General features: G+C 56.3%; 53 protein-coding genes, 1 pseudogene and 1 riboswitch (2 of these 55 running past the window's edge). Of the genes and pseudogenes, 20 read left to right on the top strand and 34 right to left on the bottom strand.

Annotated elements, in window-relative coordinates:
• Together L579_RS01250 and L579_RS01245 are read left to right on the top strand one after the other, a co-directional pair.
• Nucleotides 1-181: the 3' end of a glycoside hydrolase family 15 protein gene (locus L579_RS01250; protein ID WP_021182473.1), read on the top strand. The gene continues 1634 nt to the left of window position 1, outside the view; 181 of the gene's 1815 nt are visible here — the last part of the coding sequence; its start codon lies beyond the left edge, outside the window; the stop codon is at nt 179-181.
• Nucleotides 182-368: 187 nt separating this feature from the next.
• Nucleotides 369-1433, top strand: a complete 1065-nt coding sequence (locus tag L579_RS01245) for a L,D-transpeptidase family protein (RefSeq protein WP_021182472.1) — start codon at nt 369-371, stop codon at nt 1431-1433.
• Between the two features lie 133 nt (nt 1434-1566).
• On the opposite strand, the gene L579_RS01240 is transcribed toward L579_RS01245, so the two are convergent.
• Nucleotides 1567-2592 (bottom strand): CorA family divalent cation transporter, encoded by a 1026-nt coding sequence (locus L579_RS01240; protein ID WP_021182471.1) that lies wholly within the window; start codon nt 2590-2592, stop codon nt 1567-1569.
• A 164-nt stretch (nt 2593-2756) separates the two neighbouring features.
• Here L579_RS01240 and L579_RS01235 point away from each other — a divergent pair, with 164 nt between their 5' ends.
• A complete protein-coding gene (locus L579_RS01235) occupies nt 2757-4367 on the top strand; it encodes an inorganic phosphate transporter (protein ID WP_021182469.1) in 1611 nt (536 codons plus the stop codon).
• Nucleotides 4368-4414: 47 nt separating this feature from the next.
• Here the strand turns inward: L579_RS01235 and L579_RS01230 are convergent, their stop codons facing one another.
• From L579_RS01230 to L579_RS01215, 4 genes are all read right to left on the bottom strand, one after another.
• Entirely contained in the window at nt 4415-5620 is a 1206-nt protein-coding gene (locus L579_RS01230; RefSeq protein WP_021182468.1) for an MFS transporter, read from the bottom strand.
• A 76-nt stretch (nt 5621-5696) separates the two neighbouring features.
• Nucleotides 5697-6653 (bottom strand): tRNA dihydrouridine(16) synthase DusC, encoded by a 957-nt coding sequence (gene dusC / locus L579_RS01225; protein ID WP_036624493.1) that lies wholly within the window; start codon nt 6651-6653, stop codon nt 5697-5699.
• A 4-nt stretch (nt 6654-6657) separates the two neighbouring features.
• The gene (gene rhlE, locus L579_RS01220) at nt 6658-8013 is read right to left on the bottom strand and encodes an ATP-dependent RNA helicase RhlE (protein ID WP_021182466.1); all 1356 of its coding nucleotides are present in this window, start codon (nt 8011-8013) and stop codon (nt 6658-6660) included.
• Between the two features lie 201 nt (nt 8014-8214).
• Nucleotides 8215-8607 (bottom strand): YbhQ family protein, encoded by a 393-nt coding sequence (locus tag L579_RS01215; protein ID WP_013508363.1) that lies wholly within the window; start codon nt 8605-8607, stop codon nt 8215-8217.
• 176 nt (nt 8608-8783) lie between these two features.
• Here L579_RS01215 and L579_RS01210 point away from each other — a divergent pair, with 176 nt between their 5' ends.
• From L579_RS01210 to L579_RS01200, 3 genes are read left to right on the top strand one after another with little or no spacing between them, the layout of a single operon-like run.
• A complete protein-coding gene (locus L579_RS01210; RefSeq protein WP_021182465.1) occupies nt 8784-9545 on the top strand; it encodes an endonuclease/exonuclease/phosphatase family protein in 762 nt (253 codons plus the stop codon).
• Nucleotides 9542-10786 carry a cardiolipin synthase ClsB gene (gene clsB / locus L579_RS01205; RefSeq protein WP_021182464.1) on the top strand — a complete coding sequence of 415 codons (1245 nt, stop codon included), beginning with the start codon at nt 9542-9544 and terminating at the stop codon, nt 10784-10786. The genes L579_RS01210 and clsB overlap by 4 nt, the downstream gene beginning before the upstream one ends.
• Nucleotides 10786-11748 carry a lysylphosphatidylglycerol synthase domain-containing protein gene (locus L579_RS01200; protein WP_021182463.1) on the top strand — a complete coding sequence of 321 codons (963 nt, stop codon included), beginning with the start codon at nt 10786-10788 and terminating at the stop codon, nt 11746-11748. The genes clsB and L579_RS01200 overlap by 1 nt, the downstream gene beginning before the upstream one ends.
• 82 nt (nt 11749-11830) lie before the next feature.
• Here L579_RS01200 and L579_RS01195 read toward each other — a convergent pair whose 3' ends face one another.
• The 7 genes from L579_RS01195 to moaA all read right to left on the bottom strand — a co-directional run bounded on the left by L579_RS01195 (nt 11831) and on the right by moaA (nt 16447).
• Nucleotides 11831-12538: a Bax inhibitor-1/YccA family protein gene (locus L579_RS01195; RefSeq protein ID WP_013508359.1), complete on the bottom strand. Its 708-nt coding sequence runs from the start codon at nt 12536-12538 to the stop codon at nt 11831-11833.
• Between the two features lie 97 nt (nt 12539-12635).
• On the bottom strand, nt 12636-13733 hold the full coding sequence (locus L579_RS01190; RefSeq protein WP_021182462.1) for a DUF1615 domain-containing protein: 1098 nt from the start codon (nt 13731-13733) through the stop codon (nt 12636-12638).
• Nucleotides 13734-13747: 14 nt separating this feature from the next.
• On the bottom strand, nt 13748-14200 hold the full coding sequence (gene moaE / locus L579_RS01185; protein ID WP_021182461.1) for a molybdopterin synthase catalytic subunit MoaE: 453 nt from the start codon (nt 14198-14200) through the stop codon (nt 13748-13750).
• 2 nt (nt 14201-14202) lie between these two features.
• Nucleotides 14203-14448 (bottom strand): molybdopterin synthase sulfur carrier subunit, encoded by a 246-nt coding sequence (gene moaD, locus L579_RS01180; RefSeq protein ID WP_021182460.1) that lies wholly within the window; start codon nt 14446-14448, stop codon nt 14203-14205.
• Complete coding sequence (moaC, locus tag L579_RS01175; RefSeq protein WP_021182459.1) at nt 14441-14926, bottom strand: cyclic pyranopterin monophosphate synthase MoaC; 486 nt, start codon at nt 14924-14926, stop codon at nt 14441-14443. Before moaC ends, moaD begins: the two co-directional genes overlap by 8 nt.
• A 2-nt stretch (nt 14927-14928) precedes the next feature.
• The gene (gene moaB, locus L579_RS01170; protein WP_021182458.1) at nt 14929-15444 is read right to left on the bottom strand and encodes a molybdenum cofactor biosynthesis protein B; all 516 of its coding nucleotides are present in this window, start codon (nt 15442-15444) and stop codon (nt 14929-14931) included.
• Between the two features lie 16 nt (nt 15445-15460).
• Nucleotides 15461-16447: a GTP 3',8-cyclase MoaA gene (moaA, locus tag L579_RS01165; RefSeq protein ID WP_021182457.1), complete on the bottom strand. Its 987-nt coding sequence runs from the start codon at nt 16445-16447 to the stop codon at nt 15461-15463.
• Nucleotides 16437-16572: riboswitch (molybdenum cofactor riboswitch) on the bottom strand. Its footprint overlaps the gene before it by 11 nt.
• Before the next feature lie 193 nt (nt 16573-16765).
• Between moaA and yvcK the strand changes: the two genes are divergently transcribed.
• Nucleotides 16766-17668, top strand: a complete 903-nt coding sequence (gene yvcK, locus L579_RS01160; protein WP_021182456.1) for a gluconeogenesis factor YvcK family protein — start codon at nt 16766-16768, stop codon at nt 17666-17668.
• 71 nt (nt 17669-17739) lie between these two features.
• Here yvcK and uvrB read toward each other — a convergent pair whose 3' ends face one another.
• Complete coding sequence (gene uvrB, locus L579_RS01155) at nt 17740-19761, bottom strand: excinuclease ABC subunit UvrB (protein WP_021182455.1); 2022 nt, start codon at nt 19759-19761, stop codon at nt 17740-17742.
• Nucleotides 19762-20657: 896 nt separating this feature from the next.
• Here uvrB and L579_RS01145 point away from each other — a divergent pair.
• On the top strand, nt 20658-21374 hold the full coding sequence (locus L579_RS01145) for an ABC transporter ATP-binding protein (protein ID WP_013508350.1): 717 nt from the start codon (nt 20658-20660) through the stop codon (nt 21372-21374).
• Between the two features lie 85 nt (nt 21375-21459).
• On the opposite strand, the gene bioD is transcribed toward L579_RS01145, so the two are convergent.
• Genes bioD through bioB form a run of 4 tightly spaced genes read right to left on the bottom strand, consistent with a single transcriptional unit; the run spans nt 21460 to nt 25046 of the window.
• Nucleotides 21460-22128 (bottom strand): dethiobiotin synthase, encoded by a 669-nt coding sequence (gene bioD / locus L579_RS01140; RefSeq protein WP_021182454.1) that lies wholly within the window; start codon nt 22126-22128, stop codon nt 21460-21462.
• Nucleotides 22125-22880: a malonyl-ACP O-methyltransferase BioC gene (gene bioC / locus L579_RS01135; protein WP_021182453.1), complete on the bottom strand. Its 756-nt coding sequence runs from the start codon at nt 22878-22880 to the stop codon at nt 22125-22127. The genes bioD and bioC overlap by 4 nt, the downstream gene beginning before the upstream one ends.
• Nucleotides 22861-24015 carry an 8-amino-7-oxononanoate synthase gene (bioF, locus tag L579_RS01130; RefSeq protein WP_021182452.1) on the bottom strand — a complete coding sequence of 385 codons (1155 nt, stop codon included), beginning with the start codon at nt 24013-24015 and terminating at the stop codon, nt 22861-22863. The genes bioC and bioF overlap by 20 nt, the downstream gene beginning before the upstream one ends.
• On the bottom strand, nt 24015-25046 hold the full coding sequence (gene bioB / locus L579_RS01125) for a biotin synthase BioB (protein WP_021182451.1): 1032 nt from the start codon (nt 25044-25046) through the stop codon (nt 24015-24017). The genes bioF and bioB overlap by 1 nt, the downstream gene beginning before the upstream one ends.
• An 86-nt stretch (nt 25047-25132) precedes the next feature.
• Here bioB and bioA point away from each other — a divergent pair, with 86 nt between their 5' ends.
• The gene (gene bioA / locus L579_RS01120; protein ID WP_021182450.1) at nt 25133-26425 is read left to right on the top strand and encodes an adenosylmethionine--8-amino-7-oxononanoate transaminase; all 1293 of its coding nucleotides are present in this window, start codon (nt 25133-25135) and stop codon (nt 26423-26425) included.
• A gap of 128 nt (nt 26426-26553) precedes the next feature.
• Here the strand turns inward: bioA and pgl are convergent, their stop codons facing one another.
• Nucleotides 26554-27552 carry a 6-phosphogluconolactonase gene (pgl, locus tag L579_RS01115; protein ID WP_021182449.1) on the bottom strand — a complete coding sequence of 333 codons (999 nt, stop codon included), beginning with the start codon at nt 27550-27552 and terminating at the stop codon, nt 26554-26556.
• Nucleotides 27553-27696: 144 nt separating this feature from the next.
• Here pgl and L579_RS01110 point away from each other — a divergent pair, with 144 nt between their 5' ends.
• Nucleotides 27697-28515, top strand: a complete 819-nt coding sequence (locus L579_RS01110; RefSeq protein ID WP_021182448.1) for a pyridoxal phosphatase — start codon at nt 27697-27699, stop codon at nt 28513-28515.
• A 40-nt stretch (nt 28516-28555) separates the two neighbouring features.
• Here the strand turns inward: L579_RS01110 and modC are convergent, their stop codons facing one another.
• The 4 genes from modC to L579_RS23125 all read right to left on the bottom strand — a co-directional run bounded on the left by modC (nt 28556) and on the right by L579_RS23125 (nt 31357).
• Nucleotides 28556-29614, bottom strand: a complete 1059-nt coding sequence (gene modC / locus L579_RS01105; RefSeq protein ID WP_021182447.1) for a molybdenum ABC transporter ATP-binding protein ModC — start codon at nt 29612-29614, stop codon at nt 28556-28558.
• The gene (gene modB, locus L579_RS01100) at nt 29614-30303 is read right to left on the bottom strand and encodes a molybdate ABC transporter permease subunit (RefSeq protein WP_021182446.1); all 690 of its coding nucleotides are present in this window, start codon (nt 30301-30303) and stop codon (nt 29614-29616) included. The genes modC and modB overlap by 1 nt, the downstream gene beginning before the upstream one ends.
• Entirely contained in the window at nt 30300-31073 is a 774-nt protein-coding gene (gene modA / locus L579_RS01095) for a molybdate ABC transporter substrate-binding protein (protein ID WP_021182445.1), read from the bottom strand. The genes modB and modA overlap by 4 nt, the downstream gene beginning before the upstream one ends.
• Before the next feature lie 128 nt (nt 31074-31201).
• On the bottom strand, nt 31202-31357 hold the full coding sequence (locus L579_RS23125) for an AcrZ family multidrug efflux pump-associated protein (protein ID WP_021182444.1): 156 nt from the start codon (nt 31355-31357) through the stop codon (nt 31202-31204).
• Between the two features lie 118 nt (nt 31358-31475).
• Here L579_RS23125 and modE point away from each other — a divergent pair, with 118 nt between their 5' ends.
• From modE to gpmA, 6 genes are all read left to right on the top strand, one after another.
• Nucleotides 31476-32258, top strand: coding sequence for a molybdenum-dependent transcriptional regulator (gene modE / locus L579_RS01085; RefSeq protein WP_021182443.1), 783 nt, complete (start codon nt 31476-31478; stop codon nt 32256-32258).
• A gap of 76 nt (nt 32259-32334) precedes the next feature.
• Entirely contained in the window at nt 32335-33810 is a 1476-nt protein-coding gene (gene modF, locus L579_RS01080) for a molybdate ABC transporter ATP-binding protein ModF (protein ID WP_036624789.1), read from the top strand.
• Nucleotides 33811-34056: 246 nt separating this feature from the next.
• Nucleotides 34057-35100 (top strand): galactose-1-phosphate uridylyltransferase, encoded by a 1044-nt coding sequence (gene galT / locus L579_RS01075; RefSeq protein WP_021182441.1) that lies wholly within the window; start codon nt 34057-34059, stop codon nt 35098-35100.
• The gene (gene galK / locus L579_RS01070; protein ID WP_021182440.1) at nt 35101-36249 is read left to right on the top strand and encodes a galactokinase; all 1149 of its coding nucleotides are present in this window, start codon (nt 35101-35103) and stop codon (nt 36247-36249) included.
• On the top strand, nt 36243-37277 hold the full coding sequence (gene galM / locus L579_RS01065; RefSeq protein WP_021182439.1) for a galactose-1-epimerase: 1035 nt from the start codon (nt 36243-36245) through the stop codon (nt 37275-37277). The genes galK and galM overlap by 7 nt, the downstream gene beginning before the upstream one ends.
• Nucleotides 37278-37423: 146 nt before the next feature.
• Nucleotides 37424-38176 (top strand): 2,3-diphosphoglycerate-dependent phosphoglycerate mutase, encoded by a 753-nt coding sequence (gene gpmA, locus L579_RS01060; RefSeq protein WP_013508332.1) that lies wholly within the window; start codon nt 37424-37426, stop codon nt 38174-38176.
• A gap of 797 nt (nt 38177-38973) precedes the next feature.
• Here the strand turns inward: gpmA and aroG are convergent.
• The 8 genes and pseudogenes from aroG to L579_RS01020 form a co-directional block, all read right to left on the bottom strand.
• The gene (gene aroG, locus L579_RS01055; RefSeq protein WP_021182438.1) at nt 38974-40026 is read right to left on the bottom strand and encodes a 3-deoxy-7-phosphoheptulonate synthase AroG; all 1053 of its coding nucleotides are present in this window, start codon (nt 40024-40026) and stop codon (nt 38974-38976) included.
• Nucleotides 40027-40092: 66 nt separating this feature from the next.
• Complete coding sequence (locus tag L579_RS01050) at nt 40093-41121, bottom strand: acyl-CoA--6-aminopenicillanic acid acyl-transferase (protein WP_036624462.1); 1029 nt, start codon at nt 41119-41121, stop codon at nt 40093-40095.
• A 21-nt stretch (nt 41122-41142) separates the two neighbouring features.
• Nucleotides 41143-41865 (bottom strand): glutamine ABC transporter ATP-binding protein GlnQ, encoded by a 723-nt coding sequence (glnQ, locus tag L579_RS01045; protein ID WP_036624772.1) that lies wholly within the window; start codon nt 41863-41865, stop codon nt 41143-41145.
• A 2-nt stretch (nt 41866-41867) separates the two neighbouring features.
• Nucleotides 41868-42524, bottom strand: coding sequence for a glutamine ABC transporter permease GlnP (gene glnP / locus L579_RS01040; protein ID WP_021182435.1), 657 nt, complete (start codon nt 42522-42524; stop codon nt 41868-41870).
• A 51-nt stretch (nt 42525-42575) separates the two neighbouring features.
• Nucleotides 42576-43327, bottom strand: a pseudogene (glnH, locus tag L579_RS01035) (glutamine ABC transporter substrate-binding protein GlnH).
• Nucleotides 43328-43464: 137 nt separating this feature from the next.
• Nucleotides 43465-44016 carry a carboxymuconolactone decarboxylase family protein gene (locus tag L579_RS01030; RefSeq protein ID WP_021182434.1) on the bottom strand — a complete coding sequence of 184 codons (552 nt, stop codon included), beginning with the start codon at nt 44014-44016 and terminating at the stop codon, nt 43465-43467.
• Between the two features lie 2 nt (nt 44017-44018).
• The gene (locus L579_RS01025) at nt 44019-45356 is read right to left on the bottom strand and encodes an aspartate aminotransferase family protein (protein ID WP_036624769.1); all 1338 of its coding nucleotides are present in this window, start codon (nt 45354-45356) and stop codon (nt 44019-44021) included.
• A 133-nt stretch (nt 45357-45489) separates the two neighbouring features.
• Nucleotides 45490-46347 carry a MurR/RpiR family transcriptional regulator gene (locus L579_RS01020; RefSeq protein ID WP_021182432.1) on the bottom strand — a complete coding sequence of 286 codons (858 nt, stop codon included), beginning with the start codon at nt 46345-46347 and terminating at the stop codon, nt 45490-45492.
• Between the two features lie 120 nt (nt 46348-46467).
• Here L579_RS01020 and L579_RS01015 point away from each other — a divergent pair, with 120 nt between their 5' ends.
• The 3 genes from L579_RS01015 to zitB are packed head-to-tail and all read left to right on the top strand — an operon-like array spanning nt 46468 to nt 51036.
• Nucleotides 46468-47052, top strand: coding sequence for a response regulator transcription factor (locus L579_RS01015; RefSeq protein WP_021182431.1), 585 nt, complete (start codon nt 46468-46470; stop codon nt 47050-47052).
• A complete protein-coding gene (locus L579_RS01010) occupies nt 47034-50108 on the top strand; it encodes an ATP-binding protein (protein ID WP_036624458.1) in 3075 nt (1024 codons plus the stop codon). Before L579_RS01015 ends, L579_RS01010 begins: the two co-directional genes overlap by 19 nt.
• Nucleotides 50077-51036: a CDF family zinc transporter ZitB gene (zitB, locus tag L579_RS01005; protein ID WP_021182429.1), complete on the top strand. Its 960-nt coding sequence runs from the start codon at nt 50077-50079 to the stop codon at nt 51034-51036. The genes L579_RS01010 and zitB overlap by 32 nt, the downstream gene beginning before the upstream one ends.
• On the opposite strand, the gene pnuC is transcribed toward zitB, so the two are convergent.
• The 3 genes from pnuC to L579_RS00990 all read right to left on the bottom strand — a co-directional run bounded on the left by pnuC (nt 51033) and on the right by L579_RS00990 (nt 53487).
• Nucleotides 51033-51752: a nicotinamide riboside transporter PnuC gene (gene pnuC, locus L579_RS01000; protein ID WP_021182428.1), complete on the bottom strand. Its 720-nt coding sequence runs from the start codon at nt 51750-51752 to the stop codon at nt 51033-51035. The two genes, zitB and pnuC, sit on opposite strands and share 4 nt — an antisense overlap.
• A gap of 30 nt (nt 51753-51782) precedes the next feature.
• On the bottom strand, nt 51783-52844 hold the full coding sequence (gene nadA, locus L579_RS00995; RefSeq protein ID WP_021182427.1) for a quinolinate synthase NadA: 1062 nt from the start codon (nt 52842-52844) through the stop codon (nt 51783-51785).
• 157 nt (nt 52845-53001) lie between these two features.
• Complete coding sequence (locus L579_RS00990; protein WP_021182426.1) at nt 53002-53487, bottom strand: methylated-DNA--[protein]-cysteine S-methyltransferase; 486 nt, start codon at nt 53485-53487, stop codon at nt 53002-53004.
• A 158-nt stretch (nt 53488-53645) separates the two neighbouring features.
• Here L579_RS00990 and L579_RS00985 point away from each other — a divergent pair, with 158 nt between their 5' ends.
• Nucleotides 53646-55121 carry a DNA-3-methyladenine glycosylase 2 family protein gene (locus L579_RS00985; protein ID WP_036624453.1) on the top strand — a complete coding sequence of 492 codons (1476 nt, stop codon included), beginning with the start codon at nt 53646-53648 and terminating at the stop codon, nt 55119-55121.
• Between the two features lie 130 nt (nt 55122-55251).
• Here the strand turns inward: L579_RS00985 and L579_RS23120 are convergent, their stop codons facing one another.
• Nucleotides 55252-57671, bottom strand: partial view of a rhamnan synthesis F family protein gene (locus tag L579_RS23120; protein WP_081692756.1) — the 3' portion only. 1837 nt of this gene lie beyond the right edge of the window; 2420 of the gene's 4257 nt are visible here — the last part of the coding sequence; the start codon falls outside the window, past its right edge; it ends in the stop codon at nt 55252-55254.

Genomic DNA, 57671 nt, shown 5'->3' with positions numbered 1-57671 from the left:
CTTCGAATTTGAAAAATTGTTGAGTTACGCCAATCCGCTGGGGCTGTATGCCGAAGAATTTACCCCGCATGGTCATGCGTTGGGTAATATGCCCCAGGCGCTGACCCATCTGGCGCTAATCAGTGCGGCGTTCTTTCTGAACCGCAAGCTGAGTGGTGAAGTCACCCTGTGGCAACCCTGAAATCAGGCCCGTGGCAATCTGAATAAACGGCTTATTACAGCTATTTACGTAAAGTATGTTCAACCTGTTAAAATCGTGATTCCCATCACCGCTTCAATGCACATATAATGCGCAGCGGGTCACTAAGACCAAGATGGATTCGACACACTGACAAGCCTGAAATACGGCTATAACGACTTGTAAAAACATGAAAAAGAGCATTCGCGCGTTCGCTTCACTCGCCCTCGTACTGGCGGCGTTCAGCCAGTCGGCCTTTGCGGTGGTTTATCCGCTACCGCCCGCTAACAGTCGTCTGATTGGCGAAAATATTCAGGTTACCGTACCTGAAGACAGCAAACTTCCGCTGGAAGCCTTTGCCGCTCAGTTCCAGATGGGCCTCAGCAACATGCTGGAAGCCAATCCGGGCGTTGACGTCTATCTGCCGAAAGCAGGCACCAACCTGGTGATCCCACAGCAGCTGATTCTGCCTGACGCTCCGCGTGAAGGCATTGTGATCAACAGCGCTGAAATGCGTCTTTACTACTACCCGAAAGGCACCAAAACCGTCGTGGTGCTGCCGATTGGTATCGGCGAGCTGGGTAAAGATACCCCGATCAACTGGACCACCAGCGTTCAGCGTAAGAAAGATGGCCCGACCTGGACCCCGACCAAAGCGATGCACGCTGAATACGCGGCACGCGGCGAATCCATCCCGGAAGTATTCCCGGCTGGCCCGGATAACCCGATGGGCCTGTACGCACTGTACATTGGTCGTCTGTATGCCATTCACGGCACCAACGCCAACTTCGGTATCGGTCTGCGCGTAAGTCATGGTTGCGTGCGTCTGCGTGCTGACGACATCAAATGGTTGTTCAAAAACGTGCCGGTTGGTACGCGCGTCCAGTTTATCGATCAGCCGGTGAAAGCCACTGTCGAGCCGGACGGTTCACGCTACGTGGAAGTTCACAACCCGCTGTCCACCACCGAAGAGCAATTCAACTCACGCGAAATCGTACCGATTACGCTGACGGCGGCGGTGACCAAAGTGATTGCGGATGCCAGCACCAACCAGGATGCGGTCAACAACGCTATCCAGGCGCGTACGGGTATGCCAACCAAAATCAATGGCCCGGCGGGTGAAGCTATGCCTGCGCCAATCCCGGTACAGGAAACCCCGAACGCCATGCCGAAAGAAGAGCCGATGACCCCACAGGGTGCCAACATCCCGGCTCCGGCAGCAGCCAACAGCACCACGGCGAATAACAACTCGTAATCCCTGCGTGGATCATGAGATAAAGCCAGCCCTCGGGCTGGCTTTTTGTTGCCTGACATAAAACATCGCGCGATAAATCGCGCCACTACAACGGGTGCACGAAACGTAACGGCGCGATTTATCGCACAACCAATTAACTCCGTGGCCGTCGCAACGCCAGCCAGCCCGCCACCAGGGTAAACGCCAGCACCAGCAATACCAGCAATAAAAAGCCGTGCGGGTTACTCGCCAACGGAATGCCGCCCACGTTCATACCAAAAAGTCCCGCCACGATGTTGATCGGCAATGCCAGCACGGTGATCACCGTGAGTAAAAACAGCGTGCGGTTGCTCTGCTCCATCAGGCGGGCGGCGATCTCTTCCTGCAATAACCGAATCCGCTCCATCAGGCTGGCGAGATCATTTAGCGCCACGCTGAACTCTTCGGTAAAAATTCGTAGCTCACTCAGCGGTTCCCGCTTCAGCCAGCCGGGTGGACGGTTCAACAGGCGAAATAATGCCGCCGGTTCGGGTGCCAGCAGACGCTGGATGCGCAATAACATACGCCGCAGACGCCCCAGTTCGCTGCGATTGGCTTTGATCGCCTGGCTCAGCAGGCGCTCTTCAATCGCGTCCACCGCCGCGCTGGAACGCCGTACCACCTGTTCCAGTTGCGCTTCCTGCTCGCCCAGCAGCCACAGCAGCAACGCATCGGGTTGCGCAAACGACAAGCGACCCAGTTGCTGATGCATGCGTTCAATCATCCCCACTGGCCGGTAACGTGCGCTGACAATGATCTGCGGGCGGCACCACATCCACAGCGTCGCATTCTGCGCACTGTGCTCCTCGCGACTGAAGGTGACATCGTTCAGCACCGCCAACAGCGCGTCGTTTTGTTGTGCCAGACGGGTGCGCGGTGAAGCGGAGTGAATCTCATCGAAGAAGTCACTGTCGACATCAAAATGGACCTGCACCCAACGTTCGGCGCGGGCATGGTTCAGGTTGATGTGGAGCCAGAGGAAATGCGCTTCCGGCAAGGTCTGCCGGGCCAGTTGGGACGCTTCGCGCGCGCTGAGCCGCTGAGGAGGAGAATCGGGCGAGAACAGATAACCGTGGATCAGCCCGGCCACTTCATTATTGAAGTCGGGCAGCGTGGTAAGCGGCAGAACAGGCTGGAGCATAGCAATCAGGAGATCCGGCAGCGGTCAGACACTCAGCCTGCGTCAGCAAGATGACAGAGAGATGACAGGCCACCGGCAATATCATCATTCTGTCATACAAAACCGGTATCACACTGCGGGTAACGGATGCTATCCGGCATCATCATCCACCACCGGGGTGTGCCATGAGCGAAAATAGTTTACCTGCGTCAGCGTCGTCATCGATCGGCGGACGTCCTGATTTACACCCGCGCGGCGGCCGCTTTTCCCGTGCACTCTTTCTGCTGCTGGTGCTGGCCGGGCTGGCCTTCACTGCTCTCAACCTGTTTAACGATGTCGCCGATACCGGCGCGCCCGTCACCAGCTATACCCCCTTTCTTCTGCTGGGGTTGGCGTTGCTGATTGCCCTCGGTTTTGAATTCGTTAATGGCTTCCACGATACCGCCAACGCGGTCGCCACGGTGATCTATACCCACTCACTGACGCCCGGCGTGGCGGTGGTGTGGTCCGGCATTTGTAACTTTCTCGGCGTACTGCTCTCGAGCGGCGTGGTGGCGTTTGGCATTATCTCGCTGCTGCCGGTGGAGTTGATTCTCCAGGCAGGCAGCGGCAATGGCTTTGCCATGGTGTATGCCCTGCTGTTCTCGGCAATTATCTGGAACCTGGGTACCTGGTATTTTGGCCTGCCGTCATCATCGTCCCATACGTTGATCGGTTCGATTATCGGTGTCGGGGTGGCGAACGCCCTGCTGCATGGTCGCAGCGGCACCAGTGGCGTGGACTGGGATCAGGCGCTGAAAGTCGGCTATTCGCTGCTGCTGTCGCCGATTGTCGGTTTTATCTGTGCCGCCTTGTTGCTGTTGGCGATGAAAGCCTTGATCCGCAACCGTCAGTTGTATGAAGCGCCGAAAAACGACCAGCCACCGCCGGTGTGGATCCGGGGTCTGCTGATCCTGACCTGTACCGGGGTCTCCTTTGCGCATGGTTCCAATGACGGTCAGAAAGGGATGGGGCTGATTATGCTGATTCTCGTCGGCACCATGCCGATTGCCTATGCCCTCAACCGCTCACTGCCGCCAGACCAGATTCCACGCGTCGCCGCGTTAACGCAGATCACGGAACAGCAGTTGCTGACGTTACGTTCTTCTACCTCAGAGATCGCGGCACCACGCGAGGTGTTAACCGAGTTTGTGCGCACCGGCCAGCCTCGCCCCCAGGTACTGCCCGCACTGGGGATGATGCTCGGCGCTATCGGCGATCAGATTCGCCGCTACGGTTCTATGGAGAATATTCCGGCGCAGTCAGTCACCAATACCCGTAATGATATGTATCTCGCTTCGGAATCGATTAAGCATCTGCAAAGCGCTAAAGTGGCGCTGCCGGAAGAGACGGAACGCAACCTGGTGGCGCTGAAACGCGAGCTGGACAGCGCCACCCGTTTTATCCCGATGTGGGTAAAAGTGGTGGTCGCCATCGCGCTGGGCCTCGGCACCCTGGTCGGCTGGCGGCGTATTGTGGTGACGGTGGGTGAACGCATCGGTAAAACCCATCTGAATTATGCCCAGGGGGCCAGCGCCGAGTTGGTGGCGATGGCAACCATCGGCGCCGCCGACGGCTTTGGTCTGCCGGTGTCCACCACCCATGTGCTCTCTTCCGGGGTCGCCGGATCGATGGCCGCCAACCGTTCCGGTTTGCAGCTCGCGACCTTACGTAATCTGGCCGTCGCCTGGGTGTTGACGCTGCCGGTATCCGTGCTTCTTGCCGGGCTGCTTTACGCCCTGTTTATCCATCTTTAACGGTGATTCGCCATGTCTGCGTACCCGTGCCGGATAGCAGAAAAGTATTAACCCGCGGTCGGCACGGCCGAACGACGGCCACGCTGTTGTTGCAGGCGCAGCGTAATCAGGAACGCGCCCAACACCATCAGCGCGGCCGCCAGATACACCGACTGCATCCCCCAGTGACTGATCAGCAATCCCGCTACCGGGCCAGTCAAGCCCAGCCCCAAATCCAGAAAGGCTGAATAGGTGCCAAGCGCCGATCCCTGATCCTGCTGCTGCACCTGCTTCACCGCTTCCACGCCGAGCGCCGGGAAAATCAACGAGAAACCTGCACCGGTCAGGAACGCCCCAACATCCACCAGCCAGGCACTGTCGGCCTGCCAGATCAGCACCAGCCCGGCGCACTCCAGCACGAAGGAGACCAGCGAAACTTTCAGGCCGCCGAAACGCGTGATGTAGCGACCAAAGCCGAGGCGCACAATGACAAAACCGAGGCTGAATACCGTCAACGCGAAGGCCGCGCCGGTCCAGTCACGGCTGGCAAAATAAAGTGTGATAAAGGTGGAGATCACCCCGAAACCGATGGTGCCAAAGCCAAGCGCCAGACCAAACAACCAGACGCGGCTGACCACGCGATGAAACGGGATGCGCACCCCCGCCGTAACGCTGACCGGCGGCTTTTGATACGCCAGCACAAATCCCACAAGACCCATCAACGCCACCAGCCCGGCAAAGCCACTGATGCCGAACCACTGATTCAGCAACACGCCGAGCGGTGCGCCAATCGCCATCGCGAAATAGGTTGCCACACCGTTCCATGAGATGACGCGCGCGGTTTGCAGCGGTCCGACAATATTCATGCCCCACAGGGTAGAACCGGTGCTGCTGAAACTCTCACCGACACCAAGAAAGACGCGCCCCAACGCCAGCAACAGCAGGCTGAGAAGCGGTATGTCACGGCAAAGGGCAGCGACAATCGACAACACGCCGCTCATGCCACAGCAGATCAGGCCGAGCATCACCACGCGTTTGGGACCAAAGCGATCTGCCAGACGACCGGAGTGTGGGCGGCTCATTAAGGTAGCGAAATATTGAACGCTGATAATCAGACCCGCCACAAACGAGCTAAAACCGAGCTGGTTATGCACGAATCCCGGCAGCACCGCCAACGGCAGACCTACGGAGAGATAGCAAAAAAAGGTGAAAATCAGGACGGAAACAATGCGTTTATTTAACTGAGCATTACTCAGTACAGCGGCGTCAGACATGTGCGGTGGCGTTGCGTAACTGGGTGAAGTTGAAGCACTACTATACCCTTAGCCTGCTAACGGGTCGCGGCTTTTTTTATGTCTGGTTAATGCAACGTTGGGCGTGGCGTTCGATTGCCGCCGCGATGTCAGCGGAGACTTTTAAGGTGCGGATTTCACTGAACAGCCCATCCGCCTGGTGATATGCCTTGCGCAGATAACCCAGCCACTGCTTGATTCGCGCCACATGATACAAACCGGTATCGCCCTGCTTTTCCAGCCGGGTGTACTTCTGCAACAACGCGACCACATCGGTCCACGCCATCGGAGCTTCGTTGTACTTCACTACGCGACTCAGATTGGGCACATTGAGCGCGCCGCGTCCCAGCATCACCGCATCGCAACCGGTGATACGCAGGCAATCCTGCGCATCCTGCCAGTTCCAGATTTCGCCATTGGCAATCACCGGAATCCGCAGCCGCTGACGGATTTCACCAATCGCCTGCCAGTTAATGCTTTCGGCGCGGTAACCTTCTTCTTTGGTGCGACCGTGCACCACCAGCTCACTGGCCCCCGCCTGCTGCACCGCATCGGCAATCTCAAAACGCCGTTCACTGGAATCCCAGCCGAGACGCACTTTGACCGTGACGGGCAGGTGATCCGGTACCGCTTCCCGCATCGCTTTCGCGCCGCGATAAATCAGTTCAGGATCTTTCAGCAATGTCGCCCCGCCGCCGCTGCCGTTAACCAGCTTCGACGGGCAACCGCAGTTGAGGTCAACACCCCAGGAGCCAAGCTCCACCGCACGCGCGGCGTTTTCCGCCAGCCACTCGGGATATTGCCCCAACAATTGCAGCCGCACACGCGTACCGGACGGCGTGCGGCTTTGATGTTGCAGTTCCGGGCAGAGACGATGGAAAGATTTTACCGGCAGCAGTTGATCGACCACGCGCAAAAACTCGGTGATGCACAGATCGTAATCATTCACTTCGGAGAGCAGCTCGCGCACCAGCGAATCGAGCACGCCCTCCATCGGCGCCAGTAAAACCCGCATCGCCTTAGTGATTACCGCTTTTGCTGGCCGCCGGACGGCGTGAGCGCGCCGGTTTGCCATCCTGACCCTGACGGCGCGGCGCACGGTTTTCGCCCTGTGGACGTGGCGCACGGCCTTCACCCTGAGGACGCGGATTACCGCCCGCTGCCGGACCACGGCCACGACCACCGCGCTGCTGTTGCTGCTGGCGGCCATTCTGGATCGGCTCCGCTTTGATGCTCGGATCCGGATCAAAACCCGGCAGCGCAATGCGCGGAATTTCACGCTTCAGCAGGCGTTCGATATCACGCAACAGCTTGTGCTCGTCAACGCACACCAGCGACAGTGCAGCACCGGTCGCGGCGGCACGACCGGTACGGCCGATACGGTGTACATAATCTTCCGCCACGTTCGGCAGTTCATAGTTCACCACATGCGGCAGCTCTTCGATATCAAGGCCACGCGCAGCGATGTCGGTCGCCACCAGCACACGGATGCCACCGGTTTTGAAATCAGCCAGCGCACGGGTACGCGCCCCCTGGCTTTTATTGCCGTGGATTGCCGCAGCGGTGATGCCATCTTTATTCAGCTGTTCAGCCAGATGGTTGGCGCCGTGTTTAGTACGGGTAAACACCAGCACCTGCTGCCAGTTGTCGCGACCGATCATCAGCGACAGCAGTTCACGTTTACGTTTTTTATCAACGAAATGCACCTGCTGTGAAACCTGCTCAGATGCGGTGTTGCGGCGAGCCACTTCCACCTGCTCCGGGTTATTCAACAGCTTTTCCGCCAGCGACTTGATCTCGTCGGAGAAGGTGGCAGAGAACAGCAGGTTCTGACGTTTGGCAGGCAGTTTCGCCAGCACGCGGCGGATATCGTGGATAAAGCCCATATCCAGCATGCGGTCTGCTTCATCCAGCACCAGGATTTCCACATGGGACAGATCGACGGCATTCTGATGCGCCAGGTCGAGCAGACGGCCCGGTGTTGCCACCAGCACATCTACGCCGCCGCGCAGTTTCATCATTTGCGGGTTAATGCTGACGCCGCCAAATACCACCAGCGAACGCAGGTTAAGGTATTGGCTGTAATCACGTACGTTTTCACCGACCTGAGCGGCCAGTTCACGGGTTGGCGTGAGGATCAGTGCACGCACCGGGCGACGTCCGCGCGCGGGTGCATCTTTTGCTGACAGACGCTGCAACAAGGGCAGCGTAAAACCGGCGGTTTTGCCGGTGCCGGTCTGGGCGCTCGCCAGCAGGTCACGACCAGCCAACACCACGGGAATAGCCTGACGCTGGATTGGCGTCGGTTCACGATAGCCCTGTTCCGCTACCGCACGCAAAATATCGGCATTCAAGCCGAGAGAGTCAAAAGACATGCAGGTGTATTACTCCGAACCGCCCTGACCGCAGTTTGCGATGTAGTTTTCAGGGGGGATATGACGCAAGCCTAAAGCCTACGTGTGAAAAGGGCACAAACTACCATGCGTAAGCGCGGCAGTGTAGCAGCTTTCAGCCAGCATTGCGCGATAATCGACTGTAAAAAAAAACAGCGCGATAAATCGCGCCGCTACCATCAGTTAACTGCGTTTCTTCTGCACGCGCTGCGCAGGTTCTTTCGCCAGCAGGGAAACCAGCGCCGGTCCCACCAGCATGACCACGCCAAGGCAGCCCAGCAGCAGGTTGTTATGGATGATGCGTGACACCAGGAACAGCGTCAGCATTGCCGCTCCAAAGTAGTAGGTGGTGGTCACTTCTTCCAGAGAGTCGCCTAGCATACGCAAACGGGCACTACGCTGTGTGACCAGCATGGTGATAAACACCACAACGTAGGCCGCCACCAGGGTACTGCTCACTTCAACCAGCGCCTTATGTTTCCAGCCCCAGACCAGCGCGGCAATCACCAACAGGTGCATCGCAATATGAACGCAGGTTTGTCCGGTAACAATCTGAACACGATTAGACCATTTCATTCTCTTCTCCTGGCAGACCCAACAGATCGCCCAAGTGTATCTGGCCGCGGCCAGACAGATTTCCTCAATGTAAGGCAAATTTCGGATAACACCCTAATTTTCTGCTCCCTTCGCCTTCCATTTGTGACAAAGACTACACTTTATCCGGTTGATGATGAAAAGGAGCGCGTCGCAGTATGACACAAAATGCACAAGGATTTTCGATAAAAGTCCTGACCATCAATACCCACAAAGGGTTCACCAGCTTCAACCGCCGCTTTATCCTGCCGGAATTGCGCGATGCTGCACGGGCGACTTCGGCCGATATTGTCTTCCTGCAAGAGGTGATGGGCACCCACGCCATCCACGCCTTACACATTGAAAACTGGCCGGAAACTTCACATTACGAGTTTATCGCCGACACCATGTGGCACGATTATGCCTATGGCCGCAACGCGGTGTACCCTGAAGGACATCACGGGAACGCGATATTGTCACGTTTTCCGATCGTTGAGTATGAAAATCGCGATATTTCTGTTGCCGGAGGTGAAAAGCGCGGCATGTTGCACTGCAAAATCAGCCTGCCGGGGCAAAGGCAGTCGCTGCATGTGATTTGCGTGCATCTTGGTCTGCGCGAGCCGCATCGTCGCGCTCAGTTGCGCATGATGTGCGAGATGATCGCCTCGCTACCACCCGATGCGCCGCTGGTGGTAGCAGGTGATTTTAATGACTGGCAGGTTCGGGCCAACAAATACCTTAAACGCCATGCCGGACTGGATGAAGTGTTCAGCATAAAGAATGGTCGCCCGGCGCGCACTTTCCCGGCACGTTTTCCGTTGCTGCGCCTGGACCGCATCTATATCCGCAATGCCACCATCAGCCAGCCGTGGGCGCTGCCGGTAAAACCCTGGTCGCATTTGTCAGACCATGCGCCACTGGCAGTCGAGGTGGTGTTATGAATTTTAGCTGGCGTGACGGTAACCAACTCCACCTGCTGGAAAATGGCGAGGCCTTCTTTCCACGCGTCTTTGGTGCCATCCAGCGCGCCGAACGCACCTTGTTACTGGAAACCTTTATCCTGTTTGAGGATCAGGTCGGTAATGCGTTGCATCGCGAATTGTTGGCGGCGGCGCAGCGCGGCGTCAGGGTTGAAGTGATGGTGGACGGCTACGGCTCACCGGACCTGTCAGACAGCTACGTCAATAGCCTGACCGCTGCGGGCGTGCGTTTTATCTATTTTGATCCGCGCCCGCTGGTGCTGGGGATGCGCACCAACCTGTTCCGGCGCCTGCACCGCAAGATCGTGGTCATTGATGAGGTGATCGCCTTCGTGGGCGGCATCAATTTCTCTGCCGAACATAACACCGACTTTGGCCCGGAGGCCAAACAGGATTACGCCGTTGAAGTCAAAGGTCCGGTGGTGTTGGATATTGCGCGCTACGTGCAACAAGCCATCGGCAGCGAACAGGTGACCCGCCGCTGGTGGGGCCATCGTTCGCATCGTCCGGCGCTGAATGCCCTGCCGGGTGATGCGCAGGTGTTGTTCGTCTTTCGCGACAACGACGGCCATCGTGATGATATCGAACAGCACTACCTCGACATGCTGCGCAAAGCCAAACAGGATGTGATCATCGCCAACGCCTATTTCTTCCCCGGTTATCGTCTGCTGCGTGCGATGCGCCATGCCGCGCGTCGTGGCGTGCGGGTACGGTTGATCGTCCAGGGCGAGCCGGATATGCCGATTGTCAAAGTGGGCGCTGAGATGCTGTACAACTATCTGGTCGATGGCGGTGTCGAGGTGTACGAATATTGCCGTCGTCCATTGCATGGCAAGATCGCGGTGCAGGATCAGCAGTGGTCAACCGTCGGTTCCAGTAATCTCGACCCGCTCAGCTTGTCACTCAATCTGGAAGCCAACCTGATGGTGCATGACCGCGCCTTCAACCAAACTCTGCGGGAAAACCTTGAGCAGTTGCTACGCGAGGATTGCGAACGGGTTGAGGGCGATAAGCTGCCACCGCGCACCTGGTGGCACCTGACCAAAAGCGTGCTGGTCTTCCACTTCTTACGTCACTTCCCGGCGATTGCCGGATGGTTACCCGCCCATACGCCCCGGCTGGCGCAGGTTGTTCCCCCGGTACAACCGGAGATGGAGACTCAGGATCGGGTTGAGGCCGAAAACAAAGGAGCCAGACCCTGATGAGTAAAAAACATTCGCGCTGGCAGCGCGTGAAGAAAATCCTTACCGGGTTATTTTTTATCGCCGTGCTGGTGCTGCTGGTGGTGTACGCCCGCCAGGTAAACTGGGATGACGTTTATCAGGTGATCGTCAACTACAACCGCACGCTGGTGTTCAGCGCGGTGGCGCTGGTTGTTATCAGCTACCTGACCTATGGCCTGTATGATTTGATTGGCCGCGCTTACTGCGGCCATAAACTGGCTAAACGTCAGGTGATGCTGGTGTCGTTTATCTGTTATGCCTTCAATCTGACGCTCAGTACCTGGGTCGGTGGCGTAGCTATGCGCTATCGCCTTTATTCACGACTGGGTTTACCCGGCGGCACCATCACCCGCATTTTCTCGCTGAGCATCGCCACCAACTGGCTGGGCTACATTTTGCTGGCAGGCGTGGTATTTGTGGCGGGCATGGTTCCCCTTCCCGCGGGTTGGTTTATCGGCGAAAACACCCTGCGACTGATCGGCGGCGCGTTGTTGGTGTTGGTCGCGATCTATCTGTGGGCCTGCGCCTTTGCCAAACGACGTCACTGGACAATAAAAGGCCAGCACCTGCAACTCCCCTCGCTGCGCATGGCGCTGTTTCAATTCGCAGTGTCCTGCACCAACTGGATGGTGATGGGGGCGATTATCTGGTTGTTGCTGGCACAACAGGTGGGTTATCCGCAGGTGCTGGGGGTGTTGCTGATCAGCAGTATCGCCGGGGTGATTATTCACATCCCCGCCGGGATCGGCGTGTTGGAAGCAGTATTTCTGGCGCTACTGAGTGGTCAGGGTACGTCACACGGCACCATTATTGCCGCGCTGCTGGCCTATCGTGTGCTGTATTTTATTTTGCCGCTGCTGCTGGCGCTGGTGTTGTACCTGTGGCTGGAGAGCCGCGCCCGACATTTACGGCAGAAGAATGAACAGAAGAAGGTTGCGTGATAAATCACGCCGCTACACCACTGTAGCGGCGCGATTTATCGCGCGGGTTTTGGTTAAAACGCGCGCGAAGAGTATGGCATCGTTAACGGCGGTTACCGAAAATACGCAGCAGCATCAGGAACAGGTTGATAAAGTCGAGATACAGCGTCAGCGCACCCATAATGGAAAGACGACGCAGATTCTCTTTGTCATTCACATCCACCGTCTCGCCAATGGCTTTCAGTTTCTGGGTGTCATATGCCGTCAGGCCAACAAACACCACGACGCCGATATAGGTAATCGCCCACATCAACGCCGGGCTTTTCAGCCAGAAGTTCACCAGCGACGCCAGCAAAATTCCAATCAACGCCATAAACAGCAGGCTACCGAAACGGCTGAGATCGCGTTTGGTGGTATAGCCATAAAAACTCATGGCACCAAACATCCCGGCGGTGACAAAGAAGGTGCTGGCGATTGACGAATAGGTGTAGACCAGAAAAATACTGGCGAGCGTCAGGCCGGTCAGCGCCGAATAGAGCATAAATAACGCCGTCGCCAGCGCCCCACTCAGACGATGCACCATTCCGGACAGCACAAACACCACCGCCAGCTGGGCGATGATAAGACCGAAGAAAGTGATGCGGTTAGCAAACACCAACTCCATCACCGCAGGCGTGCGCGCCGCGAACCAGGAGACGAACGCGGTCAGCAGCAAACCACAGGTCATCCAGCCATACACCTGCGCCATATAGGTTTGCAGCCCGGCGGAGGCCTGCTGCACGATTGAATCGTTACGTGGATATCGGTCCATGATGCACCTCTCAATGGATTCGTGTTGCGGCGCGATTTATCGCGCGGGTTTAGTTGTTAAACAAACTCTGTAAGTTTGGAGCCTATAACTTGCCGCGTCAACGGCGCGTCAAACACTGTTGATAACGGCCATCCACGCGCTGGGCAAACCATGCGGTGGTCAGGTTACGGGTGATTTTCGGGCTTTCCAGCTTAATACCCGGCAACATTTCGCGCGGCAGACGTTTACCCGCCATTTTATCCGCCAGCGTGAACACCTGTTTCCATAATACGCTAGTGCTGAACTCAGGCTTTTCGCCCTTCTCCAGATCGCGACGGATTTCGCGTTGGCTCATGTCCAGCTGCTTACTCAGGCTGCGCACCGCGAGTTCTGTCGCCCCGGCGGCATCGCTGCCATATTGAATCAGATCGCCATCGAGCGCCAGTTTGATCCCGCTGGCACGCGCCACAGCCGCCTGAAAAGCGGCATTGCGACTGGCATACCAACCGGCGTTAAAGTCAGCGAAGCGATACAGCGGCTGTGAGTAATCCGCCGGGTATCCCAGCAAATGCATGATGCCAAAATACATACCACCGTGTCGGGTAAAGACTTCACGACGAATCGAACCCTCCACCGGCCACGGATAGCCTTTGGCGTGCGCTTCGGCGAAAGCGATGCTGACCTGCATCGGACCGCCGGTATGAATCGGGTTAAGGTTGCCAAACAGTTTTTGTCCCAGCGGCACCATATCGATGAAGTCATCAAAAATGGCGCTCAGCTCTTTCTCGCTGCGCACTTTGTCGAGGCGCGCCGCGTAGCTTTCACCGGTGGGAGAGTTGATCTGCAACGCCGTGCGTACCGCGAAGGCCGGGATAAAAAGCTTGCCCGCACGCCGGTTGATCTCAGCCCAGGCGATTTTTGGCAGGCCCGGCACCACCGCATCGGCGCTGAAGTTCGATTCCTGATCGGCCACCGCGATCACCGCGCACAGGTTGCTGACGCTGGGATCGATTTGCTGAGTGCGGAAGGCGGTATAAATATCATCAGCCCAGTCCGCTTTCTGCGTAACGTGGCTGGGCAATAACTGACGGATTTGTGCTTTCACATCCCCAGGTTGGCGAACCGGTGCCTCGGGCTGCTTTTTGCTGCTGGTACATCCCGCCAGCACCAGTACCGCCAACAGCGCTGCACGCTTGAGTATTACAGTCGCTTCCATCGGGTTCCTTTACGTTATTTCCAGCGTTCTGCCGCCTGATGGTCGCTATCGCGCGCATCCACCCAGCGATCGCCCTGTGCCGTCGCCTCACGTTTCCAGAACGGCGCACGGGTTTTCAGATAATCCATAATAAATTCCGCTGCGGCAAACGCGCTGCTGCGATGCGCGCTGCTGACGCCGACAAATACAATTTCCTCGCCAGGAAACAGTTCACCAATACGGTGGATCACCGAAACCTGTTGCAGCGCCCAGCGTTGACGTGCTTCGTCGACAATTTCCGTCAGCGCTTTTTCCGTCATGCCGGGGTAATGTTCCAGCGTCAAGGCCGCCACGCTGTCACCAAGATTATGATTGCGCACCTTCCCGGTGAAGGTCACCACGGCGCCATCGCTGTCATGGGCAGACAGCCAGGCATACTCCTCGGCCACGCTAAAGGCTGCGCTGCCGACGCGAATACGGGTTTCCATCATCAACCCCCGGTCACTGGCGGGAAAAAGGCCACTTCATCACCGGCGCGCAACGGATGACTCATCGGTACCAGGGTTTGATTGACCGCCGCCAGCAATTTCCCGGATTCCAGCGCCAACGCCCAACGATCATTTTTCGTCGCCAGCGCACTGCGCAGGGCCGCCACATCGGCATATTCCGGCGATAACTCCAGCGCGCTGGTGCCGGTCAGTTCACGCACCTGAGCAAAAAACAGCACCTTAATCATGGGACACCGCCTGAAAATCACCGGATTTGCCGCCGCTTTTGCTTAGCAAACGTACCTGGTCGATAACGATGTCTTTTTGCACCGCTTTGCACATGTCATAGATCGTCAGCGCCGCCACTGAAGCCGCCGTCAGGGCTTCCATCTCGACGCCGGTTTTGCCGGTCAGGCGGCAGCGTGAAGTGACGCGTACCCGGCTATGCTCGGGTTCAGCAACCAGCGTCACCTCAACTTTGCTCAGCATCAGCGGATGACACAGCGGGATCAGTTCCCAGGTGCGTTTTGCCGCCTGAATCCCCGCGATGCGGGCAGTAGCAAAGACATCACCTTTGTGATGGCTGCCATCGATGATCATTTGCAGCGTTGCCGGTTGCATCAGCACCAGCGCTTCTGCCTGGGCTTCGCGTACCGTTTCGGTTTTGCCGGAGACATCAACCATATGGGCTTCACCGGCGGCATTGATATGGGTTAACGAGGACATACTTACAACTTCTTCAAATGTGAGACAAAATTACACGGGCGAGTACGTGCATCCAGTTGATCGGCAATGATGCGTTCCCACGCGCTGCGGCAGGCATTACCGGATCCGGGTACGGCAAAAATCAGCGTCTCATTCGCCATACCCGCGACTGCACGCGACTGCAACGTGGCACTGCCGATCTCTTCGTACGAGATCATGCGGAACAGCTCGCCAAATCCCTCAATCTCCCGGTCAAACAGCGGCAGCAGCGCTTCAGGCGTGCTGTTTTTGCTGTTAAAACCGGTACCACCATTGATGATCACCACCTGGACATCTTCACTGGCTATCCAGCGCGATACCGTGGCGCGGATGCGATAACGGTTATCCGCGACAATCGCGTGATCCACCACCTGATGCCCGGCTTCGCTCAGTGCTTCACGCAGGTAATCACCAGAGGTGTCATTGGCGGCATCACGGTTGTCAGACACCGTCATCACCGCCACATTAAGGGCAACAAAGTCGCCGGAAAGTTTGCTCATGGCCATAACTCCTTTGTCAGCCACCAATGAAGGAAAGATTTTGGGTAATACCGGTGTTGCCCTGATGCAGAAAATGCGTCTGCTTTTTCTGTCCGAGGCTTAAGGCGATACGCGCCTGTAACTCATCCTGCTGTTGATCGGAAGCCAGCAGATCGCGCAACGGAATGCCCCCCTCGCCAAACAGGCACAGATGCAGGTTGCCGATCGCCGAAACACGCAGGCGATTGCAGCTGGCACAGAAATCTTTTTCATAAGGCATGATCAGACCGACTTCGCCGAGATAGTCCGGATGGCGAAACACCTGCGCCGGACCGTCGCTGCGCCCGCGCGGCTGACGTTGCCAGCCTTGCATCAGCAGTTGATCGCGGATCACCTCGCCGGAAATGTGCTGGCGACGGAACAGATCGCTGCCCTCGCCGGTTTCCATCAGCTCGATAAAACGTAACTGAATCGGACGCGTGCGGATCCACTGTAAAAAGGTATCGAGACTGTGGCTGTTGACATCACGCATCAGCACGCTGTTGACTTTGACCTTGCTGAAACCCGCCTCAAACGCGGCATCAATCCCGGCCATGACCTGATGAAATTTGTCCTGACCGGTGATGGCATGAAACTGGCGGGCATCAAGGCTATCGACGCTGACATTGATTGAGGTCAGCCCGGCAGCACGCCAGTCACGCACATCACGCGCCAGCCGATAGCCGTTGGTGGTCACCGCGATTTGGCGGATGGCAGCATTTTCCCGCACCGCAGCGATAATTTCGGTGAAATCCCGACGTAAAGAGGGCTCACCACCGGTCAGACGCACTTTTTCAGTGCCCGCGGCCGCAAAGGCACGCGTCACGCGGCGGATCTCATCCAGCGAGAGAAAACTTTTATTGCGCGTACCCTGCGGTTTGTAGCCATCGGGCAGGCAATAGGTACAACGGAAGTTACACACGTCCGTGACCGACAGGCGCAGATAATAAAAGCTGCGCGCATATGCATCAGTAAATTGTGACACCTGAACACCTTTCCAAATACGGGAGATGCAGGCATTTCTTTCTGCACCCTGGCAGCTCGGGGCTGCGGCCTGAACACCCTATCCGGAGGACTTAGGCAATCAGGCTTTGAGTGTATGTTGTCCATTCGAACAACACGGTTGCCCGAATGTTAGCGCGATTTGTTGTTCGCTTCCATCGCGGATTTTCGCTATATATATTGATACATAACGTTTTTTCACCGCATTTTCGCGACAGGATACGTTAAAATAACCGACAGATTTTGATACATATCAGTTTAACTGATGCTCAACGGGTGAGCGTCAGTGATAAGGAGCAACATGAATCGTACCCTGGCAGATTTGGATCGCGTGGTGGCGCTGGGCGGTGGACACGGCCTTGGTCGCGTGATGTCCTCGCTGGCTCCGCTCGGCTCACGCCTGACCGGTATTGTGACTACCACCGACAACGGTGGGTCTACCGGACGCATCCGCCGTTCAGAAGGCGGCATCGCCTGGGGCGATATGCGCAACTGTATCAACCAGTTGATCACGGAACCGAGTGTCGGTTCCGCCATGTTCGAATATCGTTTCACCGGCAACGGCGAACTGGCTGGCCACAATCTTGGCAACCTGATCCTGAAAGCGCTCGACCATCTCAGCGTGCGGCCACTGGAAGCGATCAATATCATTCGTAATCTGCTGAAAGTGGATGCGTTCTTGATTCCGATGTCAGAGCAGCCCGTGGATTTGGTGGCGCAGGATAGCGAAGGCAATATGGTTTACGGCGAAACCGCCGTCGATGAGATGCAACAAGCACCGCAGGAATTGATGCTACATCCGAATGTGGTGCCCACCCGCGAAGCGCTGGACGCGATTGCTGAAGCCGATTTGATTCTGATCGGTCCCGGCAGTTTTTATACCAGTCTGATGCCAATTCTGCTGATGGAAGAGATGGCGCGTGCGCTGCGTCGTACCCCCGCCACTATGGTGTTTATCGGTAATCTTGGGCGCGAACTCAGTCCGGCAGCCGCTCGCCTGACCGTCGCGGATAAGCTGGTAATTATGGAAAAAGCGATAGGCAAACGGGTGATTGATGCGGTGGTGGTCAGCCCGGCAGCGGATATTCGCGGTGTGGAAGGACGCTTAATTGTCCGTGAACCGCTGGAAGCGGCGGATATCAAATATCGCCATGACCGCCAGTTGTTACGCCTGGCGCTGGAGCATGCCATCCAGGCATTTTGAAACAAGGCGTGATAAACACGCCGCCACGACTCACCCGCGCTGAGAGTCGTAGCGGCGCGATTTATCGCGCATTAGGACGCAGCGATAAACAGCTCGCGCAGTTCGTGCAACTGATCACGCACCCGCGCCGCTTCTTCAAACTCCAGATTCTGCGCGTGTTGTTGCATCTGTCCTTCCAGCTCGTGAATTTTCTTCTGCATCGCCTGCGGGGTGAGCGCCAGATAGCTGGCTTCGGCTTCAGCGGCGCTGCGCGTGGCGGTTTTGCCCTTGCCACGGGTTTTGACCACGTTTTTGCCCAACTCCAGAATATCGGTGATTTTTTTGTTTAGTCCCTGCGGCACGATGCCGTTGGCTTCGTTATACCGCTCCTGCTTCTCACGACGTCGCTCGGTCTCCTCGATGGCGCGTGCCATTGAGTTGGTGATCTTGTCTGCGTACAGAATCGCTTTACCGTTAATGTTACGTGCGGCGCGGCCAATGGTCTGAATCAGAGAACGCTCCGAACGCAGGAAGCCCTCTTTATCGGCATCGAGAATCGCCACCAGCGACACTTCCGGCATATCCAGCCCTTCACGCAACAGGTTGATCCCCACCAACACATCAAATTCCCCCAAACGCAGGTCGCGGATGATTTCCATACGCTCCACCGTATCGATGTCTGAGTGCAGATAACGCACCTTCTCGCCGTGCTCCTCCAGATATTCGGTGAGATCTTCCGCCATGCGTTTAGTCAGGGTGGTCACCAGCACACGTTCGTTGACCTCGACGCGTTTGCGGATCTCCGACAGCAGGTCATCCACCTGGGTGGTCACCGGACGGACTTCGAGGATCGGATCGAGCAGCCCGGTCGGACGCACCACCTGATCAATCACCTCACCACCGGATTTCTCCAGCTCGTAATTACCCGGCGTTGCCGAAACATAAATGGTTTGCGGTGCCAGCGCTTCAAACTCTTCGAAGCGGAGCGGGCGGTTGTCCAGCGCCGACGGCAGGCGGAAACCATACTCCACCAGCGTCTCTTTACGTGCGCGGTCACCGCGATACATCCCGCCAATCTGCGGGATGGTCACATGGGACTCATCCACCACCAGCAGACCATCTGCCGGTAAGTAGTCGAACAGCGTCGGAGGCGGCTCGCCTGGCCCACGTCCGGACAGGTAGCGTGAATAGTTCTCGATACCCGAGCAGTAGCCGAGTTCGTTCATCATTTCGAGGTCAAACTGGGTACGCTGGGTAATGCGCTGCTCTTCCAGCAGCTTATTATTCTCCAGCAGGACCTGACGGCGCACCACCAGTTCCTTTTTGATCTCTTCCATTGATTGCAGGATGCGTTCGCGCGGCGTGACATAGTGGGTTTTCGGATAGACGGTAAAACGCGGCACCACCGAAACCACCTGACCGGTCAGCGGGTCAAACAATGACAACCGCTCCACTTCTTCATCAAACAGCTCCACACGCAGCGCAATCTCATCGGACTCCGCCGGGAAGATATCGATCACTTCACCGCGCACGCGGAAGGTGCCGCGCTGGAACACCTGATCATTACGGGTATATTGCAGCTCGGCCAGACGACGCAGAATGCTGCGCTGATCGATGATCATGCCACGCGTCAGGTGCAGCATCATTTTCAGGTAGAGATCAGGGTCACCCAGACCGTAGATGGCCGACACCGACGCCACAACGATAACGTCACGTCGCTCCAGCAACGCCTTGGTGGCAGACAGACGCATCTGCTCGATGTGCTCATTCACCGAGGCATCCTTTTCGATAAAGGTATCGGAGCTGGGCACATAGGCTTCAGGCTGATAGTAGTCGTAGTAGGAGACGAAGAACTCCACCGCGTTGTCCGGGAAGAACTCCTTCATCTCTCCGTAGAGCTGTGCCGCAAGGGTCTTGTTAGGCGCCAGCACCATAGTTGGCCGGTTGAGATCGGCGATCACATTGGCGATGGTAAAGGTTTTACCCGAACCGGTTACCCCCAACAGCGTCTGGTGTGCCAGACCGTCTTCCAGCCCCTCTTCCAGACGACGAATCGCCTCAGGCTGATCCCCTGAGGGTTTAAATTCGGAGTTGAGTTTGAAGGCTTTACTCATGGTTTTTTCGTTCCTGCAGGAGATATCGGCGGGCAGGCTGCTAATTCTACTCCGCTATGGCGAATTTGCCAGAAAAAAATACTGGATATATTTACAGATATCCTGCACGATAACAGGGAGCAGCAACGACTCGCTTCAGTGCAATTTATGCGGCATCTGGCAAAACCTTGTTGCGCAAGGTTATCCCCAGATGGGTGATGCTTTTAACATTTGTCAATAGAGCGTCATAAAATTGCAGTTGTATGACCAACAAGAAAAATCTCAGGCTTGATTTTAAATAACATATTGATTTATTTATAAATCAGTAAAAAGCCCAGTTTCTCAGCATAATGTATCCAGGCCGCGTATTTCCTCGCTTGCGCTCTGTTTTCAGTCTCTAATGCACAAGGTTATCCACAGGAATAGTGGATAACTGACGGCAGCCCCGCCGCCATCGCCTGTGCATAATTTTCTAAGCCTATTCCTGGCGTGCGAAAAAAAATTTTTTTATGTTTATTTTTCCCACAGCCCGCGTGGCATTAACTATTCTTTTTCCGTGCTGACGTCACTGAAAGCCCGAAATTCCCAGTAAATAAGGCCACTTATTCCTGAGCGATCTGCCTTATTACTGCACAGATGCACCAGAAACGTTAAGCATTCAGCACCGCTAAAGTGCAGTCGTTTTATCACCCCCAGCAATTGTTAAGCATCGCTCAACTTTAATTCCTGATTTTGCCTCGCTGCTGCTGCTTTTTTTCATGGCATCAGCAAACTGGCCTGGGAATTGCAGGTTTCTCCATAAGCATACGCATCAACTCACTGATGGTGAGAGTGGCAATGATGAATCGTGTTTGACTGTTTGCCAGACGACACAGAGCGGGAGCATTCAGGCTAATTATCTGGAAGGAGAATGTCAGATGCTAAGTTTACGTTCGGTGAATCAGTTTTACGGTCAAAACCATATCCTGTGGGATGTGGACCTCGATCTGCCCCCTGGCACCTGCACGGGCGTGCTGGGTAGTCCTGGGATGGGTAAAACCACCCTGGTCAACTGCATTATGGGACGGTTGCCGATCAATAGCGGGTCGATGACCTGGCAGGAAGATGGCTCCCCCCCTGAAGATTTATTGCTGCAACCGGCGGAGCAACGTGCGCGCATGGGTATCGGCTACGTACCGCAAGGTCGCCATATTTTCTCGCAAATGAGCGTGGAAGATAACCTGCTGATTGCGCTGATGGCGGCGCATGACGACCGCAGTCGCGCCATTCCGGAAATGGTGTTCGATTTGTTCCCGGCGCTCTATTCATTACGCCACCAGCGCAGCGGAGAACTGCCGATGGATCAGCAGCAGCAGTTGGCATTAGCGCGCGCGCTGGTGTTACAACCGAAATTGCTGATCCTTGATGAACCAACCGAAGGCATGTCGCCGTGGCTGGAGGAGGAGATGGGAAATCTGATTCGCCGCCTGAACCGCGATTACGGCCTGACCATTCTGCTGCTGGAGCAACACGTCTCCTTTATCCGCCGCGTGGCTGACTATTTTCTGCTGCTGCATCGTGGTCGCAACGTGGCGCAGGGAAAAGTGGCCCAGTTGGACGATGTCACCATCAATAAGTGGCTGACGGTAACCTGACATGAGCTGCCCGTAGCGGCGCGATTTATCGCGCAGTTTTTTCCAGCCACGCTCGGAATTGCGCGATAAATCGCGCCGCTACGCTTCAGGGCAATGTCAGATAACGGCCACAGTCATCCTGCTGCGCGTCATCCGTAAGATACGGGATTTCGCCCAGACACGGCGCATCAAGACGCTGACGCAAGGTTGCCAGATATTCCTGATGCCGCTTACCCGGCGGCTGAATGGTATTGGCGATCCAGCCTGCAAGGCGCAGGCCACTGGCATGCACGGCGGCGGCAGTCAGCATCGCATGGTTGATACAACCCAGTTTGATACCCACCACCAGGATCACCGGCAACTGCTCAGCCACCACCCAATCAGCATAGGTTTGCGTTGCCGACAACGGGGTAAACCATCCGCCCGCGCCTTCCACCAATACCCATTCTGCCTGTTGCTCCAGCTCCCGTAGCCCGGCAGACAGTCCGGCAAAATCGATTGGCCTGCCCTCTTCGGCACTGACGATATGCGGTGACGTGGGTTCAAGAAAAGCCAGCGGATTGACCTGCTCATAACGCAACGCCAGCGAGCTGTAGCGTTGCAGCGCCAGCGCATCGCTGTTGCGGATGCCTTCGGCAGTTTGCTCACAACCCGAGGCCACCGGCTTGTAACCTGCGGTGACCCATCCGGCAGCTCCTGCCGCCTGTAGCAACGCGCCACTGGCTACCGTCTTGCCGACTTCGGTGTCGGTACCTGTAATAAACCAGCGTTTCATGCCGTTAAGACTCCATACATCAGATGATAACTCAGGCGATAACCCGCCTCGTCCTGTGGCCAGCACTGCTCCAGCCGGGCCAACTGACTCCGCGTCAGTAATCCGCCCTGGCGTCCATCGTGCAGATGGGTTGCGCCAATCCCTTTCAGCGAACGCATCGCGTTGAGCGCGCTGGGAAAATGTAAGGTGATGGTTTGCAGCGTGCTGTGCAGCGCCATGCCATCGGTCGCGGCGGCGATTTGCGCCGCGCTGAGAAAACGGTTGGCGTGTTGACGTCCATCCAACTGCGCCCACGCCTGATGAACCTCATTGAGCGAACCGGCCAGCAAAGTGGAAAACAGCACGCTGCCGCCGGGGCGAGTCACGCGCAGAAATTGCTGCAAAGCAGTGCGCAGATCGCTACTCCATTGCACCGCGAGGTTGCTCCACACGCCATCAACGCAGGCATCCGGCAGCGGCAGAGCATCAATATCGCCCTGCACATAATGATGTGCCGAGTGTTGCCGGGCCGCGCTATTCAGCATGGTTGGTGACAGGTCAAGCGCAGTCAGGGTACGTCCACGGTCGCGCCAGTAACGGCTGTACCAACCGGTACCACATCCGGCATCCAGCAGGTGCGGGCCAAATCCGGCCGGTGCCAGCGCCAGCAGGGCATCACCACTCTGGCGTTGCAACTCGGCATGCTGCTCATAATGTTGCGCCGCCCGACCAAACGCCTGAGCAATCGCCTGTTTATTGATGTGCAGCGTCATACAGCGCCTCCAGCAAACGATCGATATCGTCAAAACCATGTGCGGCGGTCAGGGTGATGCGAAGGCGTGCTGTGCCCGGTGGCACCGTCGGGGGACGAATGGCGCTGACCCAGCAGCCCGCCGCCTTCAACCGCTGTGATAACGCCAGCGCAGCGCTGTTCTCACCGACCACCAACGGCTGGATGGCACTGGCCGATGGCATCAACTGCCAGGGGAGATCTGCCGCTCCAGCGCGAAAACGCGCGATATTGGCGTGCAACTGCGCACGCAATTCATCGCCCTGCTGAATTTGCTGTAACGCCGCCAGCAGCGCGCAGCACTGCGCGGGCGGCATGGCGGTCGAGTAGATCAAATGGCGGGCAAACTGTTCCACATAATCGGCGGTCGCGTCATCGCACAACAAAGCGGCACCGCTGACGCCAAAGCCTTTGCCGAAGGTGACGATCAGTAATTCTGGCTTCACCTGCTGCTGCCAGCAGCTACCACGACCTTGCTCACCGGTCACACCAATGCCATGCGCATCATCGACCAGCAGCCAGCCGTTGGCGCGTTGCGTTTCAGCAGCCAGCTGCGCCAGCGGTGCGCTGTCGCCATCCATGCTGAAGACGCCTTCGGTGACCACCAGGGTGTTCCCCTCCACCGGCGTTGCCAACAGCTTTGCCAGGCTGGCGGGCTGATTGTGGGCAAAACGGCGCAGCGTGGCCGGGCTGTGGCTGGCAGCATCCAGTAACGAGGCGTGCGCCAGCTTGTCGGCCACAATCCGATCCGGCTTTTCCGCCAGCAGATGGATCACCGCCTGATTGGCGGCGAAACCCGAGATAAACAGCAGCGCACGGCGATAACCCAGCCAGTCGGCCAGTTGTTCTTCCAGTTGCGCATGATAACGGCTGAAACCGGTCACATGTCCCGATGCACCCGCGCCAGCCCCGGCCTCAGCGGCCCCCTGTTGCCAGGCGGCAATCACTGCCGGATGCTGACTCAGGCCAAGATAATCGTTGCTGGAAAAGTGGCGATAGCGTTGCCCGGCGACGGTCAGCTCGCGCACGTTGTTGTGTTCCACGCGGATACGCTGACGCCAGCCGTCGGCGGCACGCCGCGCCGCCAGCGCCTGTTCGATGCGTTGCGACCAGCTCATTACACCGCCGCGTTGTAAAACTGCGCGGTATCGGCATGCAACAGCTGTTCACTCAACTGATATTGCTGTTCGTTATCACCGGCGGTGGTGGCGGTATGCTCCGGGTTGAGTCCCAGTTTACGGAACAGAATCAAATCCTTGTCTTCTTCCGGGTTCGGCGTGGTCAGCAGCTTGCAGCCGTAGAAAATCGAGTTTGCCCCGGCCATAAAACACATCGCCTGGGTCTGTTCGCTCATCTGCTCACGACCGGCAGAAAGGCGGACATGAGAAGACGGCATCATGATGCGGGCCACCGCGATGGTTCGGATAAAATCGAACGGCTCGACATCGTCGTTATCCGCCAGCGGCGTGCCTTTAACTTTCACCAGCATGTTGATCGGCACGCTTTCCGGCGGAGTCGGCAGGTTCGCCAGTTGCACCAGCAGACCGGCACGATCTTTTACCGTTTCGCCCAGGCCAACGATACCGCCCGAACACACCTTAATGCCCGCACCACGCACTTTGTCGAGGGTATCGAGGCGTTCCTGGTAGCTGCGCGTGGTGATGATGTTGCCGTAGAATTCCGGCGAGGTATCGAGGTTATGGTTGTAAAAATCCAGACCGGCATGCGCCAAGCGCTGCGCCTGGGTGTCGTTGAGGGTGCCGAGGGTCATACAGGTTTCCATCCCCATCGCTTTCACGCCCTGCACCATCTGCTCCAGGTAAGGCATGTCACGATCGTGCGGGTTTTTCCACGCCGCCCCCATACAGAAACGGCTCGAACCGGCAGCTTTGGCTTTGCGCGCCGATTCCAGCACCGCTTCCACCTCCATCAGACGTTCCGATTCCAGCCCGGTTTTGTAGCGCGCGCTCTGCGGGCAATATTTACAATCTTCCGGGCAGGCGCCGGTTTTGATCGACAGCAGGGTACTGACCTGCACCTGACGCGGGTCAAAATGTTGGCGATGTACCTGCTGCGCCTCAAACATTAGCTCAAGGAAAGGTTTATCGAATAGTGCCTGGGCTTGTGCCAGTGTCCAGCGATGTGCCATTGCTTCACTCCAGAAAAGGGTTCATCCTGACGATTAACGTGGTTATACTTGTAAACTATATTTTTTATTTTTGGTTTACAATACCCATGTTCACTCAGGACGATCTCAATTTCGACCGCCAGCATATCTGGCATCCCTACACCTCAATGCGTGATCCCCTGCCCTGCTACCCGGTCGTCGCGGCGCATGGCTGCCAGTTACAACTGGCGGATGGACGTGAATTAGTGGATGGCATGTCGTCATGGTGGGCGGCGATCCACGGTTATAACCATCCACGTCTTAATCAGGCTTTGCAGGACCAACTGGCGCAGATGTCGCATGTGATGTTTGGTGGCATCACCCACCCGGCAGCGGTGGCGCTGTGCCGTCAGTTGGTGGCGATGACGCCAGCCCCCCTGGAATGTGTGTTCCTCGCCGATTCGGGGTCGATCGCCGTCGAAGTGGCGATGAAAATGGCGCTGCAATACTGGTTGGGACGGGGTGAAACCCGGCAAAAATTTCTCACCCTGAAACGCGGTTATCACGGCGACACGTTCGCCGCGATGTCGGTGTGCGATCCGCAAAACTCGATGCACAGCTTGTGGCGCGGCTATCTGCCGGAACACCTGTTCGCGGCTGCACCGGAGCGAGGGTTTGATGATGCGTGGGATGAGGCTGATTTCGCCGATTTTGCCCGTCTGGCGGAGCAACATCACCGGCAGATTGCCGCAGTAATCCTGGAGCCCATTGTGCAGGGCGCAGGGGGGATGCGTTTTTATCATCCGCGTTATCTGCAACGGGTGCGTGAGCTGTGCGATCGCTACGGTTTGCTGCTAATTGCCGACGAGATCGCCACCGGCTTTGGCCGCAGCGGCAAGTTGTTCGCCTGCGAACATGCCGGGATCGTGCCGGATATTTTGTGTCTGGGCAAAGCCCTGACGGGCGGCACCATGACGCTCTCCGCCACCCTTACCACCCGCACAGTGGCCGATACCATCAGCAACAGCGCCGCCGGCTGCTTTATGCATGGCCCAACCTTTATGGGTAATCCGCTGGCGTGCGCGGTCGCGGTAGAAAGCCTGAAGATGGTGAACGAAGGTCACTGGCCGGCGCAGGTGGCACAGATTGAGCAGCAGCTACGCGCGGCATTGCTGCCGTTAGCTGACCATCCGGCCGTGGCGGATGCACGCGTTCTGGGGGCGATTGGCGTGATTGAGACTCGTCGGGCAGTGGATATGGCGGCACTGCAACAGTTCTTTGTCGAGCGCGGGGTGTGGATCCGTCCGTTTGGGCGGTTGATTTACCTGATGCCACCTTATGTGATTACGGCGGCGGAGCTGACGAAGTTGACCGACGCCGTACGCGATGCGCTGGATTTTTCGCGCCATTTTCAGAGGTGACAAATAGCGCGATAAATCGCGCCGCTACCATTCCCCCCCGTAATGCCGCGATTTATCACGCCGCTACCATTCCCCCCGTAACGGCGCGATTTATCGCGCAAGGTTTTAACGATTTATCGCGTAATGACTTAACCCAGTGAGTGAATCACCACCCACATTGGGCCTTGTCCGACGGCATAACGCGCCAGCGGCGTCAGCAGACCGCGATCGTCGCTGATTTTATAGACCTCGATATGGTGCGATTTCTGCCCGGCTGCCACCAGATATTTCCCGCTGTTGTCGATATTAAAACCACGCGGTTGCGTCTCTGTCGGCTGGAAGCCCTCGATGTTCAACAAGCCGCCATCTTCGCTGACGCTGAACACGGTAATGGTGCTGCTGGTGCGATCGCAGGCATACAGGAAACGGCCATCCGGTGTCAGATGGATATCCGCTGCCCAGCGGGTGCCGCTGAAATCCGCAGGCATCATATTCAGGCTCTGCACACGCTCCACTTCGCCGTGTGCATTGCTTAACGCCCAGACATCTACGCTGCTGTCCAGTTCGTTGACGCAATAGCTATAGTTTCCATTCGGGTGAAACGCCATATGACGCGGGCCAGCGCCTTCAACCGTGGTGACCTGGGCTTGCGCGGCGGGTGTCAGGCTGCCATCGTTGCCTAACTGGAACAAACAAATACGATCCTGCTTTAGCGCCGGCACAAACAGCGTCTGATTTTTCACATCAATATTGGCGGAGTGACAACCTTCCAGCCCGCCGATCACCTGGCTCGGAGCCTGCGGCAGACCATCGCTACCAATTGGGCTGATGCTGACACAGGCATCATTGTAAGAACCGCAGAACAGGAAGTTACCCTGGCGATCGGTAGAAATGTGCGTCGGGCTGCCCGGCAGCGGTGCCTCTCCGGCTTCGCTCAGGGTGCCATCCGCGGCAATACGGTATGCCAGCACGCGAAAATTCGGACGCACGCCAACATAGAGGAAATCTTTCTTCGGGCTGACCACCATCGGCTGCACCTGACCAGCTACATCCGTCACCTGTAATAACGTCAGCGCGCCATCTTCCTGTAACTGCCAGGCGTGGATCTGCTGGCTCTCGGGGCTGGCGGTATACACGACTTGTTTCATGCGTTCTCCTTGTTCGGCTTGCTGAAAGGGTATCACTCTAGCGCGTTTCATTTTGCCGCGCAGGAATCATTTGTGCCCTGCTTTTTGTCTCAAAGGCGTTACCCGGTGTAGACTGATTGCTTTGTAACCCAGACGGAAAGAGTAATGAGCTACCGCGTAATCGCCCTTGATCTTGACGGCACCCTGTTGACCCCGCGTAAAACCATTCTGCCTGAATCCCTTGAAGCCCTGGCCCGCGCGCAGCAGGCAGGCGTCAAAGTGCTGATTGTTACCGGTCGCCACCATTGTGCCATCCATCCTTTTTATCAGGCACTGCAACTGGATACACCCGCTATCTGCTGTAACGGCACTTATTTGTATGATTATCAGGCGAAAAAGGTGCTGGCCTCCGATCCGCTGGAAAAATCTCAGGCGGTGCGGGTGATCGAGATGCTGGATGAACAGCAGATTCACGGCCTGCTGTATGTCGATGACGCGATGCTTTACCAGGAGCCGACCGGCCATGTGACACGTACCCTTACCTGGGCGGAATCGCTGCCTGCGGCACAACGTCCGACCTTCCTCCATGTGCCGAGCCTGGTTCAGGCTGCGCACGATGCACAGTCGATCTGGAAGTTCGCCCTGTCCCATGCCGATACCCACGCGCTGCAACAGTTTGCCGAACGCACCGAAGCCGAACTGGGGCTGGCGTGTGAATGGTCATGGCACGATCAGGTGGATATCGCCCAGCGCGGCAACAGCAAAGGCAAACGCCTTGCGCAGTGGGTGGAGAGCCAGGGATTAAGCATGAAAGACGTGCTGGCGTTTGGTGATAACTACAACGACCTCAGTATGCTGGAAGAAGTCGGTCTGGGCGTGGCGATGGGCAATGCCGACGACTCCATCAAAGCACGCGCCGGCAAAGTGATTGGCACCAATCTGGAGCCGGGCATTGCCGAAGTGATTTACCAGGAAATTCTGTAAAATCCGCGCGATAAATCGCGCCGCTACGGATTTCCCGACATCATGGGGTAATCGACACGCTTTTAATCTGGGCATACAGCCACTGATCTGGCCGAATGCCCAGCTCATCCCGTGCCCAGGGCGAAATACGCGCCCACAGTTCGCTGATGCCAATGCGCAGCTTAACCTCTACCTGATCGTCAATCTCCAGCAATTCAACCACCTGCGCGGGCAGGATGTTACGAATCGAGGTGTTTTGCGGCGGTTGCAATGCCAGCGACACATCGGCTGAGGCGATACGAATGCGTAACGCGGTTTTCAGCGGCTGATTGACCCGGCTGACCCAGATATGTTGATCGCCGAGTGACAGCGCGGTCATCGGGTAATCAGGATGCTGCTCCAGCACCTGGACGCGAAGTACGCTGGTGCGATCGCTGGCCGGTAGCCACGGGCGCATCGCCGCACTGCTCCACACCTTCTCCAGCGAACCAAAGGCTTTGACTTTACCGCTATCCAGTACCAGCACGTTATCCGCCAGTTGCAGGATCTCGTCGAGGCTGTGCGACACGTACAACAGCGGAATATCCACCTGTTTCGCCAGCTTTTGCAGGTAAGGCATCAGTTCACGTTTGCGCGGTAAATCCAGCGAGGCCAACGGCTCATCCATCAACAGAATATCCGGTGCCGTGAGCAGCGCGCGGCCAATCGCCACCCGCTGTTTCTCGCCGCCAGATAAAGAAGATGGCGCGCGACGCAGCAAGGCGTCGAGGCCCAATAACGCCACCAGGCTGTCGAATTGCGGTTTCATGGTAGCCGCCATACCGTATTGCAGATTGCCGCGCACGCTGTAATGCGGGAACAAGCGAGCATCCTGAAACACATAACCGATACGGCGTTTCTCTGGCGGTAAATTCAGTCCGGTGGCGGCATCAAACAACAGCCGTTCATCCAGTTTAATCTGCCCCTGCTGCGGCTGAGTTAACCCGCCAATCGCGTTGATCAACGAGGTTTTGCCCGCGCCAGAAACGCCAAAAATCGCGGTGATCCCTTTGCCGGGGATCTCCACGTCCACATCCAGCTGGTGGGTGCCCAACTGCTGGGAAAAGTTCAGTGTCAGCATTAAACCCCCAGCCGCTTACGGCCCCAGCGGGCCAGCAGTTCCGACGCCACCAGCGACAGCAACGCCAGCACAATCGCCACCGCACACAGGCGCGCGGCGGCATTTTCCGCCCCCGGTGTTTCAATCAGGGTAAACATCGCTGACGGAATGGTGCGGGTTTCACCAGGTATATTCGACACGAAGGTGATGGTGGCACCAAACTCACCCAGCGAACGGGCAAAAGCCAGCACCGTACCGACAATGATGCCGGGAAAGGTCAGGGGTAAGGTAATGGTAAAGAACACGCGCCAGCGTCCTGCGCCGAGGGTGCGTGCCGCCTGTTCCAGTTTGGTATCTACCGCTTCCAGCGCCAGGCGAATGGCTCGCACCATTAACGGGAAAGCGATCACCGCCGCCGCCACCACCGCGCCACGCCAGCTAAAAGCAAAGCTGAAACCAAACCAGTCATATAACCAGGCACCGATAAAGCCACGCCGCCCGAGGGCAATCAGCAGCAAATAACCGACCACCACCGGCGGTAGCACCAGCGGTAGATGGATAACACTATCGAGCAGGGTTTTGCCCGGAAACTGGCAACGCGCCAGAATCCAGGCCATCAGGATGCCCAACGGCAGGCTACACAACACCGCCACAGTGGAGACTTTCAGGCTGAGAAACACCGCCTGCCATTCGGGATCACTCAATATCATTTCTTCGGCGTAAATCCATACTGTTTAAACACTGCGGCGGCTTCCGGCCCCTGCAAATACTTGAAGAAGGCTTCTACCGGCGCACGCTGATGTTCTTTGACGATCGCCATCGGATATTCGACCGGCTTATGGCTATCTTCCGGGAAACGCCCCACTACCTGCACTTTTTGGCTGGCTACCGCATCGGAACCGTAAACAATGCCGTAAGGCGCTTCATTACGTTCCACCAGCGCCAGCGCAGCACGCACGTTGTTGGCCGGGGCCAGTACCGGCACTAACGTATCCCACGCGCCCAGTTTCTGTAACGCTTCTTTTGCGTAGATCCCGGCAGGAACATGATCCGGGTCGCCCACCGCCAGACGCTGGCCCTTCAGCAGGCTTTTCCAGTCGGTTTGCGCATTGATGGTCACGGTTTTAGCGCTGTCGCTGCGCGGTGCCACCAACACCAAATCGTTACCCAACAGAGTTAAACGCGTGTTATCGATGACGCTTTTTTTCGCCACCGCATCGTCCATCCACTGCTGGTCAGCAGAGATAAACAGATCTGCCGGTGCACCCTGCTCAATCTGGCGCGCCAGTACCGACGACGACGCAAAGGACGACACCACTTCGACACCGGTTTTTTTCTGATACTGCGTGGCGATATCCTGCAACGCGTTGGTCAGTGAGGCCGCTGCAAACACGGTAATTTTCTCAGCAGCCAGTGCCTGTCCGGCCAGTGAAAAAGTCAGAACGGCAGTGGCACCCCAGCGGTAATGTTTTGATAGCATTTTTAGCTCCTTGTTACGTTATATACTGAATACTACAACGCTGGCTTCGATGCTGTCATGAAGTTTATATCGGCAGGATTTGGCGGAAGTTAAGAGCAAAACGCCCGCAAGATGCGGGCGTTGAAAAATCAATGTGAGTTGTTGGCGGGGCGATCGTCGCGGCGGCCAAATTTCGAGATGACGTTGAAGACTTCACCCAAGCCGTAAATTAAACCCAGCATGATAGCCATAACAATTGGCACCATAATGATGGCCACGGCCAGGCTTTTTAGCAGTTCCAGCATGGAAACCTCACGAAAATGATAAAAAAGTGATTGTAACGGCTTGAGAATAAACTGCCATGCCCTTTTCGTGCTTTTACTTTAGCGCATACAATTGGTGCCACTAACTTAAGGAGCTGACATGCAAGCTGAACTCTCTCTCCATATTCGCCTACAGCAGAAGTTGTTTGCCGATCCGCGCCGCATCGAACTTCTGAAGCGGATTAAGGAGACCGGCTCCATCAGCCAGGGAGCAAAACTGGCGGGTATCAGTTACAAAAGCGCCTGGGATGCCATCAACGACATGAACGGGATGGCAGATCAAACCCTGGTGGAACGCGCCACCGGCGGCAAAGGAGGTGGCGGTGCGCAACTGACACGTTACGGTGAACGCCTGATCCAGCTGTTCCAGTTGATGGAGCAGATCCAGCAGAAAGCCTTTGATGTGCTGCAAAACGACACCCTGCCGCTCGATAGCCTGCTGGCGGCGATTGCGCGTTTCTCGCTGCAAACTAGCGCACGCAACCAACTGTACGGCACGGTACTGGCGCGTGATAATCAGCAGGTAGTGCAGCATCTTGAGGTGTTGTTAAGCGATGGCGTAACCCGCTTGCAGGTGGCGCTGACCCAGCGCAGTGCCGAACGTTTGCAACTGGAAAGCGGCAAAGAGGTGCTGGTGCTGATCAAAGCACCGTGGATTCAAGTCAGCCGCACAGCCAGCCACGGGGATAATCAGCTGCCGGTGCAGATAACCACCATCGAACCCGGTGAACAGGTGAGCGAAGTGTTGATGGCGCTACCTGGTGGAGAAACCCTGTGTGCCACGCTGCCGAATAGCGCAGTGACGCAGCAGAATCTGCAACCTGGCGACAACGTCACCGCCAGTTTTAATGCGGAACACGCCATCATCGCCACACTGCTCTGAAATCCCGGCCATGATTTGACTTCACCGGCAGCGGTCGCTACAACTGAGTGACACGATGCATAAAATGGAACAAATCATGGCTTCATTGCAAATTTCGCAAGGCACGTTTCGTCTTAGCGACACCCGAGTACTGTCCCTCAATGATTTAACGCTTAACAGCGGTGAGAGCTGGGCGTTTGTCGGTGCCAACGGTAGCGGCAAATCCTCACTGGCCCGCGCGTTGTCCGGTGAATTGCCGCCGGGCAAAGGCAGCGTCACGCATAGCTTTCAACGTCCGACCCGCTTATCACTCGAACAGCTGCAAAAGCTGGTGACCGAAGAATGGGAACGCAACAACACCGACATGCTCAGCGAAGGCGAGGATGATACCGGTCGCACGGCTGCGCAGATCATTCAGGATGAAGTCAAAGACGACGCGCGCTGTCAGGCGCTGGCGCAGCAGTTTGGCATCAGCTATCTGTTGGATCGTCGTTTTAAATATCTCTCGACCGGCGAAACGCGTAAAACCCTGCTGTGCCAGGCACTGATGGCGCAACCGGACCTGCTGATCCTCGATGAACCTTTTGATGGTCTGGATGTGGCGTCCCGTGCCAGCCTGGCGCAAACCCTGAGCGATCTGCATCAGCATGGCTACACCGTGGTTCTGGTGCTGAACCGCTTTGACGATATTCCCGACTTTGTCGATCAGGTAGGCGTACTGGCGGAGTGCACCCTCACCCACGTCGGCCAACGTCAGGCGATTCTGGCTGAAGCGCTGGTTGCCCAACTGGCGCACAGTGAAAAACTGTCCGGTATGGCGCTGCCGGAAGCCGATGCTCCCGATCAAATTCCCCCGCTGGCGGAGGATGCGCCACGGGTGATTCTGCGTAACGGCGTGGTGTCATATAACGACAAGCCGATTATCAACGGCCTGAGCTGGCAGGTAAATCCCGGTGAGCACTGGCAGATTATCGGCCCCAATGGCGCAGGCAAATCCACCCTGCTCAGCCTGGTGACCGGTGACCATCCGCAAGGCTACAGCAACGATTTAACCCTGTTCGGCATTCGTCGCGGCAGCGGAGAAACCATCTGGGACATCAAACAACATATTGGTTACGTCAGCAGCAGCCTGCACCTTGATTACCGTGTCAGCGTCAATGTGCGTACCGTGATCCTCTCCGGCTTCTTTGATTCCATCGGACTGTATCAGGCGGTGTCGGATCGGCAAAAATCGCTGGCGCGTCAGTGGCTGGCGTTACTGGGGATGGATAACGCGCTGGCTGATGCGCCCTTCCATAGCCTCTCCTGGGGCCAGCAGCGGCTGGTGCTGATTGCGCGGGCGTTGGTGAAACATCCGGCGCTGCTGATTCTGGATGAACCGTTGCAGGGTCTGGATCCCATCAACCGTCAACTGGTGCGACGCTTTGTCGATGTGCTGATTGGCGAAGGTCGTACCCAGTTGCTGTTTGTTTCCCACCACGCCGAAGATGCGCCACAGTGCATCACCCATCGCCTGAGCTTTGTCGCGCAAGATGGCGGTGGCTATGGGTATCAGCAAGAAAAGCTGCGTTAAAACCCGCGCGATAAATCGTGCCGCTACGGTAGCGGCGTGATTTATCGCGCATCACACCATCAATGTAACCGTTACCATTTCATTGCCCACATATTCGGCAAACACGCCTGATAACCCCACAAAATGAGAATCGTCACCTTGTGTAAACGATACCATTTATCCAGACTGGATCACGCTTTCAGTCTGACCTTTATGCTACTTTGAACGCAGTCATTTTTATCTGTTTGTCGTTTACCAGGATCCAACATGGAAAAATTTAACCCGGTCGATCATCCGCATCGCCGTTATAACCCGCTGAGTGATCAGTGGGTATTGGTTTCGCCACATCGCGCCAAGCGTCCGTGGCAGGGCGCACAGGAAACGCCGGCGCTGGAAACATTGCCGGCACACGATCCCGACTGCTTCCTCTGCGCCGGTAATACCCGCATCACCGGTGATAAAAATCCCGATTATAAAAGCACTTACGTCTTCACCAATGACTTTGCCGCGCTGATGACCGACACGCCTGATGCGCCGCAAAGCGACGATATTCTGATGCGTTGCGAAAGCGCGCGCGGCACCAGCCGGGTGATCTGCTTCTCGCCGGATCACAGTAAAACCCTGCCGGAACTGCCGCTCAGCGCGCTGGAAGAGATCGTACGTACCTGGCAGGAACAAACCACCGATCTCGGTCAGCACTATCCGTGGGTGCAGGTGTTTGAAAACAAAGGTGCGGCGATGGGCTGCTCTAACCCCCATCCGCACGGTCAGGTATGGGCAAACAGCTTTTTGCCGAATGAGGCACAGCGGGAAGACCATCTCCAGCGTCGCTATTACGCCGAAAAAGGCACACCGATGCTGGTGGACTACGCCGCGCGTGAACTGAACGATGGTAGCCGTACCGTGGTAGAAACCGACCACTGGCTGGCGGTGGTGCCCTGGTGGGCCGCGTGGCCGTTCGAAACGCTGCTGCTGCCAAAAGCGCAGGTGAAACGCATCACCGATCTGACCGAGGCGCAACGCAAAGATCTGGCGCTGGCGATCAAGCTGCTCACCAGCCGTTACGACAACCTGTTCCAGTGCTCCTTCCCCTACTCAATGGGCTGGCACGGCGCGCCTTTTAACGGTGAAGCCAACGATCACTGGCAACTGCACGCGCATTTCTATCCGCCGCTGCTGCGCTCAGCAACGGTGCGCAAATTTATGGTTGGCTACGAGATGCTGGCCGAAACCCAACGTGATTTAACGGCAGAACAGGCGGCTGAACGCCTGCGTTCTGTTAGCGATGTCCATTTCCGCGAGGCGCAATAAATGTCATTAAAATCCATTACACAACAGACGTTCGTCGAGACATTTGGTTATCAGCCGAGCCACAGCATTCAGGCACCTGGCCGCGTTAACCTGATTGGTGAACACACCGACTATAATGATGGTTTCGTGTTGCCCTGCGCCATTGATTATCAAACCGTGATTGCCTGCGCCAAACGCGACGACCGCCAGGTGCGCGTGGTGGCGGTGGATTACGATAACCAGCAAGACAGTTTCTCACTGGATGCGCCGATTGAGCCGGTAAAAGAACCGATGTGGGCCAATTATGTGCGCGGCGTGGTGAAACATCTGCAAAAACGCGATGCCAGCTTTGGCGGCGTGGATATGGTGATCAGCGGTAACGTGCCGCAGGGCGCGGGCCTGAGTTCTTCGGCGTCGCTGGAAGTGGCGGTGGGCACCGTGTTCCAACAGTTGTATCAACTGCCGCTCGACGGCGCAGCCATCGCCGTGAACGGTCAGGAAGCGGAAAACCAGTTTGTCGGTTGTAACTGCGGCATCATGGATCAGTTGATCTCGGCGCTGGGTAAGCAGGATCACGCCATGCTGCTGGATTGTCGTAGCCTCAGCACCCGCGCCGTTTCGATGCCGGCAGATGTGGCAGTGGTGATCATCAACTCCAACTTCCGCCGGACGCTGGTGGGCAGTGAATACAACACCCGTCGCGAGCAGTGTGAAACTGGTGCACGTTTCTTCAATAAACCCGCGCTGCGCGACGTCACCCTGGCGGAATTCGAAGCGGCTGAAGATCAGCTCGATCCACTGGTGGCAAAACGTGTCCGTCATGTGATTACCGAGAATGCGCGCACGCTGGAAGCCGCCGATGCGCTGGCAGCGGGCGATCTGACGCGAATGGGTGTCCTGATGGCCGAATCACACGCCTCAATGCGTGATGATTTCGAAATCACCGTGCCGCCGATTGACCAGTTGGTGGAGATCGTCAAAGCTGAGATCGGACCGCGCGGCGGTGTGCGAATGACCGGTGGCGGCTTTGGCGGCTGCATCGTGGCCCTGATGCCAACCGATTTGGTGGATCAGGTGAAAGCGGCAGTGGCCGGGCAGTATGAAGCCCAAACCGGTATCAAAGAAACCTTCTACGTGTGTAAAGCCTCTGAAGGAGCTGGCCAATGGTAAATGATGTGCAATCACATGCACCTGATGGACAACCGTGGCGCATTACCGTGTTGCGTAATCACAACGGTATGGTGGTGACGTTTATGGACTGGGGCGCGACCTGGCTGTCGGCGCGCGTGCCAATGCGGGATGGCAGCGTGCGTGAAGCGCTGCTCGGTTGCGCCACGCCATCCGACTATCTGCACCAGGATGCGTATCTCGGTGCCACGGTTGGCCGTTATGCCAACCGCATCGCCAACGCCACGCTGAAGCCGCTGAATCTGGCACTGGTGGCCAATCAGGGCGCGCATCAGCTACATGGCGGGCCGCAAGGATTTGATAAACGTCGCTGGCAGATCATCAGCCAGAGCGAAACCGAGGTGCATTATCGCCTCGACTCGCCGGATGGCGATCAGGGATTCCCCGGCAATCTGATTGCTGACCTGCGTTATCAGCTTGATGACGACAATTGCCTGTCGATCAGCTATGTCGCGAGCACCGATAAGCCCTGCCCGGTCAACCTCACCAACCATGCTTACTTCAACCTTGACGCGCATCATGGCGATGCGCGCCAGCATCGCTTACAACTGCTGGCAGACCGTTATCTGCCGGTCGACAGTGAAGGCATCCCCAATGCGCCGCTGAAAGCGGTAGAGGGAACCAGCTTCGATTTTCGTCAGCCGAAAACCGTCGCCGATGACTTCCTCGCCGATGACGATCAGAAAGCGGTAAAAGGTTATGACCATGCGTTTCTGCTGAATACCGCTGGTGACAGCAGCCAGCCCGCCGCCCGACTGTGGTCGGCCGACGGTAAGCTGGAGTTGAGCGTATTTACCGCTGCCCCGGCGCTTCAGTTCTACTCCGGCAACTATCTGGAGGGAACACGCGCCCGCGAGCAGGGAAGCTATACTGCTTTCCAGGGCATCGCCTTAGAGAGTGAATTTTTACCGGATTCGCCCAACCATACTGAGTGGCCGCAACCGGATTGTTGGTTGCAACCCGGCGACAGCTGGCAGTCGGTGACGCGCTATCGCCTCACCCCGCACTGACCCGCCGGATGAAAAACGCGCACTGCGTCGCTGACAGGCTTACGCAGTGCGATGTTTTCCGCTATGGTATGGCGCTATCAGTGAGCCGCTTCATCAGGTGGCCGCCGCCGGTTTCTATAATACATCAAGCATTAAGGAGTTAAGCTATGGCCGTAACTAAGCTGGTTCTGGTGCGCCACGGCGAAAGCCAGTGGAATCAGGAAAACCGCTTCACCGGATGGTACGATGTGGATCTGTCCGACAAGGGTCGCACCGAAGCCAAAGCAGCCGGTCAGCTGCTGAAGAAAGAAGGTTTCGTATTCGATTTTGCCTACACCTCCGTGCTGAAACGTGCCATCCACACCCTGTGGAATGTACTGGACGAGCTGGACCAGGCCTGGCTGCCGGTTGAAAAATGCTGGCGTCTGAACGAACGTCACTACGGTGCGTTGCAGGGTCTGGACAAAGCAGAAACCGCTGCCAAATATGGCGACGATCAGGTGAAACAGTGGCGTCGCGGCTTCGCGGTTACTCCGCCAGAACTGGATCGCAGCGATGAGCGTTTCCCGGGCCACGACCCGCGTTATGCATCACTGACTGATGCCCAGCTGCCGACCACCGAAAGCCTGGCGCTGACCATCGAACGCGTGATCCCTTACTGGAACGACAGCATTCTGCCGCGCATCAAAAGCGGTGAGAAAGTGATCATTGCTGCACACGGTAACTCGCTGCGTGCGCTGGTGAAATACCTCGACAACCTGAGCGAAGACGAAATCCTCGAACTGAACATCCCAACCGGCGTGCCGCTGGTGTATGAGTTCGACGAGAACTTCAAACCGCTGAAACGTTACTATCTGGGCGATGCCGACGAGATCGCTGCGAAAGCAGCCGCCGTGGCAAACCAGGGTAAAGCGAAGTAAGTTTCGCTTGAAACGTAAAAAGGCCAGACGCAACTCTGGCTTTTTTTTTGTAGTAGGTAGTAGCGCGTTGACAGCGAGAAGGTTCCGGCTGACAGCAGCGGTTTGGCTCTGAGCGGGTTCCGCCCGCCAGGCTTTGGGCAGTTTCAGCACTGCCGTGCTGGCGGATGGGCAAAGGTGCGATGGCGCGCACCTTTGCAATCCGCGCCATGCGCCGTCCTCGCACAGCGCTACGCGCTGTGCCCTCGCTTATCACTCAGGCCGCACGGCACGCGCGGATTCGCCATCCATGGCTCATTCCGCTCTCTCGCCGCATCCATGCGGCTCGGCCTGGCCTTCACTCTGCACTCGGCGCTGCGGATGCCACCCACCCCACCGCCTTTGAGTTTTGTGCTCTCTTAATTGCGCGATAAATCGCGCCGCTACAAATGACCGCACGTAACGTAGCGGCGCGATTTATCGCGCAGACAGCAATGATGATATTACAGCGAAGCACAAGTCATGCAGCGATGGGTGGGCGCCATCCGTACTCGCTGAACGAGGGAACGCTGCCTGGATGAGCCGCATGGATGCGGCGAAAGGTGGCGTTGAGCAGGAGCGAATCGACGCCGGTCCGTCGGCAGCGTGAGGGAGTGAAGGTACCGCGAAACGGCGAGGCAGGCTGGCGCAGGGCCGGGGAATGCAAAGGGGACGGCCAGGTCCCCTTTGCTCGATCGCCGCACCGGCGAAATGTATCTGCCAGTGCACATGGCGAACGAAATATGCTCAGTTCAAACCAAACTTACTCAGCGTGGCTGAAATTAACCGCGACGCTGTTTCACCGCCTGAGCCAACTGACGCAATACTTTGTCAGTATCTTCCCAGCCAATACAGGCATCGGTCACGCTTTTGCCGTAGACCAGCGGCTCACCGCTGTCGAGGCTCTGGTTACCTTCCACCAGGTTACTCTCCAGCATCACACCGGTAATACCTCGCTCACCACCGGCAATCTGCTGCGCAACATCTTCCGCCACCACCATCTGGCGCTGGAATTGTTTGCTGCTGTTGGCGTGGCTAAAGTCGATCATCACCTGCGGTGTCAGACCTGCTTTCTCCAGCCCGGTTTTCACCGCTGCCACATGATGGGCGCTGTAGTTCGGCTCTTTGCCACCACGCAGAATGATATGACAATCTTCGTTGCCGCTGGTTTCGACAATCGCTGAATGACCATACTTGGTGACCGACAGGAAGCAGTGCGGCGCGCTGGCAGCACCAATGGCGTCAATCGCCACTTTGATGGTGCCATCGGTGCCGTTTTTGAAACCTACCGGACAGGAAAGACCGGAAGACAGCTCACGGTGCACCTGTGATTCGGTGGTACGCGCACCAATCGCGCCCCAGCTCATCAGATCCGCCACGTATTGCGGGGTGATCATATCAAGGAACTCGCCTGCCGCAGGCAGACCGGTATCATTAATATCCACCAGCAGTTTACGCGCCAGACGCAGGCCGTCGTTGATCTGGAAGCTGCCATCCATATAAGGATCGTTGATCAGCCCTTTCCAACCCACGGTGGTACGAGGTTTCTCAAAGTAGACACGCATTACCACTTCCAGCTCGCCACTCAGCTCATCACGCAACTTCAGCAAACGTTCGGCATATTCTTTGGCCGCCGCAGTGTCATGAATCGAGCACGGCCCGATGATCACCAGCAGGCGGTCATCTTCGCCATGCAGAATACCGTGAATAGCCTGGCGGGCTTTCGCGACGGTCTGTGCCGCGCTATCGGTCGCGGGGAATTTTTCAAACAACGCAACAGGAGGTAATAATTCTTTGATTTCTTTGATTCTTAAATCGTCGTTCTGGTAATTCATACTTAGTCCATTCAATTTCTGGCCCGGCGCGCGCCGGACGCAACCCGTCCACTGTAGCCCGTCAGACTAGCGCTGTAAACTGACGCTTCCATGAAGAGTTGCTACCTGGCGATCCAGGGTGAAGACCTGCCAGTCAACCCGCTGCGAACTCAGGGTGAATATCGCGGTGGCGAGGGTGTTTTCGTCATCCGGGTCCTGCGGTGATAAACGGTAGATCGGTAGCTCAGCATCATGCTGGTCCGATAAAATCGCTTTTGCCGCATCCTCGTCCAGTTCTGACTGACTGGCCTGCCAGCCTTTTAATCTTGCCTGGCGTGAAGCTGAACTGGCGGTGATAACCTGCTGAACATCGTCCATCACCGGGTGAATAAGGTGATTGGCATGGCCCATCACATTTGTTACCTGCACCACGGAACAGCCCGAACCGGTGGCCTCCACACTGAATACACGACCGTCGCCCATCTGTCCCAGGGTATGGTGAAACGCCCCGGCACGCGTATGCGTGGTCAATTGCAGAACCGCCTCGTCCAACGTGGCAGCATTTAACGCCGCGCGGGCCAGCACCTGACGCGGTAAACCCGCCGGGCGGTGCAGCGCACGGATATTATTCACCGTGTTGACGATGCCCTTCTCGTTAACTGCAAAGGTATGACCGGGAATCGAACCGGGATAAGCAAAGCTGGTGAACCCCAGCCCGTCATCCGGCGTGATGCTGACCAGCGCGCAATCCTCGCGCAGCTGCGGGAAACCATCCTCGTTATGAGCGATGATAATCTCACCGGTCACGCGACTACCCGCCACGGTAGTACAACCGTCCGAAGTGGAACGCACCAGATCGCCACGGCAGTTCCAGGCGAGGACTTCGTCAACCGGGACGCCCAGCCCCTGCGCCATACCTTCCAGCTCCTGCCAAATCAGCGGATACTGCGCGATCACCGCAGCGCGCATCGCCTGGAGTTGTGCCGATCCCTGCATGGCGATCACCGTTTGCCACAGCCGGGTTTGCGTCAGCTTCTGATGCCAGGCATCACGGCCAAACTCACCTAATTGCTTACCGACGGCAAATGCGGATCCACTGATTGCGATTTTTTTCATGGTGTTATCATTCACTTATATTCAGGAAACGTGCTGCAAAAACTCTTTCAGACGCGGATTGCTGCTGGCGTTGAGCAGAATATCAGGCGGGCCATCTTCCGCAATGGTGCCACCATCAATAAAGATTAGTCGCGATGCCACATCACGCGCAAAACCGATCTCATGGGTGACGATCACCATTGTCATGCCTTCATCCGCCAGCGAGCGCATCACCTTTAACACCTCATGGCGCAGCTCCGGGTCGAGGGCCGACGTCGGTTCGTCAAACAGCATCATTTTCGGCTTCACCGCCAGCGCACGGGCAATCGCGACACGCTGCTGCTGGCCGCCGGACAACTCGGAGGGATAATGATTGGCACGTTCACGCAGCCCGACGCGATCCAGTAGCGCCAGCGCCTGTTCGCGTGCCGCCGCTTTACTCTGCTTACGCACGCGAATCGGGCCAAACATCACGTTCTCCAGCGCGGTCAGATGCGGAAACAGGTGAAACTGCTGGAACACCATCCCTGCTTCGCGGCGGATATCACACTCATTGGCGTGGGGATCGGTGATGTGCATGCCTGCCACCAGCAGGGTGCCGGAAGAAATCTCTTCCAGCTTGTTAATACAACGCAGCAGCGTTGATTTGCCCGATCCCGATGGACCGATGATCACCACCACTTCCCCGGCTTCAATTTTTAAATTGATATCGTGCAGCACCTGAGTCGCACCAAAATGCTTGGAGACCGCATTAAATTCAACCATGCTCATAAAATATGGATCCTTTTCTCCAGTTGCTTCAGCAGGAAACTCAGGCACAACGTCACCAGCAGATAAATCAGCGCGACCGCGGTCCAGACTTCCAGTGCACGGAAGTTGCCCGCAATAATTTCCTGACCCTGACGCGTTAATTCAGCCACGCCAATGACAATAAATAATGAGGTGTCTTTAATGCTGATAATCCATTGATTCCCCAGCGCCGGAATCATACGACGTAACGCCAGCGGCATGATCACGTACCATAGCGTACGGCGCTGGGAGAGTCCCATCGCCAGGCTGGCCTCTTTAAAACCTTTATTAATGGATAAAATGGCGCCACGGGTAATTTCCGCAATATAGGCACCAGAGTTAATAATAATGGTGACAATCGCGGCGCTCACCGGATCGATACGAATCGGTAACACCATCGGCAATGCGAAGTAAATAAACATCACCTGCACCATAATAGGTGTACCACGGATCAGCTCAACGAAAATTAATGATATCGTTTTCGTGATACGGCCACCCAGGGCACGGCAGGTTCCCGCCAGCAGGCCAATCACAAACCCACCGAGCATTCCCGTCAGGGAAATAATCAACGTCAATTGTAATCCCTGTAATAACAGCGGCAGGGATTCCCATATATATTTGGTTTCGAAATTCATAGCACGACCAATTCAGCTGAACTCAGGCCGGTTTTCACCGGCCTGACAGGATTATTTAGGTTGTTTATCAAACCACTTTACGTAGATTTTGTTGTAGGTGCCGTCGGCGCGTAATGCTTTCAGCGCCTCATTAACTTTTGGCGTCCAGCTGCTGTTTTTCTGCATTGCGAAACCGTACTGCTGCGGCAGAATGCTGTCGGTTTCTCCGGTAGATTTCACTTTGCCATCACCGGCAGTTTTCACGTAATACAGTACGTTCGGTGAATCGTCACCACGGCATCCAGATTACCGGCCTGCAAATCAAGGTAGGCGTTGTCGATATTCGGGAACTCAACGTAATCCGCTTTATATTTGGCTTTCATAAAGCTGGCCGCCGCAGTGCCCTGTTTCAGGCCCACTTTTTTACCCGCCAAATCGCTGAATTTGGTGATGGTGTTATCACTGCTTTTAACCGCCATTAATAAATCGGCGTCATAATAACCATCGCTGAAATCCACCACCTGTTTGCGAGCATCGGTGATGGTAATCCCGGCCATTGCCACATCCAGATTGCGTGATTGCAAACCCGGAATTAAACCACCGAAGTCCATTGGACGTAATTCATAGCTGACATGCATTTTCTGTGCAATGGCATCCCATAAATCGATATCAAAACCGACATATTTATCGCCTTGTTTAAATTCAAACGGAACAAAAGCGGTATCCACACCCACCACCAATTTATCCTGGGCCGTAGCAACAAAACTGGCCGAACAGGCAACGAGTGCCAGCGTGACTTTTAATTTTGAAAAAAATGCAGACATAATAACCCTCAGCGTCAGTGAAACAGCAGGCAGTAGCATTCGCGCAGCACAATAAATATTGGCTACCATTATTCATCAATGTTATTCAGCACGGGGAATAAGGGCGCGATGCCTGCCCTTATTTTCGAGTGAACCACTTATGCGGGGATAATAAAATCCCTGGTGTCGGGTACTGGCGTCTGTGCGCCATTCATTATCATGGAAAGAAAACTGTAATAACCGTTGATACCGATCAGGTCGACCACACCTTTCTCACCCCACAGGGCGATGGCCTGTTGCCAGATGTCATCATTCACTTTTTTCTGTTGATGCAGCTGCTGGCAGAAGTGATACAGCACCCACTCATCATCCTGTAAATCTTCAGGCAAGCGTTTCTCGTTAATCGCCTGCACCGCGTGGGCGGAGATCCCCTTTTCCCGTGCGATAGGGGCGTGAATCGCCCACTCAACCGGCTGTGACCAGTGGCGCGCCGTAAGCAGAATCGCCAGCTCCGACAGGCGCTGACCCAGCGCACTGCGATAACGCAGATACTCACCCATACGTTGTGCATGCGCCATCAACTCCGGACTGCGTAACAGCGGTTCAAACGGTGGCAGCAAGGCACCGCGCGGTCCGTTGATGATCTCTTCAGCCAACTGACGCTGTTCTTCGCTCCATTGCTGTTCAGCCAGCGGCGGTAAACGATTCATGATTAACGCCCCGCCAGCTTGCGCGTTTCTTCGCTAATTACCTGATGCAGCGTATCCACCACAAAATCCAGTTGTGGGCGAGTGACGATGAACGGTGGTGCGATCAGGATATGATCGCCATATTGACCGTCGAGGGTGCCGCCCATCGGATACACCATTAAACCACGCGCCATACATTGCGCTTTGATTGCCGCATGCAGCTTCAGTGCCGGATCGAACGGGGTCTTGCTGGCTTTATCCTGCACCAGTTCCACGCCCGCGAACAAACCGCGCCCGCGCGTGTCTCCGACATGCGGCAACTCACTTAACACCTCACGCAACGCCTGTTGCAGATATGCCCCCTGCTGCTGTACCTGTGCCAGCAGGTTGTCGCGCTCAATAACTTGCTGTACCGCCAATGCCGCTGCGGCCGCCGTGGCGTGACAGATGTAAGTATGACCATGCTGGAACAAGCCACTGCCCGCCTGTAATGCCGCGACAATTTTTTCGCTCGCCAGCACCGCACCAATCGGCTGATAACCGCCACCTAAGCCTTTGGCGATGGTGACAATATCCGGTACCACGCCGTCCTGCTCAAAAGCATGCAGGGTGCCGGTACGTCCCATGCCGCACATCACTTCGTCGGCGATATACAGGATGCCGTACTTGTCGCATAAACGGCGCACCCCCTGAAAATAGCCGGGGGTTGGCGGCGTGGCACCGGTAGTCGCACCGACCACCGTTTCCGCGCAGAAACCGATGATTTTCTCCGGCCCGGTGGTCAGAATCGCTTCTTCCAGTTCATTCAACAGACGCTGGGTATATTGCTGCTGGCTTTCATCGTCACGACGATCGCGATACTCATTGCATGCCGACACACGAACCACATCCATCAACAAAGGGGCAAACTGACGGCGACGCCACTCATTGCCCCCTACCGCTAACGCTCCAAGGGTATTACCGTGATAACTCTGCTTGCGGGCAATAAAGGTGGTGCGCTCAGGCTGACCAATCTCAACAAAATACTGACGTGCCAGTTTTAGCGCCGTCTCAACCGCTTCGGAGCCGCCAGAAACGAAGTAGGCATAATTCAGATCGCCAGGGGCAGTGCGGGTTAATTGCGCAGCTAACTGTTCAACTGTTTCACTGGTGAAAAAGCTGGTGTGCGCATAAGCCAGTTGATCAATCTGGCGGTGCATGGCGGCCAGCACCTCGGGATGACCATGCCCCAGGCAGGAAACTGCCGCGCCCCCGCAGGCATCGAGAAAACGCTTACCATGAATATCGGTGATGTAAGCCCCCTGCGCGCTCACCGCCACGGCTGGCGTGGTACGAAGGCTGCGGTGAATGATCTGACTCATGCTCTGTTCCTGCTCCTGAAAACGCTTGTGCTCGATATTGATTGCATCTTGCATGATCCATTTGAATCACGTCAATGCAAATATGATACAAATGCATTTCATTTTCTTATGACAGGAACAAATGGATCAGCCGTCAGGATTTGCCAGGGATAACGTAGGCTCCCGAATCAATCAGATAACGTTCCGCGCTCTCAATCTTGCTGACCGCTTCGCGTCCATGACGCGCCACCAGCATCGCCAGCAGGCATTCCGCTAACCCCATACCCGACACTACCGAAGGGAAGAAGGAAGGACTGTCGATAGAGAACAACAGGGTACAATCTGCCGCCTGTGCCAGTGGGGAAACCGGGGAATCGGTAATGGCGATGATACGCGCACCGGCCTCAGTTGCCGCGTGCAGGACAGCGAGCGATTCGCGTGAATAAGGCGCGAAGCTGGTCAGCAGCACACAATCTTTGCCACTTAACTCGCGGGTAAAGACTTCGATGTTACTCGCCAGACCATCAATCAATGACACCTGACGGTTAAACAGCCGGTAGACATAAAACAGCGACCAGGCGATGGGGAAGCTGGCACGAAAACCGCAGATATAGACGTTTTCCGCCTCATCCAGCAAGGTGACTGCCTGCTGCATTGCCTGTTGGTTTTCTGTCTGGGTAAAGGCCAGATTGGCCTGATGCGCCAGAAAAACCTCTTCATACAGTGCTGGCTGGGTGCCTTTCGCAATCAGTTTTTCCGCTTTGGATACATATGTATCATTGCGCAAACCCAGATCATCAATCATGGCGCTTTTCAGTTCACCCCAGCCTTGATAACCAAGGCGCTGTGCCAGCCGCAGTAATGTGGCAGGTTTGACGCCGCCTTCAGCGGCAAAAGCGCGCATCGACAACACCACCAGTTTGTTGGCATGTTGCAGGGAAAATTCGGCGGCACGCTGTAACTCTGGCGAGAGTGAACTGAACTGACTGACAATATTTTCCCGTAGATTCATCGCGTTTCGTCATCATAAAAAGGGTAACGGCACGATGTTAACACTCATACGCCGGGGAGATAATGAATATTCCCCTGCTTTTCCGTTATGCTAAAACAACGAAAACGACAGGACAGGATTATGGCTGCGCTGCTGCTTATTGATGATCACCCGTTAGTTGAAGTCGCGCTGAGTGCTGCCTGCGTCAACTCCCCGATTCCGTTGCAGCTCTACGCCGCCGGTGACGAAGCCCAGGCGCGCCAATTGCTGCAACAACAAGCTATCGACCTGGTTATTCTTGATATTGGCTTACCGGACAGCGACGGGCTGGAACTGTTGCGTCGTCTGCGCATACATCATCCCGACTGTCCGGTACTGATCTATTCAGCGGAGCAGAGTCGTCATACCCTGCTGCGCGCCGCCTCGCTGGGTGCTGCCGGTTATGTGGTGAAAAGCCAGAGCATGGCGCAGTTGCTGAGTGCAATTCTCGCGGTGCTGGGCGGACAACAGGCGTTTCCAGCCTTGCCAGAACGCATCGATTTACCACTGACCGAAAAAGAGCAGCAGATTGTTGCCCTGCTGGCGCGCGGCCTGTCGAATTTACAGATTGCTGAACAGCTGCATATCAGCAACAAAACCGTCAGCACGCATAAGAAGAACATCCTCGAGAAAACCGGGGTGCATTCGGTGGTTGAACTGGCTGAACTGTGGAAAGCACATCAGTGAGACGTCTGCTTCTGTTGCTGGTCTGGCTTTTCAGCACCGTGGTACAGGCCGATCTACAACCCGCCAGCAGCGTGATGCTGCCGTCAATGATGCCTGCGCCACACAGCACGCCGTGGTCGTCCTCTCCCCTGCGCGTGGCGCTCCCCGCGCAAAATAGCGCGCCCTGGGTGATGCGCATCGGCGATCAGATTTGGGGTGTCGACGCTGACTATCTGAGCGCGCTCAGCCAGCTCACGGGCAGCCATTTCGTGTTGCAAACCTATGCCGATCGTGACCAGCAACTGGCCGCGCTGGCGCGCGGTGAGGTTGATTTGGTGCTAAGTACCAACCACGCCTCCTTATCACCCGACATTCGCCTCAGCGATAGCTGGTACACCAGCCCGGTGCGTATCTACCGCAACCGCGAAAATCAGCGCGCCGTGATGTTCAATAGCCACAATGCGCAACTCACCGTGGCCCAATCCACGCTGGCGCAGCTGCCGGAAAATTTTGTGCGTGCGCATCGCTGGTTTGCGTTACCGGGGGATCTTCAGGCGCTGTATGCGCTGCTCAATCAGCAAAGCGACTACCTGGTGGCCGACCAAACCAGCGCCGGATTTCTGCTCAGTCAGTTGCAGCAGGGGCAGATCTACCAAATCACCGCTGACCCGGGTGCCGGAGATCTCACCCTGCGAGCGATGGCACGCGATCCGGCCCTGATCCAGTGGCTTAATCAGCAACTGCGTTTGCTGCCTGCCGAATTCAGCAACCGGGTTCAGCAGCGCTGGAGTCCCCCACTGCTGCGTTATCAGGATACGCAGACGCTGATGCTTTCTGCGCCGGAGCAGCAGTGGCTGACGCAACATCAGCAAATCCCCTATGCCGCTGAGGCTGATAACGCCCCCTGGAGCTATCGTGATGCCAATGGCAACCCACGGGGTTTTGCTATTGATTTACTCAACGCACTCAGCCAGAGCACCGGCCTGCATTTCACCCCGCACTGGGTGGCGAATCCACAACAGGCGACCACCTTGCTCCAGCAGCAACAGGTGATGCTCAGCGTTCTGCCTGCGCTGGACGGCACCACCACGCTGCCGGTATGGCGTGCCATCTGGGGCATTTACACCCTGTCGACGCGCCAGCCCATGAACTGGCAGGCGCTTCAGGGACAACGCGTAGGTATCTTGCGCGACGACCTGACACAACGCATGCTGCCCGGTGGAATTAACGTCCAGGTTTTTGACGACCGTGCCCAGTTGTGGCAGGCGTTGAATAACAACCAAATCGATGCGCTGGTGGATAATGTGCTGTCGGCACGTTGGCGCATCGCCAGCCATTATGGTGAGCGCATCCATCTGGCGTTTGCCGCCAGTGATATTGCCTGGCCACTGGCCCCGCAAATCAGCGATCAACAACCGGTGTTGCGTGCCTTGCTGGATCGGGCGCTACAGCAAATCCCACCGGAAACCCTCAACCAGATGCGCGATAACTGGTCGGTGCCACCACAGCCCGGCACCAGCATGGCGATGCGTAATGTGCCGCTACTGGTGTTGATTGCCGCGGGTATCGCGATTCTGGTGCTGTTGGTGCTGCTGATACGTCGCTACCTGCAACAACGGCGCGAACGTCTGCAACGCGAGCAGGCCGAGCGGGCCAATGCCGCGAAAAGTCAGTTTCTCGCCACCGCCAGCCATGAGCTTCGTACGCCAATGCAGGCGATTCTGGGCCTGCTGGAGCTGGAACAACAGCAACATCCCAGCGCCCGGCTGGAGCTGATGCACAGCAGCGCACGTTCGCTGATGGCATTGCTGAATGATTTGCAGGATCACGCGCGCATCGAGAGCCACAGTTTTCGCCTGGCACCGCGCCCGTTGAATTTGTCGCACTGGCTGCAACAGCAGCAGCAGTTCTATCATCCGTTAATGCGGGATGCCGGCCCACAGCTGGTGGTGGAGGCGTTAACTCGCCTGCCCGGCACGGTGCTGCTGGACGGCGACCGCCTGCAACAGGTGGTGAATAATCTGGTGGCGAACGCGCTGAAGTTTACCCGTCAGGGTGATATCCGCCTGACGCTGGCGGTCAATGACGCCATCGTGTTGGTGGTGACGGATAGCGGCAGCGGCATCCCGCAAGAGGAGCAGGCGCAGTTATTTGAACCCTGGTATCAGGCACCGTCCGGTAAAGCCCTCGCCGTGCAGGGCAGCGGTCTTGGCTTGTTTATCTGCCGGGAGATTGTGCAGCGCATGGGCGGTAGCCTGACGTTAACGTCAGCACCGGGGACGGGCACCCGCGTTGAGGTCACGCTGCCGCTCACCCTTGTAGACGGTCAGACGGAAAGCGATTCTGCCGCCTGGCCGCACTATCCGCAGCTACGCGTGGCGATTGTCGACGACCATCCCACCAATTTGCTGGTGATGCAGCAGCAACTGGCGCTTTTTGCCATTCATGCCGAGGTGTTTGATGAGGGGCGCGCATTGCTGCGCGCGGATGCCCGTCAGCCCTTTGACCTGCTGTTTATTGACCAGATGATGCCGCGCCCCAATGGCCTCACGTTGTTGCGGATCCTGCGTCGCCGCCAGCGACAACGTGGCGATAATGCGTTGCGGGTGATCTGTTCCGCAGATGCGCAGCTGGTCAAGCTGCCGCTCCAACCCAACGAAGCGCTGCTGGTAAAACCGATCACGCTGAACGATGTTGCCCCCCTGCTGGCGCGCGCCAGCCAGGACCCGCTGATGCAGCTATCCGACAGCCTGCATATCCTTGCGCAGCACAACGCCAGCATGATTCCGCGCATTTGTCAGACGTTGCAACGCACGATGCTACAGGACCGCGACACCCTGCTGACCGCCAGCACCGCGCAGGATTGGCCAGCACTGGCGCGCGCCGCACATCGGATGAAAGGCAGCTGGCTGTTGCTGGGGATGGACGAGGTTGCGTCCCATTGTCAGCAACTGGCAGAAGCCGCCAAACAGCAACGGCTGGAACCAGAGCAACTCAATTTACTGATATCATTAACGAACAGGTTACTGAAAAAACTGGAAAGTTATGGCACACACCCATTCTCACAACACGCCTGACGGCAACCATACCCGCCTCGCGGCGGCCTTTGGCATTACCGCCTTGTTTATGTTGGTCGAAGCGATTGGCGGTTGGATCTCCGGTTCGCTGGCCCTGCTGGCAGATGCCGGTCATATGCTTACCGATACCGCCGCCCTGTTGATGGCGCTGCTGGCTGTGCAATTTTCCCGACGCAAACCGAATGCACGTCATACCTTTGGCTTGTTGCGTCTCACCACGCTGGCAGCCTTTGTCAACGCGATTGCCTTGCTGGTGATTACCGTGATGATTGTCTGGGAGGCGTTACGGCGCTTTTATCAACCGCAGCCGGTCGCCGGTGGCCTGATGCTGACCATTGGCGTGGCCGGTTTGCTGGCGAATTTGCTCTCCTTCTGGCTACTGCATCATGGCAGCGAAGAGAAGAACCTTAACGTGCGTGCAGCCGCCCTGCATGTGCTGGGGGATTTGCTGGGATCGGTTGGTGCTATTGTCGCGGCGGTGATCATTATGTTCACCGGCTGGACGCCGATCGATCCGATTCTGTCGCTGCTGGTGTCGCTGCTGGTGGTACGCAGCGCCTGGTCGTTGCTGCGTGAAAGTTTGCACGAACTGCTGGAGGGCGCGCCCGGTCATATCAATGTTGATAAGCTCAAACGCGAACTGACTCTGAATATAGCTGAAGTGCGCAATGTCCATCATGTGCATTTATGGCAAGTGGGCGAGAAACCGGTGCTGACGCTGCATGTACAGGTGATCCCGCCTTATGACCACGACGCGCTGCTGGTGCGCATTCATCGCTACCTGCACCAGCATTATCAAATCGCTCACGCCACGGTGCAGATGGAGTACCAGCCCTGTAGCGGGCCGGATTGTGAATTGTGCTTCGACTCAGGGAGTACGCAGCATGACCCGCATCATCATGCCGGTCATGTGCACCAACATCATTAAGAGGAGAGCGCATGCGAGCCATGTTCGCGTGCGCTTTTGATCCACAAACGGGAACCGTTCAGCGCGATCAGCGTCAGGATGGCGTACTCCAGCGACATGGCATAGACGCCCTGGCGGGCAAAAATCATCACGCTGATGACATTGATCACCACCCACAGCAGCCAATTTTCCACGTATTTACGCGTCATCAGAATCATCGCCACAATCGACAACACCATCATGCTGGAATCCCAGAACGGGAAGGCATCCGGTTGTAATTGCGGCATCACCACCTGCAACCCCAGCCCCTGCATGATGCCTACCGCGCTGCGTGTCAGGAAGGCAAACACCGGGTCAATCCAGAAGGTCATCAGCGCGATGGCAATGACGCATACAGCCCCCCAACCCAGCGCTTTTGGCAGCGGCAGCCAGCGAATTTTCAGCTCCGCTTCCTGCGCTTCATTTTGCCGACTCCAGGCATACCAGCCATAGACATTGGCGACAAAGAAAAACAGTTGCAGCAGCAAACTGGCGTAGAGCTGGATCTGGAAGAAGATCACCGCAAACAGGGTGACGTTGATCAGGCCGAAGAAATAATTGATGATTTTTTCCAGACTGGCCAGCCAGATACACAGCAGGCCAGCCACGGTGCCGACCGCTTCGATCCAGGAAAGATCGTAGCCGCCGACGCCGAGAGGAATATGAACCAGAATGTTTTGCGTGCTAAAGAAATCCATAACGGGCACCTGTCTGAAAGGTGCAGCGCGTCAGGCGTTCCCTTTCACCTTGAGTTTGAGTTCCGCTGCAAAGGATAGCATGCGGTTGAGTGGCAGCAACGCCGCTTCGCGTAATCCATCATCGACATGGATTTCGTGCTCACTGCCGCCCTGCGCTAACCCTTCGGCAATCGCTTTCAACCCGTTCATTGCCATCCACGGACAATGCGCACAGCTGCGACAGGTGGCCCCTTCTCCGGCAGTCGGTGCTTCCAGCAGCTCCTTTTCCGGTACCGCCTGCTGCATTTTGTAGAAGATGCCGCGGTCAGTGGCGACGATCATCTGCGGATGCGGCAGGCTTTTCGCCGCCTGAATCAGCTGGCTGGTAGAACCGACGGCATCGGCCAGATCGACAATCGTCTGAGGGGATTCCGGGTGGACCAGCACGGCGGCATCAGGATAGAGCGCCTTCATACGTTGCAACGCCTGGGTTTTGAATTCATCGTGTACGATGCAGGCCCCCTGCCAGCACAGCACATCCGCGCCGGTTTTCTGCGTAACGTAGCGCCCCAGATGACGATCCGGTGCCCAGATGATTTTCTCACCGAGGCTGTCGAGATGTTCAATCAGTTCAACCGCGATGCTGGAGGTCACAACCCAATCGGCGCGGGCTTTAACCGCTGCCGAGGTGTTGGCATACACCACCACGGTACGATCCGGGTGCGCATCGCAAAAGCGGTTGAACTCCTCAATCGGACAGCCCAGATCGAGCGAGCATTCCGCCTGCAAGGTAGGCATCAGCACGGTTTTTTCCGGGCTGAGGATTTTCGCGGTTTCGCCCATAAAACGCACCCCTGCCACCAGTAGGGTGGAGGCCGGGTGAGTGCTACCAAAACGCGCCATTTCCAGCGAATCCGCTACGCAGCCACCGGTGGCTTCCGCCAGAGCCTGAATTTCTGGATCAGTGTAATAATGCGCCACCATCACCGCATCGCGTTCTTTCAGTAACCGTTTGATTTCTTCGATATAAAACGATTTTTCATCCTGGCTGAGACGCGCCGGTTTCGGCGGGAAGGGGTAGATCGCGCTTTCAGGATCGAACATCAGGCTCATGACACGGCTCTCGGTTTTCTTAATTTAACAAAATCGCCTTACATGGCGATTAAGATGGCACAAAATCCGCCATCGTGTTTTATATGCTAAACAAGATAGCGGATCTCACCGAGCGTGTCGTGTTTTTTTTACCCAAAGCAGAGTGGCTGTGACGCGGTTAGCGTTTTGGCATCCCTTCCAGTTCCAGCAGGAAGGCTTTGACCGGCAAGCCACCGGCAAATCCGGTCAGTTTGCCATTGCTGCCAATAACCCGATGGCAGGGTGCCACAATCGACAGTGGATTCTTACCGTTGGCCGCACCGACGGCCCGCACCGCTTTAGGATTACCAATTTGCTCGGCGATCTGGCGGTAGCTGCGGGTTTCACCAAAGGGAATGGTGATCAACGCCTGCCAGACTTTTTTCTGAAACTCAGTGCCGACGGTGTCATAGGGCAGGTCAAACTGCTGACGCTGCCCGGCAAAGTATTCGCCTAGCTGACGTTCGGTTTCACATAAGATCGGATGCTGGTCATCACGGCTGATCGGCTTGAGCGGCACGCGTTGTGACCCTTCGTTCTCCCACAATATCGCCGACAGTCCTTTATTGCTGGCAATTAGGGTGAGATCGCCCACAGGGGTAGCGATAATTTTTGCATGATACATAGTGCGCCTCCGGCTTGATATCTGTGGTGCATTATCGCACTTTTGCTGCCATAAACTGGCTGTTTTCGGTCATGCAGATAAACTGGTTAGCTGTCCGAAAGCAGCGAGTTTTCGTCGCCAGGCTGCGCGAGGATGCGGTTTATTTGCTGGAGAAGATGATGTTTGATCCCGATATTGCTTACCAGGCGCTGACATCGCGCGACAGCCGTTTTGACGGCTTGTTTTTTGTTGGTGTGACATCAACCGGCATCTATTGTCGACCGATCTGCCCGGTTAAAGCCCCAATGCAGAAAAATTGCCTGTTCTTTTCCAGCGCTGAAGCGGCAGAGAAGGCCCATTTTCGCCCCTGTCTGCGGTGCCGCCCGGAACTGGCTCCCGGTTTTGCCCCGGTTGATAGTCACCATCGTATCGCCGATCGGCTGATCCGCCGCATTGAAGAAGGCCTGCTGGAAGAGCAGGAAACGCTGGCGGAGATTGCCAGCGAGTTTGGTCTGAGTGAGCGCCAGCTGCGCCGCGTAGTGCAGCAGGAACTGGGCGTATCACCGATCGAGTTACGGCAAACCCGGCGCATGTTGCTGGCGAAGCAGCTATTGACTGAAACCTCGCTGCCAATCACGGAAATCGCCTATGCCAGCGGTTTTAACAGCCTGCGTCGATTCAATGATGTGTTCCAGGCCCGCTATCGTATGACGCCATCCCGCCTGCGCAAACAGGCTTCCCCTGCCCCCGGCACACCGTTACAGGAGAGCGCGGAACTCCGCCTGAGTTATCGCCCGCCTTATGACTGGGAGGCGATACTCGATTTTCTGCAACAGCGCGTGATGAAGGAGGTGGAATGGGTGTCAGAGGGCGTCTATCACCGTACCGTGGCGCTGGGCGGTTGTCAGGGTTGGGTACGCGTCAGCCACTATCCTGAGAAACAGGCGCTGAAGGTACAATTCACCACCAGCCTGACGCCGGTGTTGCCCGCCCTGCTACGCCGCCTGCGCGATTTGTTCGATTTGGATGCCCAACCGCAGCGAATTGCCGACCAGTTAGCCCAGGACCCGTTACTGGCACCGAGTCTGGCAAAGTATCCCGGCCTGCGAGTGCCAGGCGCGTTTGATGGTTTTGAGCTGGGAGTGCGGGCGATTCTCGGTCAGCAGGTGACGGTCAAGGCGGCGACGACGTTGAGTAGCCGTGTGGCACAGCGTTTTGGCGCGCCCATGATAACGCCGTGGCCTGAGCTGTCGCGCCTCTCTCCCAGCGCAGAAACGCTGGCGGCTGCAACCCAGGATGATATCGCCAGCCTTGGGATTGTCAGCGCACGTTCCCAGGCGATCATCGCACTGGCTCAGTCCTGCGCCTCGGGTGCCTTGCGTTTTAATGGTGCGGTAAATCCGGATGTGGTGCAGCAGCAATTGCTGGCGCTGAAAGGGGTCGGTCCGTGGACCGCCAGCTATATCGCGATGCGGGCGCTGCGCTGGCCGGATGCGTTTCCCAAAGAGGATATCGCGATTCGTAACAATCTGGGCGGCGTAAGTGCGAAGGAAGCGGAACAACTGTCGCAGGTGTGGCGTCCGTGGCGCAGTTATGCGGTGCTGCATATCTGGCGTAGCGGTGCGATTGATCGCGCAGAAAAGCATGATTCGTAACGGTCATAAAAGAGCGCGATAAATCGCGCCGCTACGGTTTACAGAGTGATACCCCTGGCACCGTTACCCCTACAAAAAAACTAAAAGGCGCCCTCAGGGCGCCTTGTTTAGCCAATAATTACTTTAACATTCAGGCATGTTCATCATACAGCGTTTGTGCCTGCTCACGCGCCAGTTCCAGCTTCGGCTGGGCGTTCATGGTCGCCACTGAACGCTCAATCCTCTGGCGAGTGTACTTACGGATCAGTGCCTGCATCCCTTCATCCATCAGTCGGGTGCGCTCATCACTGGCATAGCTCTTTGATTTTGCATGGTAGATGTAAGTGTTGGTGAGGACAGCCAGATCGAAACCGGCATCCGACACGCGGAAACAGAAATCATTCTCCTCGCCATAGCCGTGTGGGAAGCTTTTTTCGTCGAACAGACCTATTGCATCAAACACTTCACGCTTAACCGCGAAACAGAAACCATGTACCAATGGTACGCGCACCAACTGACGATCCCAGCGTGTCTCGAAGAAGTGATCAATATCCGCCGGAGTCAGGCCGTCCGGCAGTGCGTTAATTGCCGTTTGCGTTGTGGTGCCCTTGATAGAAGGCACGGATTGGGTACTTGCCGCATTGGAAAGTGGCCCCACTACGCCAAGGTTTGGTTGGCTATCCAGCGCATGACACAGTTTTTCTAACGCACCTGCGGGAACGATAGTGTCACTGTTAAGCAACAACACATTGCGGCTGGAGCCACCGCGCACACCATTATTGGCTGTCTTGGTGTAACCCAGTCGAACTTCCTGTCTGATCAATTTGGCGCCTTTGGCAACGGCAAATTCCGCGAGAAATTGCTCGGTCTCTTTAGCGGAGGCATCATCGACCAGAATGATATTTCCTCGTCCCTGCAATGCTTCATCCAGAGATGCCAGGCACGCACGCACATCATCCAGTGCGTTGTGAACACAGACCACAACATCAAGATCGAGAGATTTCTGCGGTTGTGCGTCCTTGTCAGCAGACGTGTAACTGATATCAACTACCGGTTCAGAGGCCGGGGTATGCCAGCTTGCGTAGATATGCGGCTGCGGTCCCCATTGGTTCAAACCATGCTCGTACAGTGCAAACTCGTCAGAGTCACGCACCGATTGATTATCTTCCAGCAACGGATACCAGGTGACGCCAGATGCGTTCAACGCATAACTTATACTGATCTGATCACGGCGGCTGTAGGTGTTGATCTCGTTCCACCACAGCTTCATGAAGTTATGCACCGCCTGCTCGCGCGCATCCAGCACCAGCACATTGCTTTCGATCAGCGGAATAAGACTCAGCTCATCAATGGCTTTATAACGGCCAATCTGCTCGCTGACTGCTGACGGATCATCAAGCTCCAACGCCAGGATCTCTTCAGCTTCTTCCAGCCAGGTGTCGCGGATTGGATGTTTAATCGCGCCAATCTGCCGTTCAGATAACGCCACGCGTTCCACCAGATCAGAAACCGGGACATTCAGCTCAACGTTGGCGTCGATCCAGATGACATAATCATAGTTTTCGATATATTTCAGCAAATTAGTCTTAATATATCGCGCTGAGCGGCGAGGATCGGCATCAATATAAGGCGGAAGATGCATCCGGAACACACCGTAACCATCGGTGACCGAATCAGAAAAACAGTGGTAATCGACATCGCTTTCAAGGCATTTGGGCAGCAGTAACGCATCAAAAGGCCCAATAATGGCAGTAACCAATGCAATACGTGGTTTCCGACCGCCCCTCTCCTGAACGGCACGCTGGTAAGCTTCGATATCCGCGTGACGGTCACGCACCAATTGCGGGAAACTACCAGACTCAGAATCAGCTAAACGCGCTCGATCAAAGTAGTTGATCAGACGGAAGTCCCTGTCGACGAAACGCATCGTTGTCGTGTAATTCTGCAACAGCGGGACCGTACCAAACAGGCGCTCAAAACCATGTGCCAGCGTACCGTCATACTGTCCTTCCTCTTCGTCAAAATCTTCCAGACGGTATTCACCATTGAGCAGTGGGCGCAATGCATCAGAACGCGACCAGAAGAACGATCCTGCCGGATAGTCCGGACAATAGGTCATGTCATAGGTGAAGCCCAGACGTGCCAGCTGTTCCTTAACTATCTCACGATTGCCTCCCCAATTAGGTTGACGTGTCACCCCGTAGAAATAAGCCGGGAATAACACACCTAATTTCGGATCGTTATCAAATGAATTCAGGATTTGTGTCGTAATAGACTCACTGCCCAGCGTGTAATGCAGCAGGAAACGACGCCATCCTTTTGATAACGCTTGTGGCGATTTCTTCGAGTGAATATGAAGAATAAGTTCGTAGGAAAGCAATTCCGGACCAAACTCAACAATAAACGGATAAATATCTCTCCCTTTATTTTCTGTTTCCCGGATGATTAATTTTTTAAGCGTTTTAATACCCGTACGGAATTTGCGCTCGCACTCTTCGACATTATGCTTGCCACGAGGCAGCGAAATAAACAGATCAAAGCCCGTCGGGATGGTATTCAAATGTTTGATGA

Origin of the sequence: Pantoea sp. AS-PWVM4 (assembly GCF_000468095.1) — a bacterium.
Classification (GTDB): domain Bacteria; phylum Pseudomonadota; class Gammaproteobacteria; order Enterobacterales; family Enterobacteriaceae; genus Pantoea; species Pantoea phytobeneficialis.
This window is presented reverse-complemented; position numbering and strand designations above follow the sequence as displayed.

Excerpts from the sequence above, each read along its gene's own strand:
- L579_RS01245 (WP_021182472.1), top strand. The coding sequence starts at position 369 with ATGAAAAAGAGCATTCGCGCGTTCGCTTCACTCGCCCTCGTACTGGCG.
- L579_RS01240 (WP_021182471.1), bottom strand. The coding sequence starts at position 2,592 with ATGCTCCAGCCTGTTCTGCCGCTTACCACGCTGCCCGACTTCAATAAT.
- L579_RS01235 (WP_021182469.1), top strand. The coding sequence starts at position 2,757 with ATGAGCGAAAATAGTTTACCTGCGTCAGCGTCGTCATCGATCGGCGGA.
- L579_RS01230 (WP_021182468.1), bottom strand. The coding sequence starts at position 5,620 with ATGTCTGACGCCGCTGTACTGAGTAATGCTCAGTTAAATAAACGCATT.
- dusC (WP_036624493.1), bottom strand. The coding sequence starts at position 6,653 with ATGCGGGTTTTACTGGCGCCGATGGAGGGCGTGCTCGATTCGCTGGTG.
- rhlE (WP_021182466.1), bottom strand. The coding sequence starts at position 8,013 with ATGTCTTTTGACTCTCTCGGCTTGAATGCCGATATTTTGCGTGCGGTA.
- L579_RS01215 (WP_013508363.1), bottom strand. The coding sequence starts at position 8,607 with ATGAAATGGTCTAATCGTGTTCAGATTGTTACCGGACAAACCTGCGTT.
- L579_RS01210 (WP_021182465.1), top strand. The coding sequence starts at position 8,784 with ATGACACAAAATGCACAAGGATTTTCGATAAAAGTCCTGACCATCAAT.
- clsB (WP_021182464.1), top strand. The coding sequence starts at position 9,542 with ATGAATTTTAGCTGGCGTGACGGTAACCAACTCCACCTGCTGGAAAAT.
- L579_RS01200 (WP_021182463.1), top strand. The coding sequence starts at position 10,786 with ATGAGTAAAAAACATTCGCGCTGGCAGCGCGTGAAGAAAATCCTTACC.
- L579_RS01195 (WP_013508359.1), bottom strand. The coding sequence starts at position 12,538 with ATGGACCGATATCCACGTAACGATTCAATCGTGCAGCAGGCCTCCGCC.
- L579_RS01190 (WP_021182462.1), bottom strand. The coding sequence starts at position 13,733 with ATGGAAGCGACTGTAATACTCAAGCGTGCAGCGCTGTTGGCGGTACTG.
- moaE (WP_021182461.1), bottom strand. The coding sequence starts at position 14,200 with ATGGAAACCCGTATTCGCGTCGGCAGCGCAGCCTTTAGCGTGGCCGAG.
- moaD (WP_021182460.1), bottom strand. The coding sequence starts at position 14,448 with ATGATTAAGGTGCTGTTTTTTGCTCAGGTGCGTGAACTGACCGGCACC.
- moaC (WP_021182459.1), bottom strand. The coding sequence starts at position 14,926 with ATGTCCTCGTTAACCCATATCAATGCCGCCGGTGAAGCCCATATGGTT.
- moaB (WP_021182458.1), bottom strand. The coding sequence starts at position 15,444 with ATGAGCAAACTTTCCGGCGACTTTGTTGCCCTTAATGTGGCGGTGATG.
- yvcK (WP_021182456.1), top strand. The coding sequence starts at position 16,766 with ATGAATCGTACCCTGGCAGATTTGGATCGCGTGGTGGCGCTGGGCGGT.
- uvrB (WP_021182455.1), bottom strand. The coding sequence starts at position 19,761 with ATGAGTAAAGCCTTCAAACTCAACTCCGAATTTAAACCCTCAGGGGAT.
- L579_RS01145 (WP_013508350.1), top strand. The coding sequence starts at position 20,658 with ATGCTAAGTTTACGTTCGGTGAATCAGTTTTACGGTCAAAACCATATC.
- bioD (WP_021182454.1), bottom strand. The coding sequence starts at position 22,128 with ATGAAACGCTGGTTTATTACAGGTACCGACACCGAAGTCGGCAAGACG.
- bioC (WP_021182453.1), bottom strand. The coding sequence starts at position 22,880 with ATGACGCTGCACATCAATAAACAGGCGATTGCTCAGGCGTTTGGTCGG.
- bioF (WP_021182452.1), bottom strand. The coding sequence starts at position 24,015 with ATGAGCTGGTCGCAACGCATCGAACAGGCGCTGGCGGCGCGGCGTGCC.
- bioB (WP_021182451.1), bottom strand. The coding sequence starts at position 25,046 with ATGGCACATCGCTGGACACTGGCACAAGCCCAGGCACTATTCGATAAA.
- bioA (WP_021182450.1), top strand. The coding sequence starts at position 25,133 with ATGTTCACTCAGGACGATCTCAATTTCGACCGCCAGCATATCTGGCAT.
- pgl (WP_021182449.1), bottom strand. The coding sequence starts at position 27,552 with ATGAAACAAGTCGTGTATACCGCCAGCCCCGAGAGCCAGCAGATCCAC.
- L579_RS01110 (WP_021182448.1), top strand. The coding sequence starts at position 27,697 with ATGAGCTACCGCGTAATCGCCCTTGATCTTGACGGCACCCTGTTGACC.
- modC (WP_021182447.1), bottom strand. The coding sequence starts at position 29,614 with ATGCTGACACTGAACTTTTCCCAGCAGTTGGGCACCCACCAGCTGGAT.
- modB (WP_021182446.1), bottom strand. The coding sequence starts at position 30,303 with ATGATATTGAGTGATCCCGAATGGCAGGCGGTGTTTCTCAGCCTGAAA.
- modA (WP_021182445.1), bottom strand. The coding sequence starts at position 31,073 with ATGCTATCAAAACATTACCGCTGGGGTGCCACTGCCGTTCTGACTTTT.
- L579_RS23125 (WP_021182444.1), bottom strand. The coding sequence starts at position 31,357 with ATGCTGGAACTGCTAAAAAGCCTGGCCGTGGCCATCATTATGGTGCCA.
- modE (WP_021182443.1), top strand. The coding sequence starts at position 31,476 with ATGCAAGCTGAACTCTCTCTCCATATTCGCCTACAGCAGAAGTTGTTT.
- modF (WP_036624789.1), top strand. The coding sequence starts at position 32,335 with ATGGCTTCATTGCAAATTTCGCAAGGCACGTTTCGTCTTAGCGACACC.
- galT (WP_021182441.1), top strand. The coding sequence starts at position 34,057 with ATGGAAAAATTTAACCCGGTCGATCATCCGCATCGCCGTTATAACCCG.
- galK (WP_021182440.1), top strand. The coding sequence starts at position 35,101 with ATGTCATTAAAATCCATTACACAACAGACGTTCGTCGAGACATTTGGT.
- galM (WP_021182439.1), top strand. The coding sequence starts at position 36,243 with ATGGTAAATGATGTGCAATCACATGCACCTGATGGACAACCGTGGCGC.
- gpmA (WP_013508332.1), top strand. The coding sequence starts at position 37,424 with ATGGCCGTAACTAAGCTGGTTCTGGTGCGCCACGGCGAAAGCCAGTGG.
- aroG (WP_021182438.1), bottom strand. The coding sequence starts at position 40,026 with ATGAATTACCAGAACGACGATTTAAGAATCAAAGAAATCAAAGAATTA.
- L579_RS01050 (WP_036624462.1), bottom strand. The coding sequence starts at position 41,121 with ATGAAAAAAATCGCAATCAGTGGATCCGCATTTGCCGTCGGTAAGCAA.
- glnQ (WP_036624772.1), bottom strand. The coding sequence starts at position 41,865 with ATGGTTGAATTTAATGCGGTCTCCAAGCATTTTGGTGCGACTCAGGTG.
- glnP (WP_021182435.1), bottom strand. The coding sequence starts at position 42,524 with ATGAATTTCGAAACCAAATATATATGGGAATCCCTGCCGCTGTTATTA.
- L579_RS01030 (WP_021182434.1), bottom strand. The coding sequence starts at position 44,016 with ATGAATCGTTTACCGCCGCTGGCTGAACAGCAATGGAGCGAAGAACAG.
- L579_RS01025 (WP_036624769.1), bottom strand. The coding sequence starts at position 45,356 with ATGAGTCAGATCATTCACCGCAGCCTTCGTACCACGCCAGCCGTGGCG.
- L579_RS01020 (WP_021182432.1), bottom strand. The coding sequence starts at position 46,347 with ATGAATCTACGGGAAAATATTGTCAGTCAGTTCAGTTCACTCTCGCCA.
- L579_RS01015 (WP_021182431.1), top strand. The coding sequence starts at position 46,468 with ATGGCTGCGCTGCTGCTTATTGATGATCACCCGTTAGTTGAAGTCGCG.
- zitB (WP_021182429.1), top strand. The coding sequence starts at position 50,077 with ATGGCACACACCCATTCTCACAACACGCCTGACGGCAACCATACCCGC.
- pnuC (WP_021182428.1), bottom strand. The coding sequence starts at position 51,752 with ATGGATTTCTTTAGCACGCAAAACATTCTGGTTCATATTCCTCTCGGC.
- nadA (WP_021182427.1), bottom strand. The coding sequence starts at position 52,844 with ATGAGCCTGATGTTCGATCCTGAAAGCGCGATCTACCCCTTCCCGCCG.
- L579_RS00990 (WP_021182426.1), bottom strand. The coding sequence starts at position 53,487 with ATGTATCATGCAAAAATTATCGCTACCCCTGTGGGCGATCTCACCCTA.
- L579_RS00985 (WP_036624453.1), top strand. The coding sequence starts at position 53,646 with ATGTTTGATCCCGATATTGCTTACCAGGCGCTGACATCGCGCGACAGC.